This window comes from Vibrio hepatarius, from assembly GCF_018860525.1.
Taxonomy (GTDB): Bacteria; Pseudomonadota; Gammaproteobacteria; order Enterobacterales; family Vibrionaceae; genus Vibrio; species Vibrio hepatarius_B.
In genome coordinates this window covers 29,726-87,396 of sequence record NZ_JAHKPM010000010.1, presented here as the reverse complement: position 1 = coordinate 87,396, position 57,671 = coordinate 29,726, and the positions used below count along the sequence as shown (strand labels likewise).

Genomic DNA, 57,671 nt, shown 5'->3' with positions numbered 1-57,671 from the left:
AAAACAATAGAGCCTTACAGTTACATGCAAATGGTGTACAGTGTTCTTCTCCCTATATCTGGTGTGACACTTATTCTGGCTTCCGGTATCAAGATTTTCATTGGTCAAGGAATAGAATATAACACCAGTACCTTAATATTCATGAAAACCATGTTTACTGTAGGTGGAATTTTATTTCTAAGTGCTATTTTGGCTAAGTTAGTGGCAGGTGCATTTTTCTTGTGGACTGCAATAAGCTTGCTATTCCTATCTATAAAAAGATTTATCATTTACTTAATCGCATCGCCTCTTATGGCTATCAAGTTTCTTAAAGATCAATTTCACGAAACAGAGGAAGACGAAGACAACGTAACAGTATCACGTTATGTTTTAGGTGCGATGTTCAGGTTATCCATCGATTTATCGATGATATTTGTTGCACTCATGGCTGCATTCATCATCGGGACTATAGCCTCCAATTTGGCGGCCTATATGGTTATATTGTATGGATCAACTATCACTGAGATATCGTCAAACGGAATGGCTGACCTACTGACCACAATAATCGTAATTGTTTCTTTAAACTTTGCCTTAATGTGGGGGATGTATCGTGGTGTTAAGATGATTAATTATGTTTATGATAAAACAACAGATTTCGTCGATGACGTAACAGGGGTTAGAGCTGAGGATGTTCATCAAGAACTTCTTGGTTTCGTGAAAACCACCATACTTCCAACCTACTATTTAAAATAGTGTATAAAGGCGAGCAATAGTGCTCGCCTTATCTTTAATTGGAAATTTTGTTAAATTATAAGTAAATAAAATTTTCAATGCTTGGCATTTCTAAAAAAATCATTGCTCTGATAGCGGTAGTCGTATCCCCTATGCTTGGTGCGGCATCCCCTGCCGAGGAAACTTCCGTTGGTTGCGATGTGTATCTTAATGATCACGGTTATCCTTTACCAAAACCATTTTCGTCAACCATTTGTCCAAAGGATAAGTCGGTAGTATCTACGCTTTATCACTTCCCTGCGACTATGGAGACGGCGATAAAGCTAACTAATCTTGAGTATAAAAATGAAATATTAAATCAGGTTAAGATTAGTGGACTAAACTCAGATCTCGACTTAACTTCCAGAAAAGATGAATACCGAAACGACATTGTTAACCTAGAAGATTCAGTAATTTCAATTCAAGGTCTAGCTTTGTATTTGGTGAGTGCTCTGATGTTTCTTCAGATCTTGGTTACGTCTTTCGCAGCCTTACGATCTGGTGAGATAGGGGGAAATAGGATAGGTCTGTTTAAAACTTTCTCTCGAATTGGTGTTGGTATAGTTTTGATTGCGCCGCTACCTGTTAACTCTGAACTTATGGGTTCCCAAACGGATGTGCTTGTGATTCAAGTAATAATGGGGGTTGCGGTTTTGGCAGCTATAGGTGCTGCTAACATTGCTGTGTCTACTGTTGGGTATATGATGATGTCAGATTTACCTGACGAAAGAGAGAAAACATTCTTAGATACAGAGGGGGCACCAAATTTAGCCTCAATCCCCGTCACTAAAAGTCGCGTATTAATTGAAGATGCTATATGTGCTGCTCAAGTTTCGTTGTTGGGTGTTTATGCAGGAGCTAAAGAGAGATCAACTGGCTCTAAGTCAACTCTTTCTAGGGGGGGTAATGGTTATCAATATTCTACAATTGATGACGGATATGCATCTCTTATTGAGATATCTTCTGATGATACTGGGTTTTCTACCAGTGTTGGGTTCAATATTGATAATGATTCAGGTAAGGCAGCACCCTATGTCTGTTCTGAGAAAAGAGTTAATAAACCTGCCTTCGTTTCAGATGTAACAATGCCTGACATTGATAAGTACAACGAGACTCAAGAAAAAATCATCTCATTGATTGATTCTAAAGTTGAAGGTATCTCATTTGAGGACATGTCGAGCAAGGATAAGCTAATAGATCTTTGGAACGAAGTTAAGGTAGAAGTTGATGTTCTACTTAATGATTTAGGGAACGAATTTATTAAGGAAAAGTTCCTTATTAGTGCAGCAAACTATTTCTTTGATAACGTGATGTTTGTCGCTGAAGGTGGAAGGCTCAGTGAACAGGATTCAGAGTCTTATGATGTTTTTAATCATAGAGCTGAACTTGCTGATAGGTTCGCAAAGTTGTTGGTTTCTGACAGATGTTACACAGATAGAAAAGCATACATACGCACAAAAGATACCGTTAATTCACTCAATCGAGGAAATGTTGGTGTAAGCGATTTTAGCTTGCAGTGTGCGATAGTGGAAGGAAGGAAGTTAAAGATGCCTTTCGATGCTGACTCTTCTAGCCTCCAGTCATTTTTGAGTGGTTCATTGGAAGCTTCAAATCAAGGGCGTATTCAAATACAGGATTTGTATATTGAGATTTACGACAGCTTTGATAGATACAATTCGACGGTTGAGCTGGCGAGGCAGGCCGTGGTAAAGGGTATTACTCAAGCCATAGTTTATGCTCAGTCATTGGAGTCTAGCAAATTGACAATCAATGATATTTCGAAAGCGACAAGAGAAGAGGGTTTTGCTTCATTCAGTCATAACTTCCTAGCGTTAGCTAGAGGGCTAAACACTAAAGCTAAGCAGGTCTTAAATATAAAAATCCAAATGGATTTTAAGGCTATTGAAACATCAAGAGTCATTTATTCTGCTAGCTCAAACTTCCTGCCGCCAGTAGACAAAGAGCTGTCTAGATATTTGTCTCAGTATAAAGTCAAGGCACCAGAGTTTTTATATGTAAAAGCTAAATCTGGAGTCGGAAGTGATTTATCTGAAATCGCAGCAGCGGCTGATGCACAGATGTTTACTGAACAAGGTGGTAGTCATAGCTCAGGTGATGGATCAAGAAGTGAGACTGATTTGAATTATACGGGTGGGGCTGTTGAGAGTAAGCTTGGTGCCACACAAACACAGGCAATTGAGGACAAAGCAAAAATTTCTATCTCAGAGAAGATTCAAGCGGCCTTTAAGATTCTAAGTAGAGCAGGTGGTGATGACGGTAGTGAGGTAGCCACCATCCAGCTCACCCCAGAAAAATATCATCAGATTGTATCCTTGTGTGGAGTTGAGGATTCATTTACGAAAGCAAGAGAGTTATTTGGCGAAGCAGGGGAATTTGTATTGGCAGGGTCTTGTGAAATATACATAGGCCACCAACTGTTTTATGCTCAAAATAATGGTAAAAGACTCTTAGGTTACGGCCTAAGCGTTTTATCGATGTACTTCATGCTGAAGGCAGGAAGCGCCTTGTCAGACGCCGTAAACAATCTGCTTTCTAAGGATGCAGCAGAGGCCGCTAAAACTGATGGTAAATTAGATAGCGGAAAAGGGTCAAACAAGAATGCAGCTAGCAACAAAGCAAGTAAAGCAAATGCTGAGAGCAACAAGAAGAAAGAACTGCTCGATAAATTAGATAGTATCGGAGGAGGTAAAGTTCTGGTCTCTGCGGCAACCTTTATTGCGGCTTGGGTAGCAGCAATAATGATTATTATTGGTCTCATTATGTCAATTATCACACCGATGATTCCTGTAACAGCACACCTGTTGTCATATATTGGCTGGCTGATGTTGGTTGCTCAACTAATGGTTATATCATCACTGATTGCAATGACATTCTTCTTGTTCCTTGATCAGAATGACCCAAACACTGCACCAGAGAAATCGTTATACGGTACGTTTGTTAACATTATTATTCGTCCATTTGCGATAATAGTAGGTTTTTTGGTGGCGTTTACCTTAACCTATGTAGCTTTTATTATTATGGATTTAACCTCAATCAACATGATTGTAGGGTTGGGTTCTACTGCTGATTTCTTCTTCAACCCTTTCAAGATTATCATGAACTTGATATTGGTTGTCGTGATGTGGTTTAGCTACATATACATAATTAAGATGATATACGAGGTCAGCCTTAAAGCACCAAACAACATCATTAAAAAGATTGGTGCCGAGTCTATGGATTCTCGTGAAAACAAAGCCAACGCAATTTTGTTTGCAACCGCTGCATACTCTCAAAATAAATTAAATAACAAAGTTATGGAGGGTAGAAACTTGAAGAAGAAAGCCGCAAAAGAGGTGATTAAGAAGAACAATGAGATCTACCTACAAAATGCAGGGCAGCACTTAAGAACGACACTTAGGGGTGCATCAGATGTTGGTGTAAACGCTAAAGATAAAGCCTCTGAGCTTATTTCAAGCACCTTGAAAACAAAAGGTTTGACAGCAGATGAGGCAAGTAAAGTTGCTAAAGAAGGGACTCCAACTATGCGCAAAAATAGTATGAAAGATAGCAATGAGACTCTTGATGCTTCAAGAAAAGGAGTGGATTCACTAAATAGTGAACGCAGCAATCTCAATGCTAACCAAGACCCGACAGCTAACAACAATTTTGATGGCGAGGGTGGTTGAGAGGATCTAGAAGAGGGTAATTCGCTAGTTGATAAATAGCCTATCAAACCTGATCATTATAAGAAATGATTAAGGTTAATAAGTACCTTTCGGTAGGCGAAACAGCAGAGATGCTTGCCGTCTCTGTTCCCACTATTCGTCGTTGGCAGAAGTCTAGAAAAATTCAAGAATCACACCGTACTCTAGGCAATCACCGTCGATTTTCCATTAATTCCATCAGAGTTTTACTAGGTATAAATTTTGAGAGGAAGATTGTTGGCTATGCTCGTGTTTCGAGTCATGACCAGAAAGCCGATCTGTACACTCAAGCTGAGTTACTTATGGGTTATGGTTGTGATGAAGTAATCACCGATCTGGATAGTGGGATGAACTGCCGAAAGCGTGGCCTCATTAAGTTACTTAAGCTAATTGTGTCGGGAAAAATTGAGAAACTAATACTCACCCACCACGATAGACTGCTTTTTTTTTATGATTTTTGTAGACTTATAGAAAAATGCGAAAAAATTTTGTGGGTGCTTTTTTAGCTCTCATTGTTTTACTACAGACGCCTTTAGTTTTTGCTGATAACCGTATTAACATATCGGTTACTTGTCCCGCTGAGGTTGAAGAACTGTATAAGCCTATTTCAAGTCGAGTGTTTTTGGCAATGTTTGGCTCAGAAGGGTCGATACGCTCGTTTTATAACACCGATTTATCTGATAAGCAGAAAGATGTTATATCAAGTATGACAGTTTCTGAGAGGTCTGCATGCGCTGCACCAATGCCCGTTGAGACCGCAAATACTATCGCTAACACTCTTAGGTATCTTTACATTGTTACTGGTGTGTTGTGGCTAGTTATGTTTTCAATGTATGCCTTCGACTCATCTTACCTTTCACAAAACCGTAACACAGAACAATCAGCCTCAAAAGAGTCACCTGCAATCACCATTTTAAGATCAATTCTCGTTGTGGCAGTGACTTTGCCTTTCTTGGATTGGATTGTTTCTCCGTTTGTCGATAATGATGAGGCACTTAAAGAGAAGGGCGAGAGTAGTGTCTACGATTATTCTATATTGCATCAGTTAATGTTTATTGGGGTAGGCAAAGCTATTAGTGTTGCCGAAGATATTGATGGAAAACTTAAGCAAAGATATGTCGCTAGCAACCCAACTTATGTAATTCCAGACCCAGATTACCCACAGGATACTGGCTCAAAAGGAATAATGTCTGTTGACGAAAACAAAGTATCCGCAATTCTGGATTTTGGTCTTTGTGTTGCTTTTGAAACGAATGGTGTTGCTCCAAACTTCAATGACATTGTTGAGTCTGTGACCAAGGATGGTAATAACTACAAATTACGTTTTACCTACACAAAGGGTAAGGCGGATTGTGCTCTTGATATACAGATGAAGAAAGATTTAGAAACCTTAAAGGTTGTTGAGTCACTCAAGGGGGACAAAGAACTTGGGTTTAAAATGGACTATAAGTCTCTTGAAAGTAAGACCTTCACTAGCCTTGCAAGAACGCTTGTTGATGTTTCTGTTGGGTACGCAGAAGGGTTGCTTTCAATCGTTAGCAGCGATTCTGATAGGATCTTGATGGATGATGGTAACGCTGCAAATCAAGTTGTCAATAAAGATATTAATACACTAAGGTACTGGACTGAGGCGTGTCCATTTACTAGAGATGAAGCAAAAAGGATAACTTCGCAATTTGCTAAGCCTGCTGATAACTATAAATCTACACATGCTTCAGTTGCCGAGTTTAGAGCACTTTCAGAAAAATGTATTGCTTACCTTGTGACCGCAAAACTGGCGTACCCAAAAAGTTTTGATGGTGACTTTACAAGTGAAGTGAGTCCTGTGTTCGGGGTTAAGCAGTTAAAGTTCGATGCTGCTCCTTTACTCGACGAAGATGGCAACTATAAGTTTAGTGATATCAGAAATTCCCGCCGATTGAGTGGCAGACAATACCAAATGTGCTCATATTCAACCGCTGCTGGCAATACTAATTCGCCGGAAGATTGCTTAAAGAGTGTCTGTGGATTGGTTGACTCAAATGCTGTGGTAACTGGTTTATTTGAGTGCGCGGCGTTGGTTCATATTGAGAAAAATGCTTCATTGAATAGATATTACGATTCATTAGGTTTTGTCGCAACGCCAGCGACTCTTCTAACGAGATTAGGGCGTGGTGAGATTTCCTCGGCACCTCAGGGGGTTATTTATAGCTTTAAAGCTGAATATGCTGGTGATGTCAGTCCAGAAGTCCCTTTATATGGGTTTTATAAAGATATGACAAATGTCGATGTTTCCATGTTTTCTCCTGCGTTCAAGGGAACAGATTACGGATATGACGGCGTTACGGTTATTCAGAAGTCACCTTTTGATGAAATATTCCAATGTTTGATTAACCCATCAAGGGTAATTACAAACAAAGACTTAGTCGGTGATGAATATTTTAGGGTTTGCGAACACCCGATTAATGAGGTTCATAACTTCGGAATGTACTTGTTAAAAATGTACGCTGGTTATCTAGCTGGGGTAGGCTCGAAACATGCGCAAGGCGCTTATGATAGCTACATCGAAAAGAAAAAGAAGATCAAGGTGGCAAGTGACGGCTCTATAAAAGGTGAAAGTCCATCGACTGTTATCTATAAGCCGATTGAAGCAAATAAAAAATCAAAGAATGAAACGAAAGCTAAGCAAAACCCATGGAACAAGGCATTAAATTCTCTTTTCGGGATGTTAGCTTCAGGGAGCGCAATCTTTTTAGGAGGGAGCCTTGTATCTATGGTTGTTGAAGGTGAGGCATTAACTGTTCCCCACTTCTTAGCTCCGTTCTTGGGTAAAAATAATGACGAGAACCCTTACTGGAGTGATCCTAGAGGTTCCTTCACGACTGCATCTGTTGTTGGTGGTTTTGCAATGGGATACTTGGTTAGTGGTAACATCAAGATTAAAGATGGCGCGAAACCCTCAAAAGCTCAAGAACAAGCAATGAGTATGAGCGCCACAACTACAACAACCATAGGTATGCTAATACTTTCATTCGGCTTTATTGCTGCATTTATCATCCCTCTTGTTCCTGCGGCGATATTTTATTCGGCATTCATCTCTGTGCTAGTAAACTTGTTGGCTATGGTGTTTAGCGCAAACTTCCACGTAATTTATGCTTTCGCAAATACAGGGAGCGACGTAAGGAAGAAATTGACTATATTATTCAACAAATGGTTGTTGATGATGCTGAGATTGCCTCTGTTGGTGGTTGGATTTTACTTGACTTACTCTCTGATGGTAACGGTTTTACCAAGCTTTGCAGAGGTAACCAATAATGTGATTACCATGGCGGGGCTTAACATTAAATTGTTTGGAGTGATCGATGTTAGTGGTTTTGTAGGTATGTTGCTTTCATACTTCATGTTCTTGCTATTCTTCTTCATTGTGATGTTTGCGACTTTCGACGCAATAACTGGGCCTTTTGAGTTAACTCGTGGTCTTGTTTTCAATGATGATAGTGGTGAAGCACTTGGTAAGTCAGATTCACATTCAAAAATCGAACAAAATCTCCAACTCTTCAAGAGTCTATAAATACTTCCGCCCACTTCGGTGGGCGGTCTCTTAAACACAAATCAATAATATGAAAAAGCTTTTTCTTTTTGCGGCTGTTGCTGCTACTTCTTTTGGTGCAGTCGCTAAGTCAGACACTATTGATGTCATGGTTATAAACTCGGATAGGATGGGTCTATCGAAGGGTAAAATTGAGCAACTTGTTAAGAGGAAGGTTGAGTACAGCAACAGGTTATTTCAAAGAAGCGACCTCCTAATTAACAGAGATTTAAAGAGAATAGATTATGTTTATGCGCCCATTAATTTCGGCAATCTGTATATGGAGGCGACATCACTTTCAATATCAGCGTCAGGGCTACCTTCATTGTTTGGGGGAGTTGGGTTCAGCGACAGTAACTTAGAGAAGCAAGTTTCTGATTGGCTCAAGAAGGATAGTGAAAACTATAAGGTGATATTTATTCCTAGAGTTAAAGAGTCTCTTGAGTGTGGAATGTCATTTAGCTCAAGCGAAATGAGCTTTAGTTTAATGTATCTTTCAGAAACAGGCCAATGTGCTAGTGATTGGCTTCTTGTTCACGAATTTGGGCATCAAGATGGTTTGGTTCACGAAGGGGAAGCTGATAGTCAGGCTGGGGGTAAGTGTGGGGCTAACCAAAGCCTTATGCATTCAGGGTTCAATGGAGATAGGGAGGTTTTATTTGGAAATCCTAATGAGTGTGCTGTTCCAAAAGTTGAAGGCAAACTTACTCCATATGAGGTGTATAAATTACGATCAGATAAAAACAAGAAGGGTGTCTATAAAGTAGTAGATCAGTACAAAGCACCTGTTGCGCCGATAGTTATCTCTGAGATCTATGAAGTAAATAACATGGATGTCTTAGGGAAGTTGATAATCTACAACCCTACTAGTAAAAGCATGAAAGGTCATTTGAGATTAATAGACTTAAATACACCAGTAAGTCTCAAGAATAAATCGTTGGTGTTGCCTGAGGTGATAACAGCGAAACCTAGCGGGGTAACTTACCACGAGGTAAGGACAACACGAGAAAAACTGCTTGGTTATGGAGCCAAGATGAAAATTTCAGCCGAATTCGATTGGCATTAAAAATGGCGAGCAGATGCTCGCCTTTTCTTTTGGCTAGAAACTCATGCTAACGCCTAGGTAGAAGCCATCACTTATCATTCGACGATCTTCTTTTTCTGTGTATGGGACGCCACCAGCATCGCTACCATCCTCTGACGGTTCCGTTACTTTATGCACAGTGAATTCTTGATCTTGAATATCGCGACGGTAGCCAATTTCAGCACTAATGCTACGACTTCCTTTGTCAACAAACGTGTATCGTGCACCTAGCTCAGTAGTTGTTCCGCCACTAAAGCTTTCATTGTCTTCGTTGAAGCGTTTTTCAAAGCCTGAAAATAAAGTTAGGCCGTCAAACTGAGGTACTTTGTATGCTACGCCAACCGAAACATGAGGATCATAAGCGTTCCAATCTAGAGTTGCCTCGTCATCTTGCTTTCCGTGTCTTGCGTCATATCTCATGCTAACGCCAGCACCGTAATCAAACGATAAGTTTTCATTGTAATCGTAAACGTAGAATGCACGAATATCCGTATTTGTGTAAGCAAAAAGGTTGCTTTCTGCTTTACCTACCTGCACAAAAACGTTCGGTATATATCCGTCCTGAGTATGCAAAGTCGCTTTTAATAGATTGTTTTGAGAGCTAACGTACTGCTTACCAACAGTTTCGTGGTCTTGAAACCAGATTTTGTAATCGAGGCTTACTAGTGGGTCGTTATTTGTTTGTTTTACTTGTTCCGCTGCAAATGCGGGTGCCGACATAGCGGCGATCACAGTTAGTGATACTAGAGTGTTTTTCAGCATTTTCTTTACCATTTTTATGGGCTTGTTAGTCATTATATTGCCACAAGAGGGTGACGGCAACTCAAAAATTCATAGAAAAGATAGAGTTTGAGTCTTACTTAATCAATATCTATCCACTAAGATTTAATATAAAAAGCCACAAACATGTCAGATAAATCTAATAAAAATTTAAATGTTCAGGTTACTTTCGCTACACAGCCAAGCAAAGAATCTAATGTTTTGGATGAGGTGTCCGAACTGCTCTCTGGTATCGATGTGCCTGAGACTGAAGGTGATGAGGCATCTAGTTACCAGATACCTGAAAATGTGGTCAAGGATGATGAGATTCCTAAGGATGATGGAACCCCCCCTAAAAAACCTGAAAAAAACTCTTCCAAAAGCCAGAACGAGAAGAAGAAGGTTGAGGAAGTGAGCAAGGATAAAAATATCGATGCACCGACCTCAGAATTGACTCCAAAGACAAAGAAAGAAATTGAGGCCGCAAAAAGGCCATCAAGGTTGCAAATTGCCTTATCCGTAATGGCTGTGTGTTGGTCTATTGGCCTTGGGGGAGTCGCGCTATATTTTGCCATGAACGGGCAAGACCATGGTCAAAACGCGCAGCTTAGGCAGCAAGTAAGTGATTTATCCACCCAATATAATGATGTTCAACAAGAACTATCGGAAGCTAAGGTTAAAATCAATGAAGTCCTGATTCGCAATGGAGAGCTTACCTCTTTGCTTGCTGAAGCCACGTTAGAGGCTCAAGAAAAAGAGCAAAGCTTTGCCTCCAAGGATGCGCTTACCGAGCTTAAAGGTAGAGTTGATTCACTTGATGTTATTGCGGATGGTTTTTCTGCTGTTTTGGATCGGGTTTCAGAACTTGAGGTACAAACCGATAACAGGATCACCGAATTTTTCCAATTGGCAGAAGCTCAAATAAAACTTGGTCTAAGCAATCAGTCAAAATCTACCAATAAATGGGTTATTGGGCAGCTTGATAAACGGGGTGACCTGATGATTAAGCAAATAGGTCATGTTGTAGCGGAAGTTAAAATTGACAGTGAGAGACAGCAAAGAGAGATTATTGTTTTAAAGACTAAGCTCGAACAATTGAAAGAGTTAAGTTTTGCCGTCAAGGAGGTTCGTTCGGAAGTCAATGAATTGAAAAGATATGTGGATGCTGAGTCATTGAAGGCCATGTCATACAAAGTTGAGTCTCTTTTGAAAAAGGTTGAGTCATTGAGTGGAATTTAGCCAATTGATAAGCACAATCTATTAACTCCTAAAAAATTTTTTTCTAAAAAGGGTAGGTTATTTACTAACTTACCCTTATTTTTTGTTCTAAAAGTTTCTATTTTTATAGTAATTGACTAAAAAAAAATTATGACGAAATCATGAAACGAGTATTCTTCGAAGAAATCCACAACGGCAGTTTACCGATAGTAGACATCAAAAACGCTGGTTTTGACCTTATTGTCTCTACCTCTGATGGGCAAGTGTTACGTGTTGAGAATGGATTAACTGACCTTGTAACCAACAGAGCAAAAGTTACTTTTGCGAACGGGAGTGTGGTTGATTACAAGTCTTTGATTGAGAAATTCATTGTAGACAAAGAAAGTATCAAAACTCTTGATATCAACTTTATTGGTGACTCAGAGAATAGCCTTGCAGCAGACAAGGAAGGTACTGGCGTCAAAGAGGGTGCAATCAATGAAGTTACCTTTGCTTTAAAAGAAATCCTAGATGCTGCTGAGTCCTTTAACTTTGAGGGAAACTCTCCTCAATTATCAGAAGAGGAGATTCAGGCTGCCCTCAAAAAGGCGATAGAAGATGCGAAGGCAACTAAAGAAGTTGCAGAATTAGAAGATGTGAAGCCTGCTTCTGAAGAAAGCACTGAAGAGGCTGAAGGAGAAGAGGAAAAGTCTAAAAACACCTCTAGTAGCGAAGCAAAAGAACAAGCTGAGCAAAATAGCGACCAACTTGAAGGTATGAAAAATGATCTTAAAGGTGAAAAGGTCGATCCTAATGACAATACATCTAAATTAACTGGCGAGTACGAAACACCCCCACCAGTTGAGAACAACAACTCTTCAAGCAGTTCAGGTAAATACGACACTGAAGGCGAACCAAAAGAAGAAGAAACTTACGAATTCAAAGTTTCCCTTAAGGCTGACTCTGATTCTGGATCAAAGGGGGACTTCATTACCAATGTGGGTGAGCCAGTATTTGCAGGAACAGGTATTCCTACATCTGTCGTAACCATAAACATCAATGGCGTTGATAACTCAACAACTGTCGATGGTGAAGGTAACTGGGTGTTACCACCTATCCCTAAGCTAGATGAGGGGGAGTACTCTTACAGTGCGAAAGATACTGCTGGAAACAAAGTAAGCGGCACGTTGGTTATTGACCAAACAAACACACTCACACATGATCTTCAAAACGACACAGGTGTTAGCGATAGCGATAATATCACCCAAGATAGTCGCTTGGTTTTTGTTGGAAAAACGGATGCTGGAGCTGAGGTCATCCTTAAGATCAATGGCAAGGAGTACAAAGCGACCGCTAATGCCAACGGTGATTACACGGTTAAAGTGACCGATTCGCTACCTGATAATACATTTGACTACGAAATTATATCTACTGATGTGGCTGATAACGAAATTTCTGAAGCAGGAAAAGTAACCGTTGATACCAAGATAGATGCGAGTGTCGCTCTGTCTGAAGAAAATGATAGTGGTGCTAGCAACAGTGATGGAATTACGAATCACAATGAAGATATTACATTTGTTGGCAAAATAGAGCAGGGCGCAACTGCGTTTTTCGATTTCAATGGGATTAAATACCCAGTTCAGATCCAAGAAGATGGTTCTTGGAGTGTCACGATACCAACTCTTCTTGACGACAAGTCCTATGACTACAAGCTGGAGGTGACTGACCTTGCTGGTAACCATGAGGTTATTTCAGGTCAAATTGTTGTCGATACAACCACTTCAGTGTCTGGTGGGTTAGATAAAGCTTCTGATACGGGTAAATTCAATACCGACGGAATAACCATGGACACCAAGCCTTATTTTTCAGGTGAAGGTGAGCCGAAAGCAACCGTTGTGGTAACCATAAACAATCGAGACTACCAAACCGTTGTTGGTTCAGATGGAAAATGGAAGCTTCAAGTAACAAACGAATTACCTGATGCTGAATTGCCATACACTATTGTGATTACTGACCTTGCGGGTAATAAACACGAGATTGGTGACAAAATCGTAGTCGATACTGGTGTTACGGTAACTGCTCATCTTCAAACCGACACAGGGATAAGTGACAGTGACAATATCACAAAAAACAAAAACAACGTCATTGTCGGTAAGGCTGAAGAGGGCGCCAGTGCCACAATTACAATTACAGGTCTAAATGGCGGAAAACCTTTCCCATTGGAAGTAAACCAAGAAGGGACATTCTCATTTGAAACAGGTGACCTTCCAGACTCAACATACGAGTACACCATCCATGTGACAGATAAGCCTGGTAACGAGGCTTCATTAAAGCAATCGTTCACCGTTGACACTACAACATTTGTTGAAGGTGGGCTTGATGCTGCTTCAGATTCAGGTAAAAGCAATACCGACTCAATCACCAATATTGATAAGCCGACTATTTCAGGTCGAGGTGAGTCAAAATCGACGATCATCCTCAAGATAAACGATAAAGAATACTCTGCGAAAGTTAGCAGCGATGAGCGATGGGCTATTGATATCACCGAACCCCTTCCTAACGGATTGGTAAAATACGAGGTGATAGCTACTGACGTTGCAGGTAATACTGCGAGCTTTGAGAAATCGCTAACTCTTGATACTAAAGCCCCGACTAACGTGACCATCACTCTTGATAACGATTCTGGTGAAACTAGTACTGACTGGATAACAAACAGCCGACAGCCAAAAATCTCAGGTACAGTAGAAATTGGTGTCAGTGTCGTTTTGGTTGTCGATGGTCGTACATTTGACTCAGAGAGCGGTGTTCTCGTGGAGAACGGCACTTGGTCGTTCACATATCCAGATGAGCTATCAGACGGCACTTTCGATGTGAAAGTTGTAGCTACTGACAAAGCAGGTAACGATTTTGTCATTGAGAAGGAAATTGTTATCGATGGGACGACTCATATCTCTGGTGGACTTGATTCAGCATCTGATTCAGGCGCGAGTAATTCAGATAAGGTTACTAATGTTAATAACCCTAAATTTAAAGGATTGTCTGAAGAAAATTCGCAGGTGAAGCTTAACGTTGGCGGCAAAGATTATGTCGTAAAATCTGATGACCAAGGACAGTGGTCTATCCAAGTAGATGAGCTTAGTGAAGGTTATCATGTCGTAACAATGACGGTTACTGACATAGCAGGCAACACAAAAACCATTAATGAAACTATTGTGATTGACACAACTGATCCAGTCGAATCCACAATTAGTTTAAAGAACGATTCAGGGAAGTCGGCAAGCGACTTCATTACGAAAAACAATGTTCCATCACTACAAGGTCAGGCTGAGCCAGAGAGTTCAGTGGAAATCATTGTGCGATTCCAAAATGGTGCAGAGTACAAATACAAAGAGCCTGATGTTGTGGTTGATAAACAAACAGGTGAGTGGAGCTTTGTTTCTCCTATCAAATACCCTGATGGTAGCCACGAAATATTTGTGCTTTCCACTGATGCAGCAGGAAACACTTCTGAAAAATCTCAGACAATCATTGTTGATACGCAGATTGAGTTAACGTCGCAATTAGATCCATTGTCAGACTCTGGAGATAAAGGTGACCGAGTTACCAACAACCAGACGCCAACCATAAAAGGTACAGGTACGGCTGGAGACACTGTAACACTCACAATCAATGGCAACTCATTTTCCTCAATTATTAGGGAGGATGGAGAGTGGTCTATTACAGTATCAGATACACTTCCTCTTAGCCCAGATCAGGCTTATGAATACAAAGTTGTTGTTATTGATGCTGCAGGGAACACAACTTCTAGAACAGACAGAATTTTTATAGACACTGAGACCAAAGTCTCTGGTGGGCTTGATAGTACCAGTGATAGCGCGGCGATAGACGGCATCACCAATGACAACACGCCAAAATTTAGCGGAGAGGCAGAGCCTTCTGCCGTTGTTGTTCTCGAAATTCACGGAAAAAGATTTGAGACTGTTGCGGATGAGGGTGGGCGCTGGTCTATTCAGCTTAATACGGCTCTCTCTGACAGTGACTATCCGTACACGATCACAGCAACGGATAAGGCTGGAAACACACATGACATCAGCGATGTAATCACGGTTGACACTAAAACCAGTGTTTCAGGGGGACTAGATCCAAATTCAGATAGCGGAAACACTGACGGGTTAACAAACATCAACAAACCTTTCTTCTCAGGAAAGGGAGAAATTGGCAGCACAGTAACCGTTACGATCAACGGAAAAGACTACCAAGGGCTGGTGGATGAGAACAATAACTGGAAAATCCAAATCACAGATGCTCTCCCTGACGACGGATACACCTATCAAATCGTTGCCGTAGATGTTGCTGGGAACAAAGCAACGCTTCCTGAAGGAAACATTCAGATAGACACTAAAACTCAAGTCAGTGGTGGTCTAGCGGCTGGTTTTGACTCGGGAAGTAGTGACAGCGACAGGTTAACAAAGTTTGATTCACCTAAATTCTCTGGTTCAGGGGAAGTTGGTGGAACAGTGACCATTACCATAGATGGTCGCCAATACTCAGCACAAGTGGATTCTACAGGGCAGTGGGAGATTGAAGGAATTCATAACCTTTCTGACGGAAAACACCCGTATGAAATTAGCACCGTGGATGCAGCGGGGAACAAAGAAAGCATTAAAACAGACTTAACTGTTGATACAACACCGCCAGAATTTACACCTGCAAAACTTGAAAAAGACACAGGATCAAAAGATAACGACATGATCACCAAAGAAGGTCAGCTTGTTTTTGTGGGGCGTGTTGCTGAGGTTGGAACAACGATTGAACTTAGTATCGACGGAAAAGTATTTAGGACTCCGAATGATATTTCTATTGAGCCTGATGGTTCTTGGAGACTTGAGCTTCCTGAAGCATTAGCTGAAAACCTTAATGGTTACAACTTCAAGATCACTTACACAGATTCGGCGGGTAACCCTGCTGTTCAGGGTGGTAAAGTAATCGTAGATACAACCAACAGTATTACTGGTGGATTAAGTGTATCTTCGGATTCTGGTGACAAAGGTGATAAAACAACCAATATCACTAAACCAACGATTTTTGGTCACACTGAAGCTAATGCAAAAATAACACTTTTAATCGACAACAACGAATACTCTACGTTTGCAGATGGCGACGGGAATTGGAGGGTTCAGGTAGGCCATAATCTTAGTGACAAGACTCACCAGTATACGGTGATCTCGAAAGATGTTGCTGGCAACAGAGTTGAATTTAATGATGAAGTAACAATTGATACAGCAGCATCATCACTATCAAGTATCTTCCTTGATAACGACTCAAAAATCAAAGGGGACTGGGTAAGCAAAAATGCTGATCCTCAGTGGAGTGGTACGCTTGAGAAAGGTACTGAACTGACAATAACTATTGTTGGTGCAGGCAAAACTATCGTGCTTCGCTCTCCTGATGATTTCTCCGTAGATGCGGAAGGTAACTGGACGACTTCTTTGGGTCAAAGTCTCGATGACAGTAAATATAAAGTTACTTTTGATGCGGTTGACCGTGCGGGGAACCCATCATCAATCACTCATGACCTTGAGATTGATACATCAATCACTCTGTCTGGTGGCCTAAGCGCGACTTCTGATAGCGGTGAAAGCTCATCAGACCAAATAACATCAAATAACACGCCTCTTTTCCGAGGCGAGGGTGAGTCTGGTGCCGAAGTAACACTGTCGATCAACGATACAGAGTACTCAGCAACAGTAGATGTAGATGGACGCTGGTCTATCAATATCATCAACGAGATCCCTGACGGTGTGTACCCAGTTGAGATATCAATTAAAGATACGGCAGGTAACGAAAAGTCTTTATCAGTAACCAATGTAACGATTGATACCACCGATTCTGTTATTGAGTCTGTAAAAATGACTACAGATACTGGTTCGAGTGCAGATGACGGTATAACTAAAGAAAGTAGCCCAACTTTTGTTGGCAAAACTGAGCCAAATACGAGGGTTGTTTTTGAGATCGCTGGACAGAGGTACGAAATACCTGAGAGCAGTATAGACTCAGAAGGAAACTGGAGCTTCTCACTTCCAGTTGAACTGCCTGACAACTCGTACTCATGGAGAGTCGTTGTAACAGATAAGGCAGGTAACACCTCTGAGCAAAGCGGAAATATCAAGATAGACACGGTTAATACACTAACTGGTGGGCTTGCTAAATCAAGCGATACTGGATCGTCGTCTACAGATAAGCTTACGAATGACAAAAACCCGAAATTTGAAGGAACTACCGAGGCGAAAGCTGTAGTAACAATTCGCTTCTCGAACGGAACTGAGTACAAAACTATTGCTGGGGATGACGGAACTTGGTCTATTGATGTCACTGACGGTCTTACTCATGGGCGTCATGAATATGAAATTACATCAGTTGATACCGCAGGTAACGACAAGAGCATTAAGAGTTTTGTAGATATCGATTTACAGGCTCCAGATGTAACCATTAATCTGGTCAATGATACAGGCTCTAGTACAACCGATGGCATCACGAAGAGTCGTACACCAATATTTAACGGGACTTCTGAGGCAGGCGCATCTATCGAGTTAACGATCGATAACATCACATACGGCGAACCTGCTGTTAAGGTTAATGCAAACGGTGAGTGGTCTTTTGTGCTACCTATTGAGTTAGATGATAGTGAATACCGAATTGATGTGGTTGCAATCGATCAGGCTGGGAACAAAACTGAAGAAACACTCAATATCGAGATTGATAATTCCGTGTTCTTGAACGCGAATTTGAAAGCAAGTTCCGATACTGGTGCTGATAGCACTGATGGAATAACAAGTGACCAAACGCCAGAGTACGAAGGTTCTGCTGACGCAGGCTCAACCATCACCTTAGCGGTAAATGGAAAAAGCTACACAGCTATTTCTGACGAAAATGAGCGCTGGCAACTTGCTATTACAGACCCTCTCCCAGAGGGGAATCATACCATCACTATTACTGTTGAGGATAAGGCGGGTAACACTAAGTCATTCCAAGACGAGATCACTATAGATAGAACCGCAGAGTTGAGCGGTGGGCTTAATGTGTCTAGTGATTCAGGTATAAGTAATAGCGACAAAATCACAAGTGATAAGTCGCCACTGCTTACAGGATTATCTGAAAAAGGCGCGGTAGTAACCGTGACGATCAATGGCGTTTCTCAAAGCGTTGAGGTTAAAGATGATAATTCTTGGGCTATCCAGTGGGATGCTGATCTCCTTGATGGTCGCCATAAAATAGAATTTAGCGTACTTGATATAGCGGAAAATACTTCTTCTTTCATCGAGTACGTCACTGTAGATACAAACAAGCCAGATGTTCCAAAAGTAACATTGGTTAACGACACAGGACTAGACCTGTCGGACAACATTACAAATCAAAACCGCCCTGAATTGGCTGGTGTTGTTGAGGATGGAGAAAGAGTTACATTAATAATTGACTCTGTTACATACCGTTCTCCAGACGACATTACCATTAATGAATCAGGAGAGTGGTCTTTCCGTGTGCCTGTAAATCTAGACGATAAAGAGCATCAATACACTGTTATTGTGGAGGATCTTGCTGGCAACAAAAACCAAGTGAATGGTTCAGTTACAGTAGATACAAAATTCACAATGACTTATGAGCTAGATGCTGAGTCTGACTCAGGTATCAAGGGTGATTTTAAGACCAATATCCAGACACCAACCTTCAAAGGCCAAGCTGAAATTGGTGCAAAAATCTCAATAGAGATCAATAGCAAAACCTACGAGGTAATTGCTAATGAGGATGGTTCATGGGAGCTAACAATTGATACTCCACTTCCGCATGGTGATCATAACTATGTAATTAAAGGAATCGATAAAGCGGGTAATGAGGCTGACTTCAAAGGAAAGATTTCAATAGATATTGAAACTGAACTTAGAGGTGGTCTTGATGAAAGCAGCAACTCAGGTGATCAATCGGATTTAATCACAAACTCGGAAGTTATTAAGTTCTCGGGTACAGGTGAAGCGTGTTCTAAGCTGACAATCAGTATCGGTGGAAAAACATACGAGCCTAGCGTTGATGCTTACGGTAGATGGGAATTCACTGTTCCTGATACCTTAGATGAAGGGAATTTCCCTTATGAGATAATCTCCATTGATGCTGCTGGGAACGAAGCGAAACTTGCAGATACTATCGAAATTGATAGAACTAACTTTGTGTCAGCAGAGCTTAAAGAAGGCTCTGATTCAGGTGTAAGCTCAAGTGATAATATCACCAACGTGCAGCGTCCAACCTTTATTGGTAATACTCAACCTAACTCTGAAGTTAAGTTAATCATCAATGGCTCAATTACTTACACAATAGATGTGAATGAGGATGGTTCATTTGAGTTCCAAATTCCTTCGGAGCTACTAGCGGGTAACTATAACTATGTTTTCGAGTCTGTAGATGCGGCTGGAAACAAGGTTGAAGATACTGGGCTTTTGGTTATCGATAATTTCGCTGAGTTAACTGGTGGGCTAGGTTCTGCCTCAAACTCCGGTGATAAGACTGATAAATTAACAAATTTCAATAAGCCTACTTTCTCAGGAACTGCTGAAGTGGGTTCTGAAATAACACTTAAGATCAACGAAAAAGAATACCAACTTACTGTTGGTGCAGATAAGACTTGGTCTATCACTTTGCCGGAATCGGACAAACTGGATGACGACACTTATCAGTACACTATATTCGCGACGGACAGAGCGGGTAACACAAGTAATATCGAAAATGAGGTCACCATTGATACTGTAGTTGAGTTGGCAGCTAATATGACAACAGACACTGGCTACAGCCCTACTGATGGTAAAACTCAGGAGAAGAATCCGTCATGGAACGGAACCATGGAGGTGGGTGCGGCAATTTCGATTACCTTAAACAACAAGACATACGACAGTAAATCAGGAATCACTGTTAACCAAGACGGAACTTGGTCATTCACCTTGCCTGCTGAGGATGCATTATCTGATGGCGACTACCTATGGGTTGTGAACATCACAGATGATGCAGGGAACGAAAACAAAGTAAGTAAGATAGTGACAGTTGATACGACAGCACCAACAGACTTGACAGTAGAGCTTATTAACGGTTCTGTTTCGGATCAAAGTATTACGAGCACTAAGATTCCGTCATTTGGTGGGTTATCTGAGGCAGGAACTCAAATTAAAGTCAAAATTGATGGCGTAAACCAGCCAGATGGCCTTGTAACTGTTAATCCAGATGGAACTTGGCAGTTTGTCGCTGGTGGCGAAATGCCTGACGGCAACTACCTGTTCGAGTTTATCTCGATAGATGCTGCTGGTAACCGTCAGGTTATTAAGCATGATCTTGAAATAGATACTTCTACGGAGGTAGATGGAAGACTAGATTCAAGTACAAACACAGGTACAACGATAGACCAAATCACTAAATCTGAGGACATAATATTCAGTGGTGAGGGCGAGTCTGGATCGAAAATCGAAATCGAAATCGAGTCTAAAACCTATGAAACGGTGGTGGAAGAAAATGGCAAATGGTCATTTATGTTGCCAGATCGTCTTGATGAAGGTGTGTTTGAGTATGTAATTACTGCAACTGATAAAGCCGGAAACACGGATACCGACCAAGGCCAAATTGAGGTTGATAGAACCAACACAATTGATGTTGCGTTCAAATATGGGTCGGATAGTGCCGACAAAACAGATGGTATTACCAATGTTAAGCAACCTACCTTTGTCGGAACAACGCAAAGTGGATCTACTGTTACGTTAATCATTAATGGCAGCACCTCTCACAATGTTTCGGTTAATCCTGATGGCACATTTGAATTCCAAATCCCAGAATCGCTTGACGATGGAGACTTCACTTATGAATTCATATCAGTGGATGTTGCTGGTAACCGAGTGACAGAAGAAGGTAGCTTCGTTATTGATACTGTGTCTGAGTTAACATGGGAATTAAGCTCTGATTCAGACAGCGGGGTATCAGGAGATAAGAAGACTAATGATCAAACGCCAACTTTTGAGGGATTAGCCGAAGTTGGTAGTCAAGTGGCACTTGAGATCAATGGGAAGCAGTACACGGTGACTGCTGACGCGGATAAATCGTGGTCTATCGAGATACCAGAAGCAGATAAGCTTCCTGCTGGTAAGTGGGATTACACCATCACTTCAGTTGATAAAGCGGGTAACCCGAAAGTTATTGAAGATTACGTCACTATCGATATCAACTCATCTGTGACTGCTGAATTACTCAATGATACAGGATCAGACGGAAGTGACGGTATCACTCAGTCTTCTATTCCTCAGTGGCGAGGAACCATGGAAAAAGGTTCTACGATCACTCTGACTATCAATAACAAAACATATACCGCTACAAATGGGATTGTTGTTAACAGTGATGGTACTTGGACATTTACTTTACCAAGCGCCGATGAGCTGGCAGACAAAAAATATGAGTGGGTTGTTCGAGTCGTTGATGAGGCGGGTAACGAAGCTGAACATCGTGATGTCATAACGGTTGATACACAAGCTCCAACTGAGTTAACGGTTAGTATCCTAAATGGGACAGTGGAAGACACTTCGATCTCAGGAGAGAAGACGCCAACATTTGGCGGAAACTCTGAAGCGGGAACAACCATTAGCGTCAAAGTAAATGGTGCCTTACAGCCAGACTCGCTTATCACAACAAACCCAGACGGTACTTGGAATTTTGAAGTCGGTGCTGGACTTGACGATGGTGACTATGTCTTTGAGTTTATTTCAACTGACACTGCTGGGAATAGTCAGTCTGTTAAGCATGAATTAGAAATTGACACTGTAACTACGGTTACTGGTGGGCTTTCATCAACTTCAGATTTAGGCGATAAGAATAATGATGGCGTGACCTCATCAAAAGAATTGGTCTTCAAAGGAACAGGTGAGCCAGATGCGAAAATAGTGTTACTCATCGACGGAAGAACCTTTGAAACAATTGTGGGCGCGGATAAGTCTTGGACGATAGATGTTGGTGAGCTAGATGGCTCTAACAACAATCGCTACGACTACACGATTACGGCTACTGATAAGGCGGGTAACGAAGCTACTGAGACTAACTTTATTATCGTTGACACTGTTGCGCCGACCAACCCAACCTTCACGCTGGATGCTTCTAGTGACACTAGTACTGCTGGTGATTGGATTACAAAATCTGAAAATATCGTGATTAATGGTGTTGGTGAGCCAGACTCAGAGCTAATAATTAAGATTGGTTCAAATACCTATGATTTGGTTGTTCCGGCTAATGGTCAATGGACTTTAGATTTGGCTAATTACCCAGAGGGTACACATAAGATAACCGTTACATCAAAAGACTTGGCAGGTAACGTTGCTTCGCATGAGGAGACCCTTGTTGTGGATCGTTCAATAAACCTTGATGGTAGATTGGATAAAGATTCTGATACTGGTATCTCTAGCACAGATAACTACACCAAGACTGAAAGACCAGTGTTCTCAGGAAGTTCAGATCCGAGAGCAGTTATTACCGTAACGATAAAAATGTCAGATGGTAGCACCATTAATTTGGATGCAGTCGCAGATGAGACAGGTTTGTGGAAGACAGACCCGAACCAGTACGGTGCTGACCTCGTTAACGGGACATATGAGTATACGGTTCATGCGATTGATGATGCGGTGAATGAAACCTCATTCAATGATAGTTTTATCGTAGATAGAACGATTTCAATGACGCTTAAGCTGGATGATTCTACAAACTCTAGCGACACAGAAGATTTGCTCACTAACTTCGAGAAACCAAGGTTCTCTGGGGTTGGTCAGCCAAACGACAAGATTACTGTATGGGTAGAAAACTCTTCTGGTGAGGTCGTTGAAACAATAAGTTCGACAGTTGCCTCTAACGGTAGCTGGACGGCAGACGTCCAATCATCACTAACAGATGGTGACTACAAAATCACAGCACAGGCCGTCGATAAAGCGGGAAATAGTGTTGCGCATGAAATTAACATCACTATCGACAGAACACCTCCAACTATATTGGAGGGTGGACTTGATGACTCTACGAACACAGGTTCTTTAAATGACAACATCACAAAGAATAACGTTCTTAAATTCTCAGGACAGGTTGAAGCTGGTTGTACAGTAAATATCGTAATTGGAGGTAAAACCTATAAGGCGATAGTTAACCCTGATGGTTATTGGTCATATCAAATGACTGAGGAGACTCCAGACGGTAATCATCCTTACACCATTGTGGCAACAGACCCTGCTGGTAACAGTACAGAAATCAGCAAGAGTGTAACAGTTGATAGAACTATTAACTTCACAGGTGCGCTAGAGCAAAGCTCTGATACGGGTGAGGATGCGACTGACTACATAACAAAAGAGACACGCCCAGTGTTTGCCGGATCGACAGATCCATTGTCTACCGTGGTGGTTCGCCTCAACATAGTGCCAGCTAAGACGATCAGTGTACAAGCGGATGCGGACGGAAACTTCTCTATTAACTTAGGAGATCTCTTCGGAGAGGGCGCTCAAATTCCAGAAGGCGACCATAGCTTAACTTTCATCGCGACTGACCCTGCTGGTAACGAAGACTCATTCAGTAAAACACTTGTTGTTGATACAACCAAGCCATTAGGTTTGACCGTTGAGTTGTCAGACGGCTCTGACAGTAACATAAAAGGTGACTTTATCACCAACGACAATACCCCTGTTATTGGAGGTAAAGTTGAAGTTGATGGTATTAGCCTTAAAGTTCAGATTGATGGAAAGAACTACGACGTTGATATCAATCCAGATGGTACATGGCAGTTCGCGGTGCCTGAAAGAGAAGATGGTACGCATCCGATCAAAGTTATCGCGGAAGATAAGGCGGGTAACCGCAATGTCATTCAAAAAGATTTGGTGATAGATACGCAAATCCCTGATGAGATTACAGGCCTACTATCTGCAAGCTCAGATAAAGGGCAATACATCAATGATGGTGTAACTAACATTAACCAAAACCTAAGCTTTGATGGTCAGGCTGAAATTAACGCTAGTGTTGTACTGGTTCTTTCAGATAAAACCTACACCGCTGCGGTTGATGCAACTGGTCACTGGTATGTAACGATTCCAGACTTAATCCCAGATGGTTCATATACTGCTGAGGTTCGAGTAACGGACAAGGCGGGTAACACGGGCGTAAAATCAATCCATTTTGAGGTTGATACTATCAAGCCAGAAATGAGTGATATAAAGCTAAAACCAGAAGATGATACTGGTTCTGATCAAACTGATGGGATCACGAATGTCGCAAACCCAACCATCGTTGGTTCCGCGAGCACAGATACGGCGAAAGTTTGGATCACAATCGATGGTACTTCTAAGAGTTACGATGCGGTTATAAATCCAGACGGTTCTTGGAGTGCTAAATTAAGCAACATCGGTGAAGGTGAGTTTACTTACACGGTACATGCGGTTGACGTAGCAGGTAACACCAACGAGAGCAGTGGTCACGCTATTACTGTTGATACACGAAATAATGTTGACGGTAGACTTGATGAAGGTTCTGATTCAGGTGCATCTAGTTCTGATGGCATCACGAATGTTCAGCGCCCAACATTTAGCGGTACTACGGATAGAGGTAACCAAGTATTCCTTGAGGTTAAAAACTCATCAGGTGATACCGTGTACTCTGACTTTAAGCAGGTGGATGGCACTGACTTTAGTTTCACTGTTGGTTCAAAACTCGATGATGACGACTACACATGGAGCATCATGGCTGTCGATAAAGCGGGTAACGCAGTTCCTGACGAAGGTAGCTTTACTATTGATACATCGAGCTATGTTACTGCTGGATTAAGTTCTGCTTCTGATACAGGCGAAAAAGGTGACAACATCACTAATTTGAAGAACCCAATTCTTTCAGGTGATGCGGAAGACTCAAGTGTAATCACAGTTGATGTAACTGGTAACTTTGGGGGATCTGTTTCAACGAAAACGTACACAACTAAAGCAAATGCTGCGGGTACATGGACGTTAACTATTCCTGATTCTGTTACTGATGGTCGCTATACGTATCAGGTGACAGCGGTCGATAAGGCTGGGAACACAAGTAGACATTTTGATGGTCATTTTGATGTAGATAGAATCCCTCCTTCTGTCGAGGGTAGTATTGTCACAGATAGTGGCGACCCAACAGATAAGATCACAAATGGTGTTCAGACTGGAGATAAGAAAGGTCATCTTGATTTTGCGGGTACGACTTCAGGTGGTGCTACTAATATTATCCTTACTGTTGCGGGTAGAACATACAATATTACGCCTAATCCAGATGGAACTTGGGAGTTTGTTGTTCCAGATAAGATTTCAGACGGGAAGTATACCTATACCTTTGTCGCTGAAGATACTGCTGGAAACAAGAGTGATCCTTACACTGAAGAAGTGACGGTAGATACCACGATTGATGGTATGGCGACACTTGCTCAAGAGTCTGACTCTGGCGAGCAAGGGGATAACTTGACCAACAAAACCAAGCCTATTATTAGCGGTAGTGGTGAAGCTGGCCTGTCTATCATTGCGACTATCTCAGGCGGTGGGTTAACGAACTTCTCACTGGGAAGAATTCAGGCTGACACTGAAGGTAAATGGACATTAAATATAGGAAATTATATCTCTGAGGGTCTTAGTGATGGCGGTTACGCGGTAACGCTATCAGCTACGGATAAGGCAGGGAATTCAGGTGACTTTACTTACCGATTCAATGTCGATACGACTCCTCCTGTTGTAAACCTTAATAAGTACAACTCTAGTGAGGTGACAACGGATAAACCGAAAATTTCAGGTTCTGGTGAAGTAGGTGCAACTGTTGTGTTAGTGATCGACGAAGAGACATTCTCTAATAAGGTCGCTTCTAATGGGCAGTGGGAGTTCTCAGGTGTCGAGATGCCTAGCTTCCCTGATGGCGCAGTTGAGTACCATGTTTATGCTACTGACAAAGCAGGAAACCGTTCTGAAAATGTCAACGACGTTGTAACCATCAACACGGGTACTTTCGTAGAAGGTGCGCTTGACGAAACAACGGACACAGGTGCTTTAAGCACAGATGGAATCACTCAAAACAGAACTCCAGCCTTCAAAGGTAATGGTGAAGCTAGTGGTGAAATCACTGTGGAGATAAGAGATGCTTCAGGCACGGTTATTAGAACTTACACAACTACCGTTGCTAAAAACGGTGTTTGGGAAGTCGTTGTGCCTGCTGATCAGCCACTAAATGACGGCGTATATAGCTATCAGATAAAAATCGTTGACTCAACGGGCAACGAAGCCTTTGTAGAGGAGAAAGATCTTGTTATCGATAACTCTGTTGCAATTGAATCCATTCACGGGTGGTCTGGAGCTTGGGGCGGTTTACTTCATGGCGACACTTGGTACTTAGCTTCGCAAGATAACCAAATACGTGGTGTTCTTGCAGGCAAAGAAAAAGGTGCTGAAATTAAGGTTGTGATTAACGGTCAAGCGTACGTTGGTGTTAGTGACAAGAACGGTAACTTTAACATCACGTTAAACCTCAAAGACGGTGTTTACGACGCTAAAGTGTATGTGAGCGACTTGGCGGGGAATACTACTGAGTCAAGCATTAAACTTGACGTAGACTCGGTGTCTGAATGGACACTAAACAACGATGACGATGTGAGTGGTGATCCTAAAAACTGGGTGGTAGCGACCTCTAGACCTACGTTTAGTGGTACAAACGATGCTGACAATGGTAACCGCATCCAAGTTAACTTTTACGGGGATACAGAGCTAACTTTTAAAGGAGTTGTGTCAGGCGGTTCTTGGTCTATTGTTCCTGATCAGGATGTACCAGACGGTACTTACTCATACCGAATCATCTACTGGGAAAAATCTGGTAGATGGATTGAACAGCGCGGAACTATCATCGTCGATACTGTTAACGAAGTAATGACGGTATCTGATCTTGATAAAGTAACAGATGCAGAGGGCAACTGGACTGCAACAAAAGTAACAGGATTTGGTGAACCTCATGCGAGTATCACTGTTACTCTCAACGGCGTTGAGTACACAACGAAGGTAAGCACTAGTGCTAAGTGGTCTATTGATTTGCCAATTACAGAAAATGGGAGCTTCAACTTCAATGTAAACTCAAAAGACCGTGCTGGTAATGAGGTGAATCTATCTGATAACCCTGATAACAAGCTAGTCGTAGACTTAATTGATAACTTGACTGTTGATGTCGAGGAAGGTGGTGCCTTCAATCCAACCGATAATCCTTTAACGGGTAAAGGTGATGCTGGTAACTCACTTCGAATCGTAATCACAGATGAACACGGCAACGTAATTGTTAGATACGCTGCGGTTAACTCTGATGGCACTTGGTCTATCAATCTATCAGCTCTTGCTGATGGTCAGTACTCTGTGAAGGTTATTGCTTCTTCGGATTGGGGAGAGAAAGAAATCACAACGACTATTAGTGTTGATAAAACGCCACCAGTAATCGAGGACGTTGAGCTAGATATTGATACAGGCTCTGACCCAAATGATGGTGTGACTTCGATTAAGTCGCCTACTTTCAGCGGCAAGGTTGAGGCTGGTTCGAGTGAAGTTACATTAACCATCGGTGGTGTGACTTATAAGAGCGGCGAGCACTTTGTTCTTCGTGAAGATGGTACATGGTCATTCACCGTGCCTGTAGAGCTTCCTGACGGTGAGCATATCTATAAAGTAACAGTGAGTGATGCTGTTGGTAACGAGTCTTCAATGAATGACAAAGTCGTTATTCAAAGCCAAGCACCTGTTATTTCGGATATTGCTATCGAAGGAGGCAATGATGCGGGTGGTAGCATAGTGACAAATAATGAACGCCCAGAGCTTTCAGGTCGAATTGATAGCAACTTGGTTAAGGTCTTTATCACAATTGGTTCAGTCACATTCGAGAGCGGAAAAGACTTCCTGATCATGGCTGATGGAACTTGGAAAATAGAGTTACCTGAAGGGCTTGGTGAGGGCGAGCATTCAGTTCAAATAAGAGCTGAGAGTGCATCAGGTATGGTAAATGATGAAACCATTTATTTTGAGATTGATGTGACTCCACCTCAGGGTACTGGGGCGCTAGATGCAACGGATAACTCATTCGGAGCTGAAGGCGTGATCACGAACAGTAGCCCAGTATTCTCTGGAGACTGTGAAGTGGGAGCAACAGTTCACGTCAACATCGGTAACCGAGTATACAAGTCTGTTGCTGGAAATGACGGCAAATGGGTGCTAGAGGTGCCAGACGTACTTCCAGATGACAAGTACCTGTACTTCATAGAAATGTTCGATGCAGCGGGTAACAAGACTCAAATCGACTACGACATGTTTAGAATTGACTCTACGCCACCAGCAATTGAATCAGTTCAGCTTGATACAGATACTGGCGCAAATGGTGCTGATGGTCTTACAGCAACAAGAACACCAACATTCAGCGGTAAAGTTGAGGCGGGTGCATCTGAAGTGACATTCACTATCGGTGATGTGACTTATAAGAGTGGAGAGCACTTTGATCTCAATGCCGATGGCACATGGTCATTTACCGTGCCTGTAGAGTTGGAAGATCGTGAGTACACTTACGAAGTAGTGGCGAAAGACCAATATGGTAATGCAACAACTAAGTCTTACACAGTAACAATTGATGCAACCAAGCCAATCTTCACGGATATGGCAATTCAAGGTGGTAACGACATTGATGGCACTTTAGTGACAAGTACAGTGCAACCTGAGCTTTCTGGTCGCATTGATATGGAATCCAGCAAGTTAACGATCACAATTGGTTCAGTAACCTATGAAAGTGGTACAGACTTCCATGTGTTCCCTGATGGGACTTGGAAAATCCTTCTTCCAGAAGGTCTTCCAGAAGGAAACCAAGTTGTTACTGTACGAGCTGAAACAGAGTCTGGCGCGGTAACCGAGGAAACATTTGAGTTTGAAATTGATGTGACTCCACCTGAAGGTGCAGGTCTGTTAGATGCGAGCGCGAATGAATTCGCTGGCGGAGACACAATTATCAACGGACGCCCTATTTTTTCGGGTACTGGTGAGGTTGGTGCAACGGTGACAATCACTATTTCAAGCAAACCATACTCTGCTGTTGTCGGAGAAGACGGAAACTGGTCACTCGAAGTGTCTGATACTCTTGCTGACAATCAGTACGTGTACGAGATTGAGATGACAGACCGAGCGGGTAACACTGCGCAAGTTGGTTACGGAATGGTAACGGTGGATTCCACAGCAGCCCCAGTTGCTCCAGAAACAACAACAGCTGACCCAATGGACTCTGATGTTAGCTTTGTAAGCGGAGAAGGTGTCGTGAGTGGTACAGGCGATTTCGGTGAGATCATCGAATTGTCGATTCAAGATGCGTCGCAAACTTACTACAGCGCTGAAGTTGATTTTGAAGGTAACTGGAGTGTCGCTATTACAGAAACATTGGAGGTGGGTTCTTACACTTACTCGGTATCAAAAACTGACCTTCAAGGTGATAGCGCTGTTGTGCAGCAAGGTTCGATGACTGTAACTGCTCCTGAGCAACCAGTGGAGGAAGGTTCAGCAATCGAAGTAACGCAATCGAATGATGAGTTGTTGCTTTCAGGTTTTGCTGACCATGATACGGAGGTGTTTATCACGGCTGATGGTATTGAGTCGAGCGTAATGTCGAGTGAGACTGGCGCTTGGTCTGCACCTGTTAGCGCGGATGCAACCGACGTTTCTATTCAAATGACCGAGGATGGTAAGTTAGTGAAAGAAACCGTTGATACGGGTACGGCGACAGCTCCAGAATCCAGTGAGCCAAATATGGCAACGGTATCTGGTGGTTATGAAACCGAGGAACCAATGGATGACACAATGTATTAACATCTATAAAAAACATTAAATTAAAAGCGGGTTGGATTTGTAGTCCACCCGCTTTTTTTTATACTCTCATATAAAATAAGTAAAAATGGATGACGATACTTTAGCGCCAATGGCGGATGCTTTGTCCGCGACATTAGCTGTTATTGTATTGCTTATTTGTTTCTTCATACTTGCGTCAGTTGTTGCTGTTTCAAAACAAATTGAGATTCAGAAAATTGGTGAACAGGAATATATAAAGCGCGAATTGGATATGGAGTTCGGTCATATATCTGTTGAGGAAGGAAAGTTACAGTTCTTTAAGAGTTTTGATAGCGAGCAAGACGCTGAGGTTATCACTAACTACCTGAATAGCGTGAAGGCGCTTTGCGGGGAGTGTGAGGCTTTTAAGGTTGTTTCTAACTATCCTGCAATTGATGTAAGCCAGCAACGGTCTCAAAGAAGAGCATTGAGCAATGCAATTAAAATGGTCCCTTTCATGCTAAAAAATGGGATGGATTATGAGCTTGAGTTATCAAGTGGATTTAACTTCTACTTTATAGATGTTCAACCTATAAAACCAGAATAGTTAAATGATAAAAACAGGGGCAATATATTAACTTAATTAATCAAGGTTGCTGAAAACCAAATACAAGAACGATACGTTTAAATATTTTTTCAAGGAGATTAAGTCTATAAAGATAAACAAAAAAATTACACAAAATGCATTATATTGGATATTTAATTTATGCGGCTGTCATAGCCTCATTCTTCTTCGTCCCAGCGGTACACAGTCTCGTTTCGATGTCGTACTCGTTGGCAACAGAAATCACAGTTGGCTGTTTAGCCGTAGCGGCATACCCACCTTTACAGTTCCTCATTTACCAAATTAGAGGCATGAGAGATCGTGTTTCTTTTGAGCGCATGTGCTCTGTCAGCCAAACCTGTGGTAACACCGTGGTTTCTTTGGGTCTGATTGGTACGTTCGTTGGTCTGACTCAGATGATTGAGAATATTGCGGGGGCTATCGGTGGTGAAGGTGGCAGTATTGATGAGCAGATTGCTCTTATCATGACCGCTATCGGTGAGTCACTCAATGCAATGTCTTTTGCCTTCTTAACATCGGTAATGGGTGTTGCAGCCTCTGTAATGATTTTCTGCGCGTCAGTGTACTTCAAGATGTACTTTGATAAATCTGATAAATCTGATAAATCTGAAGTAGTAACTGATGAGGTTATGCTAGAGAAGCTGAAGGCCATGGAGGAAGAGAATAACAAGCTTCGTCGTTACATGGGTCGAATCATTAAGTCTCAAATAGATCGTAAAGAGCTGGCATCTATCGTTATCAGTAACACCCTACAGGTTAAAGCTCTTACTGAGGCGTCAGGTAAACTGGCATCAAGCATTAACTCACAGGGTGAACTTAATGAGTCAATGATGACTGCCTTCAACAACTTCAAAGCTGATATTTCAAAGATTCAGAAGAGCCAAGACGCTATCTTGAAGTTTGAGGCGGGTAGTTACGAGAAGTTGACCAAGATTAACGAGGCAACGGACAACCTCAGTGGCACTCAAAAGGCCAATGCTTCAAAAATGCAGGAAGCAATAGGAGCAATAGCAGGCGGTTTACTTTCAATAAAGTCTTAAAAAAGTCACCAGAATTCGATAAAAAAGGAGGTCATTGACTTCCTTTTTTTTGTATTTTTCATAACAATCTTAGTGAATTTACTGAAAGCCAAGGGTTATAGTATTAATGAAAATTAAAGTTTTAGCGGCATCTGTCGCTCTTTTTTGCCTAAATTCAGGCACTGCACTCGCCGAAACGTCACTAAACGACTACATCGACCAATCCATTGGTAATTCTTACCTAATCAAGTCACTGATGTCTCAGCACGATGTTGAGAAAATCCGACTTGAGCAAGAGGATAAGTACTACCTACCAAGTTTCAAAATTGATCACACCACAAAGACACACATGGAAGATGGTAGTGACGAAGTGGGTATCGACCCATGGGATAACCGTGGTCATGAGTCTAATGTGAATCTGCGTAGTAATATCTGGCGCGACAACCATTCAGACGTATACAGCATGCTTGAGTCAAAAGCTGACGCATCAGGTATGAATGTAGAGATCGAGAAAAGTAATATCCGTGCTCAAGTAACTACCTCTGTGTACAACATCTTCCTATACGAGAGCTTAATTCGTGAAGGTGAAGACATCTTGAGGACAGCAAAGAAAATTGATGCTGACATTCGTAACAAGGTAAAGGGTGGTCTTGCTAAAGTCTCTGACCGCACTACCGCGGAAGTACTTATCACTGATATGGAAAACGCCATCCTAGCGACCAAGCTTAAAATCAAACAGCTTCGCCTTAACTTAGAGCAGGTGTCTGGTATACCTTATCCAGAAGATATGAAGATGGATATTGCTGCTGTGGATGCATTAATTGGAAAAACCAAAATTGGTGACCTCAATAACAACAAATCTCTACGTAAGAAAGCGCTAGAGGTGCAGGCTGCCAATAAGTCTATCGATACTGCGGATAACTGGATTAGCGTAGACCTATACGCGAAGACCAAGGCAGAAGACCTAACCTTTAACCGAACCGATAGTGAAGTGGGTATCATGGTCACCATGGATATCTTTAACCCAACTAACTACTGGAAAGAAAAGACAGCAACCTCGCAATACATGTCTGAGCAATACCTGCTAGACCAAATGCGTGAAGACATGAAACTCAGCTTAGAGTCTCAACTTTCTATCCTTGATAGTAACCGTCGCCTTCTTGATTCACAGCAAGACTCTATCAAGATCAAGAAAGACCTTATCAAAGAGCGCCAAAACGAATACCAAATCAACGTAACGTCTCTGTACGAGCTTATCCAAGCATGGAACGGATACTACCTAGCTATCCAACAGAAGACTGATACTGAGGCGACTCTGGTAAACACTATGCTGTCTATCGATGTCCTCATAGGTGAGATTTAATGACCTTTAACTCTAAGGTTTTCGTACCTTTGACAATTTGTTCACTCATAGGAATTGGGTTAAGCGAAATTGAATTGGTATCTCCGGGGCGCGGGTTCGTAGACGGTAAGAACAACACGCTCCAAATTAAGAGTCACAGCACAGGAAACGTTAAGGAAACCTACGTTTCCTCTGGCTCTGAAGTAAAAGATGGCGATCCCCTGATCGCCTTTGATAACCACGATGTTATCTATAAGTCGCAAAGCTTGATGAAAAATGGAAACAACCTCCAAAGTCAGCTAGAGAGAACAGAACTCGATATATGTGCTACCCGTCTACTCATGGATACCCTTGAGAATGAAGATGAAAAGCTTATTGAGGCTGTTATAGATGGTTGTGAGGCTAGCGATAAAGTTAAGCGTGACTTCGTAGGGGTGATTAAGAGCTATCAGTGGAAGGCGAAAGACTACTTTGCTTATAAGAGAGATATATCTGCTCTCGTGACGGCAAAGAAAGAAGAAGCCAAGATGATCCGCGATAGTATCAACATTACTAAATCGAAGATTCGCCGACTAGAAAAACATGGCGCGACTGCACTTCAGGTTGAAGATGCCAAAAGAGAGCTAAATAGTATGCTTCAGACCTTCAATGAAAACGAGTCTGGGGTTACTAAGCTTCAAATTGACGTCAATAGTAAGAAGTCAGCCATATTCAATGAGCTATCAGAAAGATTGGTTAGGATGACCGATAAGCTATACGACATACATGATGAACTGGCACTCAACTCTAATGAGCTGGCTCTAGCTAAACTCAAGATTGATCGCTCTACCATACATTCGCCTATCGATGGGGTCGTCCTTTCTTTAGAAGAAAACGTTGGTGTCGATTACTTCTTAGAGGAGTCTGAAGCCATCATGCTATTACAGAAGAACCAGTCTGATGTCGTGATTTCTGCAAAATTCCTCGCTAAATACCGTGGGGACATATCCCTAGGGATGAAAGTAAATATCCAGCCTTCGCTCGCGTCGGCGAAAACTACATTTAGTGGCACCATCACTCGAATCTCTGAAGACAGTTTTGAGGATGACCGAAAAAATGATGACTCACGTTACTACAAGGTAAGCATTACGCCTTCTGAAAACATTCCTCTCTCTGAGGGGACAGAGGTTAACTTGTTTGCTGTAGGGGGAACGGTGTCTGTTTTCGACTACATAAAGAGTGTTCTGGTTAAAAACAAAACAATATTTGAACCGTATTAACAATGGTAGGTTTCGTAGGTTTGCTGTCATGTGCATTGGCAGCAGTATTTTTAGTCTTTGTCGTGATGCTGTTGTCTTTCCTTCAGGCTCAGCTCGCCCCTACAGAAGGTACTTATAAGTTAGCGACTGAAAGTGGTCTCGTTTTCCCAATAGAAAGCCATATCCTTACCGATGAGGTCTTTCGTAGCATGATGGAGACATACGACCGCATTTATGGCGAACAGCCAGCTTACGTCAGCACATCATGCATTATCGGTGGCGCTCTCGATGGGGCTACTGCTAAACGCTATGCTACTTATAACTTCATCTTCTCGAAGAGAAAAGCTATCTCTGAAGGTGGGGAATTCAACATCGCGCAAGTAGACGCACTTCCTATACTGGAACGCGAATCGAAACTCTCTAGCATGTGCTTCGTTGCCATGAAAACTAAAGAGCTTCATCGCCAGTTAGAGGAATCAAACAATAAAGCGATAGCAAAAGAAAATAATGAATAGAGTCGATCTTGATTTGATAAAAGGATACCTACAAGAGCAAGGGGTAGGTATCCAGAGTGAAAACTATCAGCCTAAGAGAAAAACAGCTCATAGACAGGTAGTGAAAGAACTAATTGAACTGAACGAGCATCCTCTCATTAAAGTCGATATCGTTGATGTTGATGTTGAGAGCGATACAACAATACCAAGCGCCTTTATCGCGATACATAACGAGAAGGTGCATTTGGTAAGAAAGTCAGGGGTAGATGAGTTTATCGTAGAAGGGGGCGGAGAACTGCCCCCATTTGCATCCTCAGAGTGTTTCGCGGTGCGAGTTGGCTTCCGCTATGTTGAGGCGGCTAAAATCCCGCAGATGTTGATTAAGAGAACACCTCCAGTATCTTTATTGCTTCTGGTGCTGGTGGCTTTTGTTATGGCAAGTCCGGTTTATTCGAACTTGTTTAACAGTCGCCTAGTTTTTGGTGAATCTGTTTCTTCGCTTGTTGTTGTCTCCGCCATCTTTGTCATGATTTTTCTCGTGGAGTTCTTCATCAAAGAATGGATCATGGCAGAGCTAAATAGGCGCATTGAGGCCGAGAGTCGTATCGCAGAGGATGTGTTCTTCACTAAAGTGGTTAACTCGCGCCAAAAAGATGCCATTGTGCATTGGAAGACCGCTACCGAGTCTACTGTCGCTATCTGGAAGTCGGCAGGCCATATCGGTCTGGATGCGCTTACGGCGGCGGTGATCATTATAGCGTTTATCTTTATGCTCGGCGTAAATGCCATCTTCCCAATCACGGTGTACGTGGTTTTCTTTATCGTTCTGCTAACGATGAAGATGAAGGCATACCGAAAGATAATGATCCTGAACCAATTGAAAGACCAAAAGCTGACTTACCTTATTGGTATGGAAAAAGGCAAAAGGTTCTTCAAGTTCTTAAACAGAGAGCGTATCCGTAAGCGCTGGATGTCGATGACCAATGATGTTTCTGTATTCAACATTCAGATCCAAGATCATGAAGAGAAGTCGTCTGGCGTACTGAAGTTCTACAGCTCAACATCTATCGTGGTTATCTTTGTCGCGGCGTACTTCGCGATTCAGGCGGGAGATTTACAGCAGTCAGCCGTTATTGCCCTGATGCTTCTCAATGGGCGATGCTCGGGCGCTATTTCGGCACTATCAAACAGACTGTACCAGGCGATCATTGCACACTCGAAGATGAAAGGTGCAATCGCCTCGCTTCATGAAGAATATGAGCCTTCTATGTTCGAGGTCGGCGTTATGTACACCCCAACTGATGATATCAAGAACACCTTGAGCGCAGAAAACATCTCTGTGGTTTATGATGAGCATGCCGTTTTCTCTGGCATTGACTTGTCGGTATCTGAGGGGATGTCGCTCGCGGTAATTGGACCAGCAGGATCGGGCAAGTCGTCACTTCTTAAGGTTTTGGCGGGTTACATGCCACCGTCAGGTGGTTGTGTGTTCTTCAATAATGTCGCGCCTAGTGAATACGATTCAAACTTCTTTAAGGAGATTGTTTCTTACTATTCGCCAGAAGATCGATTTGTTGCAGACACACTAGGCTTTAACGCTTCACTCAAGTTTGGGGCAAACATCAAAAACTTCTTTGAATTACTGCGTGGCTTTGGGGCTAACTTTGTTTTGAACCAGCATGCCATTCACGGTGAGTCTGTCGAGTGTTTGAATCTATCTTCGGGGCAGTACCAAATTGTTAAGATGATTTGCTCATTGGGTAACAATCCAGAACTAATCATCATGGATGAGCCATGTTCGCACTTATCTCCAGTGGAAGCGCAGAGATTTATGCAAAGGCTTCGTGAGCGTTTCCCGAAAGCCATCATCATCTACTCATCTCACTCAGTGATGCTTACCAAGCAAGCAAACCTGATACTGGATATGAACAGAAAGGTGCTGTCGGTTAACAAGGCTAAGTAACGCGATAAGTTAAAAGAAAAAGAAAGGGGGTGACATTGTCACCCTTTATTTGATTCCCGCCACCATAGCTACTGATATCTTTCCACCTTTTAACGACTTTCCGAATTTCAGCTAAGCTGCATGACTTGGCCTACATGGAGAAGCGAAAAATTGAGATTGTTAAGGTCGAGAGAATTGATCGTGTATACAGGTTTTTAATTAAGGTTAAGAAGGCTCCTTTAACTGAGATTATTGGTATGAAGATAAATCGGTAACTCTGCCTTCTGGTATGTATTCTTCAACAAAAAAGCGAGCTGTTATGCTCGCTTTCTCTATTGCGAGTTTACTTATTCAGCCTTTAGTGAAGGCTCTCCATACATAAACTCGTTTCGACCCAATGCACAATAACCCTTAACACAACGATAAAGTGCCCAAACAATTGTGATAAATAGTGTGAAGAATCCGATAACCGCGAAGCTCAGGATTATGGAAATTGTTGACCAAAGAATTGCGTACCAGCCAGTTCTTTTAATGAACCTAAAGTGACCCGCAAGGAGTGGGTCTTTGTTTTCATAAGCCTTCCCTTCGATGTGCGCAATGATTAGGGCGATGATACCTGTGATGCCCATAGAGATGATCCCTAGGCCAAGTAAGATGTAATAGCTGATGTTTTGCTGTTTGATTTAACCTCGATTTGCATTTGTTCTTGTTTTATTTTGAAACTTCAAATTAATTAAACAAAATGTTGAATATAAATAAAAGCAAAATGATGAAATTTTTAACAACTTAAATTGATGAAACGAGGTCGGTTGCTGTGCACAACTCATGGATACAAGTTGTGCAAGCAAGATTCCTAAATGTGGATAGGGGGCAGTTAATGACTGGAGCTGCTCCTAGTCTCCGCCTAAGTGAACATTAGGTGAATTAGATCACTTCGTCAAACTCGTGTTACTTGAGTTCGCTATTCATTAGCCTGTTACACAAGTTACCCTTGGTGCCAAACATCCATAAAGGAAGAATGGGTGGAACAATCCTTAGTGTCATTCCGATCAAGAGCACAATTGGGGTTATGTGTTCGGGGCAGTCAATGCTCTGGATAGTATTCCCGCTAGCTACGCTAAGCACATAAAGAAAGGCCATGGATACAATAATCCCGTTACCTAATGCAACAAGGAAGCTTGAGAACCAGCTTCTCTTCATAGTTAGAACTTTTCTGATGCTAAAGGCCGTCCAATCAAACCTCTGTGTCACTGAGCTATCAAAATCGAACTTAGCCTTGTCTTTGTGGCTTTGGTTTAAGTTGATTGTGAGCCAATGTAAGAACGCTTGTGAGTGTTGTAGTGATATGATTGTGCCTAATTGCGTTCCGTCAGCCATTAAAAGCACAATACCCGATTGTTGCCTATAATGCTCAGAATCAACTCTCTGTTGTTCAGACGTTACTCTGTCTGTGGCGCACTCCTCTTCAATCAACCTTGCTTTATCGTTAAGTAGACCATTTTCTCTGTCCATCCAGTACACAGAAGCATTTATGTCGATCTGTTCAGAGTTTTGAATTCCACCTTTTGGAAGTTCATTCACTACAAATGAGCGGCCGATTATTCGTAAGAATAATTTTTTATCAATTTTGCTATTCAGCTTATGTGCGATTTCTCTGATTGCATTCACAACCTCTCTCGTGGCAATGACCCCCACAATTTCAGAAGACTTATAACCAAGAATCGGCTTGTTGATATCAGACTTTCTTGTGATTTCCTCATGAAAACCATCTTGTGTAAATATAAGACGATTAATTACTTTGAGCTTTCCTATTTTGTTCATGTTTTACTTTAAATTATGGGATTTCTCACAATGCCGTGTCAATATAGTGACAGATAAGCACTAAGCGCAAAAAAGGTAAGGTAATGAAAGTACTAACAAAAGTGGCTCTTGGCGGTCTTGTGAATCGTCATCCACAAAATGTGGAACTACACCTAAAAGATAAACACAAAGAGTATCTGAGTACTCAATTTATCGGTGAGGGATGTTTGGGATAGCGAATACATGCATTACAAACACGGATTGCCGAATATTGTGACTGAATGGTTGCAAGGATTTGGTATCGATAAGTCTTTTGACTCTGATTTCGTTATCGCTTCTATAATCGACCTTGTGATGAAATTCAGATCAGAAGGTGAAGAGAAATTCTTTGAGAAGGATGATTCTGTCTATAAAAGAGCGCTGCACCGCTCAGCGAAAGAAACCCAGCACTCAGATTTATTCAAAATCCCACTTCGTGGAGATGAAGTTAGATGGGGTGAGCCATCTAAGCTACTCGGTTATGCAGAGCACGAAGACTTGTGTTTGTACATTTCAAGTAACGCACAAGACACTTCCGTTTTTGAGAATCCAATTAGCGAAAACGAAGACATGGTCTTGCATGTGCCATACTGATAGGCCAATTTTGAAGAAGTCATTAGCGAATTTGAAGGTCTGTCATGTTCATATGATGGCAATGAAGCAAAAGTTGGTGAAGCTGGTGTTATCACTATGTTTAAGATGGATGCCAAGGGAGTAGAAGCTAAGCAGGCGGCTCACATGGGTATGTTATCTGCCTGCGCGATGATTCCAACAACGAAGCGCCATCCAAGAGTAGGGGTTATTGATAGCAATTTCTTTGTCTACATTACTGTAAAGTCTAAGTTGGCATTTGCTATCGAAGTTGAGCCTAGTGACTTTGTTGAAGGTAAGGGTGTTCCTGAGCATTTAAATCAATATTGTTACTTGTCGCTACTGCTATAGGTTTAAGTATTGTCTTTAAAGTGCTTGTAGCAATTCAGCCTGTGATTGTCGCAGCAACGTTTTTACTACTTCTTGATGTGGCAGGGTACTTGCCTGCGGCACTTAAGAATGCAGTCTCAGATTTGCTATCCAATTACTTATCCTTACTTCTTTAAGGTGGTAAAGGAGGAGAGATGAGTTAACGTTACTCATCTTTTTTTTACTCAAATGACAGGGCGGCGTTACTTCTGAGGTCTGATTGCTTGTTTTGCATCCAGTGCGGCAATCCTTCTAGCCTGTAGTCCTCGTAAGGAACTTCTATCTCTATGTATACTAAACCTAGATGTCTTCCTTCAAATACATCAACCTCTATCTTAAGATCACCGAACGGAATTGTGTATCTCGTCTTCTCTACAAAGCCAGTGCCAGAGGATTTGATGGCGTTATAGATGGCAAAAGATTGAGGGAAAGGTGTTTCGAATTCAATTTCTATATTCTTACCAAACTTTGTAGTCGAGAAAGCTTGAGTGTTGTTTAGTAGCCTTATGCGGCTGGCAAAACCATCACTTTTGGCTAAGTATACCTGTTTAATCTCATCTACCTTAGTTGAAATCTTCTTAATTTCATTCAAGCAAAAGGTTTTTGATGGTAAAAATTTAAACTCAATCTCTTTGGTTGGGTACAGGCTTATAAGTTTTGTGTGCAGAGTAGTTAGGATTAAATTCGTTGTGTACTCTCTAGCTTCAGTGCGGTTAGGCTGAGACTTTAAGTCGATTTTAACTACTTCGGTTTCATGCCCCTTAATAGCTATCGCTATAAATGCGTGTGCCTCTATCTCGTTGTAAGATTCAGCATAACCCGTAGTTGCTAGTCCAATGTCGCTGCCAAAAGCATTCATAACTCCTTCAGCCATTTGTGCTGCAACTAGGCTACTAACGCAGTTGCAAGACTCAGCTTCAGCTCTGTCTACTCCTAGAAGAGAAACTTTAGCTTCGAGGCTGTATGCGGTTATGCCGCCCGAATAGCTTACTGAAGCACTAGAGGGGTTAGCAAGGGCATTTTGAATCATACCAGATGTTAAGCTTTCAGCTACAGATACAGTTAGGCCGTGATCTGCTAGCGGCTCATGGATATTTTTAACAGTTGTATCTAGGTTCATGAGTATTCCTTTTTGATTTTTTTATTTTTGGTTTAAATTCCAGAGCAACCTCAAGTACTTCAGACCAATTCATAATGTGATTCAAGTCTGGGTCTAAGTTGTCATCTGAAACACCAAGAGTAAACTGAAATGATTAGCTCCTGCCTTCAGTCCTTCTCTCACATGTTTCGAACAATCATCAGCATAGAAGACCACATTTCGGCGATTCATAATCTTTCGGATTACATCTTCTTTGGGTTCGTCATTTTCATTTTCAAAGGGCAAACCTTTATGCTTTAAAAAAGCCACGATTCTACTGAACCATTTAGAGATAACCCCATCGACATCAAAGAGAAATACAGGTCTCCCGTAACCGCCAACCTTTGTAATAATTGAAAATTCATTCATTAATAAATCCTTAAAGTTGAATGAATGAAATCTATGTAATTATGGGCGTGAATTCACGCTCATGTTTCAAAGTTAGAATAATCAATGGTTCAGTTTAAATATTAGTTTTCATTGATTAATTTACATAAATATCATATGGTTACCAACCAAAAAGAACTTAACAATTGTTAGTTGATTTTAAGTTGATTTTGTAGGTTGTAATGTGTTCCTTATTAAAAAAAGACATTCTGATAGTCATTATATTACCACAATGTAAGCTTGCTCTATGTGTTTTTTATAGACCACTAGAATGCAAATTGAACTTACCCCAGATGACTGGGCGATTGGTGCCATGATCGGGCACGCGAGAAGGTTGAGTAATGAGAATAAGCGTAATAAATCTCGGGATAGAGGTAATGCAAAGAATATCCATGTAGATCTAATGGGATCTATGGGGGAGATTATTGCGTTTAAGGCATTCCAAAGATATGTCAGCGAAGAGTCGATGAAAAGCCAAATGAAGAATCTATTCGGTGTCGCCGGAGGGAGCCTTTTCACAGGAGCGGACTTCTACCTAGATTTACACCCCAAAAAATTAAGACTTGATGTAAAAACTTATGACTGCGACCCATCAAAACAATTCTTTGCTATCAATGCAAAGAAGCACAATAGACTTAAAGGTAAGTGTGATGGTTACTCATGTCTTCTGATACCCAAGTACAACAAAACCGCTTTCTTGATACCTAATGTTCCGTGTAGTGATGTAGATAGTTGGCAACTAAAGTCGTTAGGTAAGTATGGCGATCCATCGTTTAATATGCCAATTAGTAAGTTTGTTGAGAAATATGCTAGAAAAAGTATTGTAAACGACATTCGCAGATCTGAGTTTTTTGATAGGGACTTGATTAAGGTATCCCTAAAATCTCCGACTGTTAAGGATAAATTTTTCTCTATTTGCCCTGAGGCCAAGGTGCTTTTCAGCTAATTGAATAGAAAATTTTAAGCGACTCATAGTCGATTAAATAGTAAATCCCTTTGTTGTTTTAAAAGCTCCTTGTCTTGCTTACCAATCTATATTTAACATAATCCTCATAATGCGCACTAAGTTATTGATTTAAAAGGATAAACAAATTCGTATATAGGTGATTATTCTAGCGAAGCGAGATAAACACCTATATAAAGAGTCTGATTATACACTTTATGTTAAATTTATGTAAAAAAACAAACTCAAATATGGATCACTATATTACTACGCAACTCACGCCCATTTTGTTCTCAATTCATTGATAGGTAGGGTCATAAGGAATATTCCCACCACAGACAAAATATATAATTTATTGAAATTCAAAGACCATATTATGCAACGTTCGGAATATAAGGAGCGTAATTAAAATTAATAAAATTGTTGGATTTTCCATTAAATAGAATGATGAATTACAAATTACCGTACTATCGAACATTGATATGACCATGAAATACATTCAATAATCATAAGAAATGGAAAAACTTACTACTTACGAATTTAAGTTAACCCTCCCCTACGCTCACTTATCTGAAGTGTATGGGCAACCAAACGCTGATATAGTGGTCACTGCAACCAGCGGCACAAAGTTGGCTGTCAAGTTAGCCCGACTAAGACCATTCATAACCCAAGGAGGCGTGTCTGGAATTTTCAGAATCACTATAGGTAAAGGAAATCGCGTTGTTAGACTTGAGAGAATTTAGGCTTTGATTAACTTCATGATGATGGTTACACTAGTCGTGGTAATATAGAGATAGCCTTTCACAACTTGGATTCCATAATGGATAATCAGACCAATTTCTCCTCTGTTATTGAGAAACTCAAGACTTATGATATCAGCTCTACCGACATTGCCTCAGCAAAGCTTTGGTTGTCAAAGCAATGTTTTTCTATGGGTCTTGATGAGTTAGAAACAAATATCGCTCTATCAATACTAATGCCAAAATCGAACAGTCGATTAAACTTGATGGTATTTGGCTACAAGAGACACGGTAAAGATACGGTATGTGAATACCTTCGCGACAATTACGCTGTATCATTTGCTTCCTCATCTTACACAGCTTGCGAGCTTTTCTTGTTCGACAAAATAAAGGAAAAGTTTGGGTACAAAACTGTTGATGAAGCATTTGATGATCGCGGCAACCATCGCCAGCTTTGGTACGAAGAGATTAAAGCTTATAATGTCAAAAATGATCTTGATGCTTTAGGTAAAGTGATTTTTAAAAACAACAGTGTTTACTGCGGAATTCGAGACAAGGTAGAGTTTGAAGCCCTTAAGGCTGGTGGATATTTTGATTTGGCAATTTGGGTTGATGCAAGCGACAGGCTGCCGCCTGAGGAAGCTGAATCAATGAAGCTCACAAAAGAGGATGCAGACATTGTTATAACCAATAATGAAGACTTAGCTTCTCTTTACAAAAAGTTAGATAAGCTTTTTGATGCCATTCTTAAGCCATAATACAAAAAGCCGTTAGTTGATGAATCTCTAACGGCTTTAATTTTATCTGCATTACTTCATTAATCTGAAGCCTTACCTGCATTGAATCGTCCAGCATAGTATGCATTTAACTCTTCCATTACCAGCTTCATGCCTTTCATTTGGGTGGCACCAACCTTTTCGACAATGCTCAGAATTTCGGTGTCAGTAAGATCTTTAAGTGAAGAGGCTTGAGCAATCATTTTCAGAGCTTCGATTTCTGTTTATTTGAATGTGGCTTCTTTTTCCATTTTGGAACACTTTACAAACAAGAAAAGGTAGGACTGAGCCTACCTTTTGAGTTGTTGCTTTTTTCTGTTTTAAAATACAGAGATAATTCTGCTCTTATTAGTTGCTTGCGCCTGACTCAGATTCCGCTTCCTCAGCTTCACGCTTAACAAGACCTTCGTAATTGTACTTGATTACAGAATTCTTGTTATTTATGACCGCTACATCTACGTCACCCGCTTCATTGCTGTGCACCGACATACATTGTGAATCAGAGCATAGTGTATTTAGATGATTCCATGTCTCGTATCCGCTAAACAGTATTGACTTGTCGCCTGTCACGCCAGCAATGCTGCCTAGAATCAATTGTGTTCCGTCTGCGCGTACAACACTAATGTTTGAGCCGTTATTTTGTGCTGAGAAACCAAGCATGTCTATTTGGTCATCAATGTTATCTAGGCTGTATTCTGAAACAATTGGTTTTCCATCAGCGTCAATTGACACAGTGTACGCAGCAATCTTGTTAGCTCCCTGATCTAGGAGGTAAATCTGATTGGTTCCTTTGGATTGCTTAATTTGTGTGTAATTCCCATCGATTGATTGCTCGGTAAGTTTATCGTCAATGTTTACCGATGCTTTGTTCGGGTTACAGGCATAAAGGTATCCGTTGCGATCTGTCGCCATTACAGGTAGAGAGTTGTTACCTGCCGCAGCGGTAAGCTTTACACCTTTAATCGAACCGCCATTTGCAGACTCATTAATCAATTCAGAGCAAGATTTGTTTGTCAGTGGGTCGTAGAAACCGTCTTCTTCCAATTCGCTTGAGGTAAGAATGCTGCCATTATCCAAATACAAGAAATCAACAAGGTTTAGATCTGTTGGATTACTTGGCACTTGGGTGTTTACATCTTTTACGGTTGTCGCGTCTGCTGCTGACACAACCTCAAGGTATTTGGCACCAAAATCACCAACTCTGTAAAAAGTACCATCATCAAACTCTACGGTTATTTCGTTTGCAGAAATGTTGTTGTGTACCTTTTTTGCTCCAGTTTTAGAGAATGCTAATGGTGGCAAACTTTCACCAAGAAGCTTGAGGTCACCTGTTGATGTTAGGTAGCCACTAAACGCTTGGTTGGTAAAGAAAGTGTTTGGCGCTATGTCGGTGAGTTCAACCTCAGTTTCAGGTCTAGGATCGCCTTTTTTAGGGAAGTACAATGCGGTGTTTCCGCTCTTTTCGAAAATGACACCATGACCACAATACGCATTGACTTCATCTAGCGTCCCAGCATCATATGTGTGTATTGGTGTACCAAGGTTGCTTTCATCGAATCGAGAAATTGTGGTTCCTTTGTAAGTAAAGTATTCAGTACCACAATCTAGAACATATTCACTGCCTTCAAATTCAGTAAGCTCTTGAGATTCACCATTTGCATTCACTGAAATGCCCCAGCGTTTATTTGGGAACTCATATAGTTCTTTGCGCATGAATGACTCGCTAGGCTCATCAATAGAAGGCATGTCAATTGCAAAATCATTTAGGCCAGGATCGTCCTTATTGACGAGGTAAACATGCCTTGGTGCCATTGTTTCAGCGTTTTGAGAAGATAAAAAAGTATCTTCATTCAGGCGGATAACATAACCATCTTTACCCAAATGGAAGAATTTTGCTTCATCGAAACCCTTATTGGTTTCAAGGTCGAAGGTCTTAATAACATCCTCTTGCTTGTTCCCGTCCTGATCGACAGGCGATATAGTTAAGGATATTTGAGCATCTGCCTCAAGCTCAGAGATTTCAAGAGTTCGGCTTGTGCTTTCTCGGTTATAAAGCAGCTCAGAGCGCTTAGTGACAATCCATTTTGTGGTAGTTGCATCTAAATCACATCCTGAGCACTCAAAACTCATTGAAACTTTGGAGTTCGGAGCAAACTGACCTGAGAAGGAAACTGATTCGATAAGAACAGTTTCTTCAGGCGGCTCCACTGGTGGGGGTGTTTCATTGTCGTCATGAATATTGTTGCCATTTTCACAGCCAGATAAAAACAATACGCTTAGCAGAAGAGCAAGCGCACTTTTATTGTATGAGATCATAATTTTTCTATTTCACTATTTATTTGATGGTTTATTCTAATAACACAACGTGTATTAGAGCAAGAATCCCACGCCCATGGTAGCAATATAATGACATAATTTATCAATTGAGGTAAATTGCTCAAATAACAAACGATCCGTGGGTGTTTACTATGCCAAATTATGTAACTGTTCAAATGTCAGTTATCGCAGATACACTAGAGAGAAAGAATTCTGTGATGCTTGATATCTTGGATGACACAGGAACTTTCTCTTTAACAAAATTCATCGATATTCCAGAAATCACCTCAAAACCAGAGCCTTCAAGAGTTCTACAGCCTATGGAAGAGGCTATGAGATTAATTTGGGCTGTGACAAGGTGGGGGACTTTGGATGACATCTATTGCTTTGAGTTAGATTACAAATTTCTAGAAGTTAGTAGATGGCACTTTTCTCGCTCTAAAAACACACCTACTGACAACGTACCACTCCGCTGCTACCCACACAGAATCAACAAAAAGAGATTTAAGAAATCTTTGTCTGTTAATGGCGTGCCCCATCGAATTAGGTTCCTCTCTTCATGGAAGCCACCTATTAAGGCGATGAAGGAAATATCAAAACGTTTCCCTGACGATAGCTTAATGATGGACTTCGCTGATAAGGATGATCTTGGTTTTAATTGCGGAACAATGATATTCAAAAATGGGAAAATTATTGATTCAGATGTATCTCCAGAAAACCAGAGTGACTCAGAGGCCGTTCTGTGGCGGAAATATGCAGTTAACCTCGTCTATATGGGGCTTTCTAGACAGGAAATTGGTTTGAATGAAAAGTGGGATTACCCAGAAGAAGAGGATTGTGAAAATGCGTAGAGTAACTCCTGTAAGCAAGCGAGTGGCTCAGGTTCGTCCTCCGAAAATTTTTAAAACACCTTCAGCATCAAGGCTAAGAAAATTTATCTTTCGTATGGATAGGTTTAAGGAAAAGCTTTTTATCGACGTATTCGATTTAGAAGGAAGCCGTCTATCGGAAGATGAATTCTTTTTTAAGTTCGATGACATCTTTGATGCGGCAATGTCTATTAACGATGTAAAAATTGCCAGAGACACAAGGGAGAAAGTCGATGGTTAATTAAAAAGTCTTGATGGAATTAATGGATAATCGACGGTGATTGCCTAGAGTACGGTGTGATTCTTGAATATGCCCTTCTGCGCAATTGTAGTCTAGTCTGACGCCGGAACTGGCTGCCGCCCTTAAAAAGGGCTTGTTTGTTGCGATAATGGCCTCGCCGTTTGGCGAGACCATCTTAACCTTAGAGGTTATCAATGTCGTAGTCCGAGAACTCTTCATCATCCATGTTTGAGTCAACCTGACCAACTAGGTAGCTAGAGATCTCAGTTTCCTGAGGAGCAACTTGAACATTGTCTGAAGACAACCATGTGTTAATCCATGGAATAGGGTTACTTGTTGCTTCTGGGTACGCAGAAGGAAGGCCAACAGCCTGCATACGAATATTGGTAATATATTCAACGTACTGGCTTAGAATCTCTTTGTTTAGGCCAATCATAGAACCGTCTTTGAATAGGTACTCTGCCCATTCTTTCTCTTGTTCAGCCGCTTCTTTGAATAGGTCAAAACACTCTTCTTTCGCCTCTTCGGCAATCTGCATGAAGCTGAAATCATCCTGACCATTACGAAGCAGGTTGATCATATGTTGAGTGCCGTTTAGGTGCAGGGCTTCATCACGAGCGATAAGCTTAATGATTTTCGCATTGCCTTCCATTAACTCGCGCTCAGCGAATGCAAAAGAACAAGCGAATGAAACATAGAAACGAATTGCTTCTAATGCATTCACTGACATCAAACAGATGTATAGTTTTTTCTTAAGATCTTGAAGAGTAATCTTAACTTTCTCGCCATTAATAACATGTTCACCTTCGCCAAAACGATGGTAGTCATTAGAGGCTTGAATTAGGTAATCATAATAATGAGCAATATCTTTTGCGCGTTTTAGGATGTGTTCATTCTCAACAATGTCGTCAAACACAGTACTTGGGTCGTTCACAATATTTCGAATGATATGAGTGTACGAACGGGAGTGAATTGTCTCCGAGAATGACCAAGTCTCAATCCAAGTCTCTAGTTCAGGAATAGAAACTAATGGAAGTAGAGCTACGTTAGGGCTTCTACCTTGAATAGAGTCAAGCAGAGTCTGATATTTCAAGTTTGAGATAAAAATGTGCTTTTCATGCTCAGGAAGTTTATTGAAATCAATACGGTCTTGAGATACATCAACCTCTTCAGGACGCCAGAAGAAAGATAGCTGCTTCTCAATTAGTTTTTCAAAAATTTCGTACTTCTGTTGGTCATATCGCGAGATATTTACAGGATTACCAAAGAACATTGGCTCAAGTAGTTGATTGTTCTTAGTTCTGTTAAAAATAGTTTGTTTTTTGTGTGTCATGATTTCTCTTTCGCTAAAACAGGTTGCCCATATGGGCAACCTAATATTTATTACTTAATTTATTGCTAGAAATTCTCTAGATCTTGCAGCCGCCGCCACATTCATCGTCGCTATCTTGCTCTACAGCCACTACAGCTTTGGTTTCCGTAGGCTTAGTGCTTTCGTCATTCTGTCCATCCCGAGTGTTGTGGTAATACAGAGTTTTTACACCAAACTTGTAGGCATCTAATAAGTCTTTGACGATTTGGGTGACTTTAACTTTACCACCGACGAAACGTTCAGGGTCGTAGTTTGTGTTCGCTGATATAGATTGATCGACGAACTTTTGCATGATACCCACTAGTTGTAAGTATCCGCTGTTGCTTGGTATATCCCAAAGCAGCTCGTAGTTATCTTTAAGCTCACTAAGGTTAGGAACAACTTGTTTCAAGATCCCATCTTTAGATGCTTTAACACTTACGTGTCCACGAGGAGGCTCGATACCATTTGTCGCATTCACGATCTGAGAAGATGTTTCTGAAGGCATTAGCGCTGACAGTGTGCTGTTACGCATACCGTACTTAGCAACGTCAGCTTTCAGGGATTCCCAGTCAAGCTCTAGGCCAACAGTAACCAGACCGTCAACTGATTTCTTGTAGGTATCAATAGGGAAAATACCTTTTGAGTATTTGGTCTCATTGAACCATTCACAAGCGCCCTTCTCTTGAGCCAACTTCATAGAAGCTTTAATCAAGTAGTACTGAATTGCCTCGAAAAGTCGATGAGTTAAGTTGTTTGCGCTACCGTCACTGTATCGAACGCCATTTTTAGCAAGGAAATTAGCAAAGTTAACTACACCTACTCCTAGAGCACGTCGCTTAAGTGTTTTACGGGCAGCTTCAACTGGATAGTCTTGGTAGCTAAGTAAGTTATTAAGTGCACGAACTGCTACGTCTGCCGTTTCCTCAAGTTCATGGAGATTATCCATAGAGAACTCGCCAAGGTTGAATGCAGCTAGAGTACAAAGTGCAATTTCACCATCAGGATCGTCAACGTTATTCAAAGGTTTTGTAGGAAGTGTGATTTCCATACATAAGTTTGATTGTTTGACTGGGGCAATAGCCTCAAGGAATGAACTGTGCGTGTTACAGTGGTCGATGTTTTGGATGTAGATACGACCTGTTGAAGCACGTTCATTTGCAAGCTTGGTCATTGCATCTTGTGCTTTAATGACTTTTGTTTTGCCTTTTAGCTCAGGATCGTTCTCATACTTAACGTACAATTCTTCAAACTTCTCTTGATCAGAATAGAAAGCCTCAAGAAGCTCAGGTACGTCTGATGGAGAGAATAAAGTGATAACATCTTTCTGAAGGAATCGTTTATAGAAAAGCCCATTAAGCTGTACGCCGTAATCTAGACCACGAACACGGTTTTCTTCTACCCCTTTATTGTTCTTTAGAACAACAAGTTCCTCATACTCAAGATGCCAGAACGGATAGAATAAAGTTGCAGCTCCGCCGCGAACCCCGCCTTGAGAACAACATTTTATCGCTGTTTGGAAGTATTTGTAGAATGGGATACATCCTGTGTGGAATGCTTCGCCGCCACGAATCTCAGAACCCAGTGCACGTATTGCGCCAGCATTGATACCAATACCTGCACGTTGAGAGACGTATTTAACAATTGATGCAGAAGTAGCATTAATTGAATCTAGACTGTCACCAGATTCGATTTTAACACAGCTACTAAATTGTTTTGTTTTCGTTCTAGCGCCACTCATAACTGGTGTCGGTAGTGAAAGTTTTCTAGACGCTACCTGATTGTAGAATCTGCGAATGCTCTTCATTCGAGTTTCTTTAGGTTCACTCATATGAAGAGTTGCAGCTACAAGGATATAAAGCATCTGAGGAGTCTCATATACTCTGTTAGCAACACGGTTCTGAACAAGGTACTTACCTTCGAACTGCATAACCGCTGCGTATGCATAGGTAAAGTCCAATGAATGATCGATGAACTCTTCCATAGCATTGAATTCTTCTCCGGAGTATGCATTAAGTAACTCAGGGTCGTAACCATTCTTCTTCAGTTTAGCGAGAGCGTTAACATGATCGAACAAGTGTGGTGGCTCAAAACGACCATATGCCTCTTTACGCAAAGCAAAGATTCGTAGGTTTGCTGCAACATACTGATAATCTGGTGTTTCAGCAGAAATCAGGTTTGAGGCCGTTTTTGTGATTATCTCGTGAATATCTGAGGTCTTAATGCCATCGAAAAATTGGATTTGAGATCTAAGTACGATAAGGCTTGGCGAGGCGTCTCTGCCCTCGCATGCCCAATCGACAACTCGGTGTATTTTCTCGATATCTAATGGCATTAAGCTACCATTACGCTTGGTTACATTTATTGAAGTCATCGTTTTTTCTAATTTTTAATTTAACATCTTTATATTACCGCATTCTATCAGATTTTTGACTTAGAACAAATAAATCAAACACGTTAATTAATCTCAAAAACCATAACCTAAATATGTGTTTTGTATAGCCAGATAATACAGCTCGTGACCATTGTCTATATAAATATTCAGAATTGCTAAGCCTTGGTTTTGTGCACTTCGGTTAAAGTGGGCGCTAACGCGCCCGACTTCCTAATAGGCACACTAAAAAATCAGTTTTCGACCCTACGTTTAGGCAAAGCTAAAAGCTCTTGTTCTTGATTACTCTTTTTCATGAATCCGTCGAGCTTAAGTACACATAGCATGAGTGTTAGTGAAAACACTTCGATTAGACCAGCGCAAGCGTAAATGATAATTGCGAGGACGCTCTCTTGTGTTGATGCGCTTGTGTTTGACATCAGATCCACAATCTTCCTATTAAGATTACTTATTTCGTCAGAGGTCAATTCCATTTTACTTACTTACTTGGTTGGCGCTTTTATGTTCTGCGAACAAAACACGCTTATCATCTAGTTCCTTCTTCAGCATTTCAATTTTAGCCAAGTTAACTGCGCTTTGGGTGTTGGTCTGAAGGTTTGCTGTAATACGCTCTTCGATTGTTGATGCTGAGGCATTGAAGGATATTACCGTCATGGCGCAATAGACTACAGAGATAATTGCTGAAAACCCCCACTGCTTTCTAGATAATGCGTAAAAAATAACTATTGGCAAAATGTGCTTAACGATATCTAGTGAAGCACCAAGTACCAAAGATAGACGCTGTAACATAACCAATAATGGCTAGCGTTCCGTTAATTTTTGAATCTTGCACAATTCTCTCCCTATGAAAATTTCTCTCTGCAATTGCATCATTATTTTACTACAAGAATGTGAATTAACAATCACAAGCACAATCATAAATGCATGTATTTAAGGGTGATTTCACAAGGCTGACCTTCAATTTCGCACAAATTAATACTTTTAGACACATTTGAAATCCTCGTTTTCGTTTTCTATCTTTCAACCAAAAAATAAACATGTGTACTAAAATCGGAAGGGCTTCAGCCATCACGCTTTGCTTAGATTTGGAATTTAGCTACGGGAGAAAGAACAACGAACGTGTAGATATATATGAGATCGGGATTGTAGCCTTAGACGGCTTTGGTAAAGAGGTTGATGTGTTCCAGACACATGTGAAACCAGACTACTTATGCCCCACAACATTAGACTTTCTATCTCTAGCGCCATCAGACTTCACAAGTTCACCAAATCTCAAGGTTGCAATGTCAATGATGAATGATTTTGTAAAAAATATTGAGGCAACTTGTGCAGGGACGCTTAGGTGGTGCTCTTGGGGAAAAAGGGACAAGGATATTATCTCTAATAAAGCAGGTTTAGTATCCTTACCTAATGGTCATAGACTCACGAAATCTAAATATTTTGATGCCCAGAATGAATTCTACCGTAGTGTCCCAAGAGTAAGACTAAGACACTCACTGCGTGAAGCTGTTGAGGATTTTTGCGGAGAGTACATTGAGAATCATCATTCAGCTTTAGATGACGCTCGTGCGCTTTCTAATATTGTGAAAACATATCGTATGTAAGGAGTTTTGATGAAAAACCTGATCTTGTTTACCGCTCTTTTATCTTTATCGCCTGCATCTTTAGCGGGAGACCTTAGCCCAAGTCAAGAAAGATACATTGATAAAATCAATAAGGCTATATCAACTTCCAGTTCGAAGTTAATTAAAGAGTCTTTAATATCACAAGCCAATGATGCCATCGCTATATCTGGCGAAGCAAAACAACTTTTGAAAGTCTATCATGGAAATATTGATCTTCATGATTTTAAAACTTTGTACACTGAAACTATGAAGTCAGGTGAGCTGCATAAATTCAAAAATGCTTTGTCGGAACATGGTGGCAAAAGTGTATTAATGGCAGCATCACATGAGTATAAAAATAAAGATCATGGTTGTGAGGTAAGTCTAGATAGCTACGGAATCAGGCATCAACAAGAATTGCACAAAATAACAGTAACTTGTATGCCGACTGTATACGGGAGGAACCACTGGGTTCCAGTTACACAAAAAATAAAAGATGTTTATTATCTATCTGTGGAGAATGGTACGGAAGTCCTTGAGCAAGTGGAATTTGGTTTATTAAATAGCTATTCTCAAAGCATTGAATCACTATTAAAAGAAATAGATAAGAGCCTTAATGAAGAATTTATATAAATTAACTTTAATAGCACTATTATCTCCTGTTTCTGCGCATGCGCTATCGGAATCAAATAATGTGTTTTTTGATCAGCCCCTAGGTGGGGAATTCGATTCCAGTATGCCGAATCAAGACTTCTCTAATGAGTTACCTTCAGGTGATGGGACGATTACATACCTTTACAAACCTAAGGAAGAGTTAGCTATTCCTTTCAGAGATTATGCTGCTTACTTAACACCAATATCAAAAAAAGTGGCAATTGTTGAGGCTAGTAAATTAGAAGATAACTTTGAAACTTGTACAGCATCCTTAAGATACTTTACTAGAGAATATGCGGACAAAACTCTTACAAAATTCAAATCCTTGGAGCAGCTTTCTGGCCTTGGGTATACAGTAAACCAAACAGCAAACCCTAATATTGAAATTAGATACAGCCCTGAAGACCAGCTTTCTCTTCAATATGGTTGTACTCCAAGCTCGATTAAAAAAGGGAAATTTGCATTTATTGTTTCTTTTAGCGATGGAAAATTGAAAAGTATCGCAGAGAAGGAGCGTGACAAAATTTTAGCAACTAAAAATTAAAAATATCATGAATAAAAAAATATCAATAATTGCACTTGGAGCATTATTTTCAACTAGTGCATTTGCCTACGAGGCAAAAACTTACACTGAAGCTGATTCACAAGCTCCACAAGAGGAAACAACAAGTATCAGAATGGGTGAATCAATCCAGTCACCATCTAGAACACTAGATAAATTTTCGCCAGACATGATTACCAGTTATGGTTCGGTACGTTACCTTGGTGTGAATGAAAATTCTAAAAGTAGTGGATTTGAGGTTGAGCTTGGTGTTGCCGTTAAGGATTTCGAGCTTTCAGTTGGATATCGTGATCACGGCACTGAGATGGATCATGCAGGAGTTCAGACTGATGAAAGTATTGAGCAGATTCGTGCAAGATTACTAGCACCTTTGTATGTTGCTGAGGATTACTCAATTCAGGCTGGTGTTAGTTACGCAAGAACACAGTCTGATGTGAAATTGATCGACAACCAATCGTTTTTCGGAACAGTTAAGATTAAAGGTCAGTTATCTGACAGCGTTGTAGGTTATGCTTTGGCTGGCATCGAGTTTTCAGATGAAAACCAAATCATCGACGAAACAGAGTACGACGTACATGATGATTTCACCTATGCCTTCGGACTTGATTACTACGCCACCAAAAACCTAGCTGTTGGCGCTTCAGTCGCGTTTGGTAGTGAACTTGATAGTGTCTACACTCTTGCAGCGACCTACAATTTCTAGATACCTAAAGTGTGGGCACCTAACTATGAGGTGCCCTCCTTCCCTCTCCCTCTCTTTAAGCCACTCTAAGTACCTAGACACTAAAATCACTCCTAACGCACCTTAAAATAGCTTAGAAAGCCTCTGGTGAAGCTTGCAACATACAACTTGGTTTCATTTTTTTGTGAAATTTGTCCTTTTAAGGGATCTAGAAAAGGATCTAGTTGAATCATTCCGATTTTTCATAAAAATCGCGTTGTAGTTGATCTAATTGATCTTATTGTATTTGGTGGAATTCGGCCTATATTTCAATAATTTAAACCAACTTACCCTGAGAAAAAGGTACGCTTACTCTGAGCGAAAGGTACACCTAACCTTTCGTTTAAGGATCTCAGATTTTATTGCCATAATTTGCTGGTTGAAATTTGAGCGTTTTTTTATAAAAACGCATTGTTTAATGTTAATTGTAGATCTAATTGTAATTAATCTTATTGTAGGTGCCTGAAATATTCTTTATGTTCAATGGCTTAGATAACATTGCCCTGAGCAAAAGGTACGGAACTCTGAGGGAAAGGTACGCTAAACCTGAGTAAAAGGTACAGAACTCTGAGGGAAAGGTACGCCTTTAGATCTTGTGCCCCTTGAGAGTTGTGGTAATATCGTGACTTCATGACAGGATCCGGAGTACAAAATTTGTCCAATAATCGACCTTTAAGGCTGAATGGTCAGTCGAAGGTTCAATTAACTAACACCTTCTCTGATTTAAGCGTTTTTCCAAACATTCACTCATATCGCGTGTGTATGTCTTTTTTGGCGGTTATTCCGCTCGATTACGCTTGCTTGGAAGATGAAACTCCCGAGAATGTCATAAAGTATTTCCGGAAAAAACTGACCCAAGATGAGGATTCATTAAGGTTCTTCATTGATTTCAAAGATTTCTTGAGTTCTTGGGAGTTGGCGAACCCAAGAAAAGCAAAGCAAATGGTTAAAGAGCATTGCTTGAAAGAATTGATCACAACTCATATCAGGTGTGATGACTCTACACTTCGCAGTGTTTTTGAAGAGGTGAAGACTGTCGATGACACGATTGTGGTTTGGTTAAATGCACGAGCCATGCCGTTTCTGATTAATGCTCATCTTGCTAAGACAGGATTTATGTATCGAATCCCAATTGAGCTTCTTAAGCCATTCCGAAGTGTTTACACAGTTAAGATTTTCGAACGGTTAGTGCGCTTTTCAGATACAGGGGTTCTTTATATGACCCCGCAGAGCCTTAAGAAATTAACAGACTGTAAGAGTGAAGATTACTCGACACTACGTCGCGATGTTCTGATGAAAGCGGAAAAAGAGCTGATCAAATACGGTTTGCTCAAAAAGAAATTCGATATCAAGACGGAGAAATCAGGTAGAAAAGTTTCAAGAATCATCATCGAGTTTGAACTAACTGATAAGGTTCGTCCGCCAAAAGAAGATCTTTCTGGTTTTGTCGGAAATGAGGAAGAATACTATGAGCAAGAAGCACTTATCGCGTAAAGTAGACATTTTTGGCGGATCTGATTTTCATTTGGAGTTCGCTGTAAGGCAAAGAGACTTTGATGTCGATGCTTTAATGCCTCCTGCTGAAGTAGATACTGACGCATTCAATATTTGCCTCTTGGCTGGTGATATAACTGTACCGAAGAAAACGCATCGTTACGTAAATTGGTTCGAGAAATTGTGCTCAAAATTCGATTTTGTTTTATATGTCGAAGATAATCATGAGCACTGGAGAGGATATGTCGGTCAAAACTTTGATAGACTGAAGCGAAAATGCTCTCACATAGAAAATCTCCACTTTCTTCGACGAGAAACCTTCGAGGTTGCTGGTCTGGGTTTCTCGGTAGTGTCAGCGACACTTTGGTCTGACTTGGGTCAAAACGATTATTCGAGTAATTATGATCTTTGCGTTCCTAGTGCTAACTATGGACGCGCAATAGTTCAAGATTTCAATTTCATTCGAGAGCTTAAGTTTGGTTGATTTCCGAGACTTAAGGTTCCAGGCTATGTTCGCTTGCATCGTGATGATGTTAGATTTATTGAGCAGGAATCTCATAGACTCAGTTCTCGTGAGAATTATAAGGTTCTCTTAACACACCACTCTCCAACCAAAAGAAGTTTGTGGAAGTATGATGGGCATAAGCCCACTTATGATGCATTTGACGCAACTGATCTTGAGTCACTTATAAAGCTTGGTGGGTTTAATATAGTTTTTCATGGTCATATTCACCGAGATGTGCCATTGATTGAAAATATTCATGGTGCCTTATTGGCCTCGAATCCTGCGGGATGTGGGGAGATCGGGAAAGAAGGCTCAAATTATAGACTAATCAAGCTTGCCTCCATACCTGTTTGATATTTTACCAATCGGAAAAAATAAGTAGACTTAAAATAAATACCCGTATTGAAATGTTAATTAGGTATGAGGAAAATTTATCCCGATTAAGGCAGAACAAGGGCTTGAAAGAGGCTCATCCAGAACTGGAGCTATATCTTTCTGAACGACTTTTTGATTTGTATAAATTTAGTCAAAGAGAGATGGCTTTCGCCAGCAATTTTGTTGTAAAGTCTCGGCTCTGCGAGTTCGAGCGAGGCCTTACAACTGTGGAAAATATACTGGCGAATAGCCTTGAGGCTTAATCATTTTTGGTTTGGTTTATATTGTGAGACAAGTTTTTTCCAGTGCATAACGGTTGGCTTGTCTCCTTCGTGAACGATCATGCAAAAGCCTTCTCTTGCCGCTAGAACCCTTAGGCTTCTTAAGTTTTTCTCATCTTTTCCTTCAGTGTAGTTTTCCACAAACTCCATTCCTTCTAGAATGTCTGAATATCCTTTAACGAAGTCATTGGTTTTAAAAATTCTGGCAATCGTTGTAACTTCCTTCGATGGCGCGTACTCGCTACGAATAACAACATTTTCAGTAACTACCCAAATTCCGTAATTGTCCCATCCAGAATATTTTTTGGATATTTTTCTCCTGAACCGATCTGCGTCAGGTTGCGGCTCTATGTATCCCAAAATTCGCCAATGGTCTTTGCCGTTTGGTTTGGCGCATACAATCCATCTTGATTTATCTGCCATTTGTGTTTTTATATAACTGTATAAATAGATAGGTTATTGTTCAAATGCAAACATTACCAATGGAGGAGTCTATGCACAAGATGAAAGTGTCCCGAAGATATGGAAATCTGTTTGTTGCCTCTGTAATTCATATCGATTCCTTTGGAGAAAGAAAGGTTTTTCCGCAATCTAAAATACCCATTGTGTTTCGAACTGATGCTACAGCAAGAATGATAGCTAAAATGGCATTAAAGGCGGAGGTATCCGATAGTGAGCAAGAAAAACTCTCCCTGTTTGTGGAGGGCTGCTTAGTTTGCAGCTCGACTAAGGAAGTTCTAGAAGAGGTTGTTTCGTTGTGGAAAAAACAGAGTGTTAGTATAGGGGTTGTGGAAATCAAGAATGAAGTTGTTCAAAAGCACAATGATGAAGCTGGTAGTGACATTGTGCTTAAGGCTATCTATAGAAACGGTATATAGGTTAAATTAGCAATTTCGCCGTAAACCCTCGCCTGATCTGAGGGCGGGGATATA

Annotated in this window: 40 protein-coding genes (1 of these 40 cut by a window edge); 29 read left to right on the top strand and 11 right to left on the bottom strand. The window is 41.1% G+C overall.

Annotated elements, in window-relative coordinates:
* From KO511_RS03180 to KO511_RS03160, 5 genes are all read left to right on the top strand, one after another.
* A protein-coding gene (locus tag KO511_RS03180; protein ID WP_215986030.1) for a hypothetical protein crosses the window boundary here: on the top strand, positions 1-732 show its final stretch. It extends 1,893 nt beyond the left edge of the window; 732 of the gene's 2,625 nt are visible here — the last part of the coding sequence; its start codon lies beyond the left edge, outside the window; its stop codon occupies positions 730-732.
* Positions 733-809: 77 nt separating this feature from the next.
* Positions 810-4,436 (top strand): hypothetical protein, encoded by a 3,627-nt coding sequence (locus KO511_RS03175; RefSeq protein WP_215986029.1) that lies wholly within the window; start codon positions 810-812, stop codon positions 4,434-4,436.
* A gap of 65 nt (positions 4,437-4,501) precedes the next feature.
* Positions 4,502-4,960 carry a recombinase family protein gene (locus KO511_RS03170; protein ID WP_215986028.1) on the top strand — a complete coding sequence of 153 codons (459 nt, stop codon included), beginning with the start codon at positions 4,502-4,504 and terminating at the stop codon, positions 4,958-4,960.
* Positions 4,930-8,004 (top strand): hypothetical protein, encoded by a 3,075-nt coding sequence (locus KO511_RS03165; RefSeq protein ID WP_215986027.1) that lies wholly within the window; start codon positions 4,930-4,932, stop codon positions 8,002-8,004. The genes KO511_RS03170 and KO511_RS03165 overlap by 31 nt, the downstream gene beginning before the upstream one ends.
* A 49-nt stretch (positions 8,005-8,053) precedes the next feature.
* Complete coding sequence (locus KO511_RS03160) at positions 8,054-9,088, top strand: hypothetical protein (RefSeq protein WP_215986026.1); 1,035 nt, start codon at positions 8,054-8,056, stop codon at positions 9,086-9,088.
* A gap of 33 nt (positions 9,089-9,121) precedes the next feature.
* Here the strand turns inward: KO511_RS03160 and KO511_RS03155 are convergent, their stop codons facing one another.
* Entirely contained in the window at positions 9,122-9,868 is a 747-nt protein-coding gene (locus KO511_RS03155; protein ID WP_215986025.1) for a hypothetical protein, read from the bottom strand.
* A gap of 144 nt (positions 9,869-10,012) precedes the next feature.
* Here KO511_RS03155 and KO511_RS03150 point away from each other — a divergent pair, with 144 nt between their 5' ends.
* From KO511_RS03150 to KO511_RS03115, 8 genes are all read left to right on the top strand, one after another.
* Positions 10,013-11,104: a hypothetical protein gene (locus KO511_RS03150; protein ID WP_215986024.1), complete on the top strand. Its 1,092-nt coding sequence runs from the start codon at positions 10,013-10,015 to the stop codon at positions 11,102-11,104.
* Positions 11,105-11,244: 140 nt separating this feature from the next.
* Positions 11,245-29,973 (top strand): Ig-like domain-containing protein, encoded by an 18,729-nt coding sequence (locus KO511_RS03145; protein WP_215986023.1) that lies wholly within the window; start codon positions 11,245-11,247, stop codon positions 29,971-29,973.
* Positions 29,974-30,058: 85 nt separating this feature from the next.
* Positions 30,059-30,538: a hypothetical protein gene (locus KO511_RS03140; protein WP_215986022.1), complete on the top strand. Its 480-nt coding sequence runs from the start codon at positions 30,059-30,061 to the stop codon at positions 30,536-30,538.
* 215 nt (positions 30,539-30,753) lie between these two features.
* Positions 30,754-31,596: a hypothetical protein gene (locus tag KO511_RS03135; RefSeq protein WP_215986021.1), complete on the top strand. Its 843-nt coding sequence runs from the start codon at positions 30,754-30,756 to the stop codon at positions 31,594-31,596.
* A 106-nt stretch (positions 31,597-31,702) separates the two neighbouring features.
* Complete coding sequence (locus KO511_RS03130; RefSeq protein WP_215986020.1) at positions 31,703-32,938, top strand: TolC family protein; 1,236 nt, start codon at positions 31,703-31,705, stop codon at positions 32,936-32,938.
* Entirely contained in the window at positions 32,938-34,176 is a 1,239-nt protein-coding gene (locus KO511_RS03125; RefSeq protein ID WP_215986019.1) for an HlyD family secretion protein, read from the top strand. The genes KO511_RS03130 and KO511_RS03125 overlap by 1 nt, the downstream gene beginning before the upstream one ends.
* A 2-nt stretch (positions 34,177-34,178) precedes the next feature.
* Complete coding sequence (locus tag KO511_RS03120; RefSeq protein WP_215986018.1) at positions 34,179-34,670, top strand: hypothetical protein; 492 nt, start codon at positions 34,179-34,181, stop codon at positions 34,668-34,670.
* Entirely contained in the window at positions 34,663-36,612 is a 1,950-nt protein-coding gene (locus KO511_RS03115) for an ATP-binding cassette domain-containing protein (protein ID WP_215986017.1), read from the top strand. Before KO511_RS03120 ends, KO511_RS03115 begins: the two co-directional genes overlap by 8 nt.
* Positions 36,613-37,539: 927 nt before the next feature.
* Here the strand turns inward: KO511_RS03115 and KO511_RS03110 are convergent.
* The gene (locus tag KO511_RS03110) at positions 37,540-38,412 is read right to left on the bottom strand and encodes a hypothetical protein (RefSeq protein WP_215986016.1); all 873 of its coding nucleotides are present in this window, start codon (positions 38,410-38,412) and stop codon (positions 37,540-37,542) included.
* A gap of 83 nt (positions 38,413-38,495) precedes the next feature.
* On the opposite strand from KO511_RS03110, the gene KO511_RS22390 reads away from it, so the two are divergent.
* The 3 genes from KO511_RS22390 to KO511_RS03100 all read left to right on the top strand — a co-directional run bounded on the left by KO511_RS22390 (position 38,496) and on the right by KO511_RS03100 (position 39,372).
* The gene (locus tag KO511_RS22390; RefSeq protein ID WP_289847764.1) at positions 38,496-38,627 is read left to right on the top strand and encodes a hypothetical protein; all 132 of its coding nucleotides are present in this window, start codon (positions 38,496-38,498) and stop codon (positions 38,625-38,627) included.
* Between the two features lie 7 nt (positions 38,628-38,634).
* Positions 38,635-39,024, top strand: a complete 390-nt coding sequence (locus tag KO511_RS03105) for a hypothetical protein (protein WP_215986015.1) — start codon at positions 38,635-38,637, stop codon at positions 39,022-39,024.
* Positions 39,025-39,120: 96 nt separating this feature from the next.
* The gene (locus KO511_RS03100; RefSeq protein WP_215986014.1) at positions 39,121-39,372 is read left to right on the top strand and encodes a hypothetical protein; all 252 of its coding nucleotides are present in this window, start codon (positions 39,121-39,123) and stop codon (positions 39,370-39,372) included.
* Between the two features lie 199 nt (positions 39,373-39,571).
* Here KO511_RS03100 and KO511_RS03095 read toward each other — a convergent pair whose 3' ends face one another.
* Both KO511_RS03095 and KO511_RS03090 read right to left on the bottom strand, forming a co-directional pair.
* Positions 39,572-40,510, bottom strand: coding sequence for a nicotinamide-nucleotide amidohydrolase family protein (locus KO511_RS03095; protein ID WP_215986013.1), 939 nt, complete (start codon positions 40,508-40,510; stop codon positions 39,572-39,574).
* 93 nt (positions 40,511-40,603) lie between these two features.
* The gene (locus tag KO511_RS03090) at positions 40,604-40,897 is read right to left on the bottom strand and encodes a hypothetical protein (RefSeq protein ID WP_215986012.1); all 294 of its coding nucleotides are present in this window, start codon (positions 40,895-40,897) and stop codon (positions 40,604-40,606) included.
* A gap of 289 nt (positions 40,898-41,186) precedes the next feature.
* Between KO511_RS03090 and KO511_RS03085 the strand changes: the two genes are divergently transcribed.
* The 3 genes from KO511_RS03085 (at position 41,187) to KO511_RS03075 (ending at position 43,356) form a co-directional block, all read left to right on the top strand.
* Positions 41,187-41,861 (top strand): hypothetical protein, encoded by a 675-nt coding sequence (locus tag KO511_RS03085; protein ID WP_215986011.1) that lies wholly within the window; start codon positions 41,187-41,189, stop codon positions 41,859-41,861.
* A 512-nt stretch (positions 41,862-42,373) separates the two neighbouring features.
* Complete coding sequence (locus KO511_RS03080; RefSeq protein WP_215986010.1) at positions 42,374-42,601, top strand: DUF2835 family protein; 228 nt, start codon at positions 42,374-42,376, stop codon at positions 42,599-42,601.
* A 77-nt stretch (positions 42,602-42,678) separates the two neighbouring features.
* Positions 42,679-43,356 carry a hypothetical protein gene (locus KO511_RS03075; RefSeq protein ID WP_215986009.1) on the top strand — a complete coding sequence of 226 codons (678 nt, stop codon included), beginning with the start codon at positions 42,679-42,681 and terminating at the stop codon, positions 43,354-43,356.
* 59 nt (positions 43,357-43,415) lie between these two features.
* Here KO511_RS03075 and KO511_RS03070 read toward each other — a convergent pair whose 3' ends face one another.
* Together KO511_RS03070 and KO511_RS03065 are read right to left on the bottom strand one after the other, a co-directional pair.
* The gene (locus tag KO511_RS03070; RefSeq protein WP_215986008.1) at positions 43,416-43,577 is read right to left on the bottom strand and encodes a hypothetical protein; all 162 of its coding nucleotides are present in this window, start codon (positions 43,575-43,577) and stop codon (positions 43,416-43,418) included.
* A 145-nt stretch (positions 43,578-43,722) separates the two neighbouring features.
* On the bottom strand, positions 43,723-45,690 hold the full coding sequence (locus KO511_RS03065; protein ID WP_215986007.1) for a hypothetical protein: 1,968 nt from the start codon (positions 45,688-45,690) through the stop codon (positions 43,723-43,725).
* A 152-nt stretch (positions 45,691-45,842) separates the two neighbouring features.
* On the opposite strand from KO511_RS03065, the gene KO511_RS03060 reads away from it, so the two are divergent.
* Positions 45,843-46,541 (top strand): hypothetical protein, encoded by a 699-nt coding sequence (locus KO511_RS03060; protein ID WP_215986006.1) that lies wholly within the window; start codon positions 45,843-45,845, stop codon positions 46,539-46,541.
* Positions 46,534-46,800: a hypothetical protein gene (locus KO511_RS03055; RefSeq protein WP_215986005.1), complete on the top strand. Its 267-nt coding sequence runs from the start codon at positions 46,534-46,536 to the stop codon at positions 46,798-46,800. Before KO511_RS03060 ends, KO511_RS03055 begins: the two co-directional genes overlap by 8 nt.
* A gap of 181 nt (positions 46,801-46,981) precedes the next feature.
* Here KO511_RS03055 and nrdB read toward each other — a convergent pair whose 3' ends face one another.
* The 4 genes from nrdB to KO511_RS03035 form a co-directional block, all read right to left on the bottom strand.
* Complete coding sequence (gene nrdB, locus KO511_RS03050) at positions 46,982-48,133, bottom strand: class Ia ribonucleoside-diphosphate reductase subunit beta (RefSeq protein WP_215986004.1); 1,152 nt, start codon at positions 48,131-48,133, stop codon at positions 46,982-46,984.
* 76 nt (positions 48,134-48,209) lie between these two features.
* Positions 48,210-50,525, bottom strand: coding sequence for a class 1a ribonucleoside-diphosphate reductase subunit alpha (gene nrdA, locus KO511_RS03045; RefSeq protein ID WP_215986003.1), 2,316 nt, complete (start codon positions 50,523-50,525; stop codon positions 48,210-48,212).
* A 251-nt stretch (positions 50,526-50,776) separates the two neighbouring features.
* The gene (locus KO511_RS03040) at positions 50,777-51,016 is read right to left on the bottom strand and encodes a hypothetical protein (protein WP_215986002.1); all 240 of its coding nucleotides are present in this window, start codon (positions 51,014-51,016) and stop codon (positions 50,777-50,779) included.
* Between the two features lies 1 nt (position 51,017).
* Positions 51,018-51,332 carry a hypothetical protein gene (locus KO511_RS03035; RefSeq protein ID WP_215986001.1) on the bottom strand — a complete coding sequence of 105 codons (315 nt, stop codon included), beginning with the start codon at positions 51,330-51,332 and terminating at the stop codon, positions 51,018-51,020.
* 248 nt (positions 51,333-51,580) lie between these two features.
* Here KO511_RS03035 and KO511_RS03030 point away from each other — a divergent pair, with 248 nt between their 5' ends.
* The 7 genes from KO511_RS03030 (at position 51,581) to KO511_RS03000 (ending at position 56,437) form a co-directional block, all read left to right on the top strand.
* Entirely contained in the window at positions 51,581-52,147 is a 567-nt protein-coding gene (locus KO511_RS03030) for an exonuclease domain-containing protein (protein WP_215986000.1), read from the top strand.
* A gap of 9 nt (positions 52,148-52,156) precedes the next feature.
* Positions 52,157-52,780, top strand: a complete 624-nt coding sequence (locus KO511_RS03025) for a hypothetical protein (RefSeq protein ID WP_215985999.1) — start codon at positions 52,157-52,159, stop codon at positions 52,778-52,780.
* Positions 52,764-53,345 (top strand): hypothetical protein, encoded by a 582-nt coding sequence (locus tag KO511_RS03020; protein WP_215985998.1) that lies wholly within the window; start codon positions 52,764-52,766, stop codon positions 53,343-53,345. The genes KO511_RS03025 and KO511_RS03020 overlap by 17 nt, the downstream gene beginning before the upstream one ends.
* 7 nt (positions 53,346-53,352) lie before the next feature.
* Entirely contained in the window at positions 53,353-54,066 is a 714-nt protein-coding gene (locus KO511_RS03015) for a hypothetical protein (RefSeq protein WP_215985997.1), read from the top strand.
* Positions 54,067-54,738: 672 nt separating this feature from the next.
* A complete protein-coding gene (locus KO511_RS03010; protein WP_215985996.1) occupies positions 54,739-55,578 on the top strand; it encodes a replication initiation protein in 840 nt (279 codons plus the stop codon).
* The gene (locus KO511_RS03005; protein WP_215985995.1) at positions 55,553-56,062 is read left to right on the top strand and encodes a hypothetical protein; all 510 of its coding nucleotides are present in this window, start codon (positions 55,553-55,555) and stop codon (positions 56,060-56,062) included. Before KO511_RS03010 ends, KO511_RS03005 begins: the two co-directional genes overlap by 26 nt.
* Positions 56,063-56,095: 33 nt before the next feature.
* Positions 56,096-56,437, top strand: a complete 342-nt coding sequence (locus tag KO511_RS03000; RefSeq protein ID WP_215985994.1) for a hypothetical protein — start codon at positions 56,096-56,098, stop codon at positions 56,435-56,437.
* A gap of 284 nt (positions 56,438-56,721) precedes the next feature.
* Here the strand turns inward: KO511_RS03000 and KO511_RS02995 are convergent, their stop codons facing one another.
* Positions 56,722-57,162, bottom strand: a complete 441-nt coding sequence (locus tag KO511_RS02995; RefSeq protein ID WP_215985993.1) for a hypothetical protein — start codon at positions 57,160-57,162, stop codon at positions 56,722-56,724.
* Between the two features lie 71 nt (positions 57,163-57,233).
* On the opposite strand from KO511_RS02995, the gene KO511_RS02990 reads away from it, so the two are divergent.
* The gene (locus KO511_RS02990; protein WP_215985992.1) at positions 57,234-57,617 is read left to right on the top strand and encodes a hypothetical protein; all 384 of its coding nucleotides are present in this window, start codon (positions 57,234-57,236) and stop codon (positions 57,615-57,617) included.
* Positions 57,618-57,671 lie beyond the last annotated feature (54 nt).

Bases quoted from the DNA above. Each gene is read 5' to 3' on its own strand.
- KO511_RS03095 (WP_215986013.1), bottom strand. From the start codon at position 40,510: ATGAACCTAGATACAACTGTTAAAAATATCCATGAGCCGCTAGCAGAT.
- KO511_RS03090 (WP_215986012.1), bottom strand. From the start codon at position 40,897: ATGAATGAATTTTCAATTATTACAAAGGTTGGCGGTTACGGGAGACCT.
- KO511_RS03175 (WP_215986029.1), top strand. From the start codon at position 810: ATGCTTGGCATTTCTAAAAAAATCATTGCTCTGATAGCGGTAGTCGTA.
- KO511_RS03080 (WP_215986010.1), top strand. From the start codon at position 42,374: ATGGAAAAACTTACTACTTACGAATTTAAGTTAACCCTCCCCTACGCT.
- KO511_RS03070 (WP_215986008.1), bottom strand. From the start codon at position 43,577: ATGATTGCTCAAGCCTCTTCACTTAAAGATCTTACTGACACCGAAATT.
- KO511_RS03075 (WP_215986009.1), top strand. From the start codon at position 42,679: ATGGATAATCAGACCAATTTCTCCTCTGTTATTGAGAAACTCAAGACT.
- KO511_RS03085 (WP_215986011.1), top strand. From the start codon at position 41,187: ATGCAAATTGAACTTACCCCAGATGACTGGGCGATTGGTGCCATGATC.
- KO511_RS03110 (WP_215986016.1), bottom strand. From the start codon at position 38,412: ATGAACAAAATAGGAAAGCTCAAAGTAATTAATCGTCTTATATTTACA.
- KO511_RS03015 (WP_215985997.1), top strand. From the start codon at position 53,353: ATGAATAAAAAAATATCAATAATTGCACTTGGAGCATTATTTTCAACT.
- KO511_RS03165 (WP_215986027.1), top strand. From the start codon at position 4,930: ATGCGAAAAAATTTTGTGGGTGCTTTTTTAGCTCTCATTGTTTTACTA.
- KO511_RS03170 (WP_215986028.1), top strand. From the start codon at position 4,502: ATGATTAAGGTTAATAAGTACCTTTCGGTAGGCGAAACAGCAGAGATG.
- KO511_RS03055 (WP_215986005.1), top strand. From the start codon at position 46,534: ATGCGTAGAGTAACTCCTGTAAGCAAGCGAGTGGCTCAGGTTCGTCCT.
- KO511_RS03145 (WP_215986023.1), top strand. From the start codon at position 11,245: ATGAAACGAGTATTCTTCGAAGAAATCCACAACGGCAGTTTACCGATA.
- KO511_RS03125 (WP_215986019.1), top strand. From the start codon at position 32,938: ATGACCTTTAACTCTAAGGTTTTCGTACCTTTGACAATTTGTTCACTC.
- KO511_RS02990 (WP_215985992.1), top strand. From the start codon at position 57,234: ATGCACAAGATGAAAGTGTCCCGAAGATATGGAAATCTGTTTGTTGCC.
- nrdB (WP_215986004.1), bottom strand. From the start codon at position 48,133: ATGACACACAAAAAACAAACTATTTTTAACAGAACTAAGAACAATCAA.
- KO511_RS02995 (WP_215985993.1), bottom strand. From the start codon at position 57,162: ATGGCAGATAAATCAAGATGGATTGTATGCGCCAAACCAAACGGCAAA.
- KO511_RS03150 (WP_215986024.1), top strand. From the start codon at position 10,013: ATGTCAGATAAATCTAATAAAAATTTAAATGTTCAGGTTACTTTCGCT.
- KO511_RS03135 (WP_215986021.1), top strand. From the start codon at position 30,754: ATGTCGTACTCGTTGGCAACAGAAATCACAGTTGGCTGTTTAGCCGTA.
- KO511_RS03005 (WP_215985995.1), top strand. From the start codon at position 55,553: ATGAGCAAGAAGCACTTATCGCGTAAAGTAGACATTTTTGGCGGATCT.
- KO511_RS03120 (WP_215986018.1), top strand. From the start codon at position 34,179: ATGGTAGGTTTCGTAGGTTTGCTGTCATGTGCATTGGCAGCAGTATTT.
- KO511_RS03115 (WP_215986017.1), top strand. From the start codon at position 34,663: ATGAATAGAGTCGATCTTGATTTGATAAAAGGATACCTACAAGAGCAA.
- KO511_RS03140 (WP_215986022.1), top strand. From the start codon at position 30,059: ATGGATGACGATACTTTAGCGCCAATGGCGGATGCTTTGTCCGCGACA.
- KO511_RS03030 (WP_215986000.1), top strand. From the start codon at position 51,581: ATGTGTACTAAAATCGGAAGGGCTTCAGCCATCACGCTTTGCTTAGAT.
- KO511_RS03105 (WP_215986015.1), top strand. From the start codon at position 38,635: ATGCATTACAAACACGGATTGCCGAATATTGTGACTGAATGGTTGCAA.
- KO511_RS03130 (WP_215986020.1), top strand. From the start codon at position 31,703: ATGAAAATTAAAGTTTTAGCGGCATCTGTCGCTCTTTTTTGCCTAAAT.
- KO511_RS03155 (WP_215986025.1), bottom strand. From the start codon at position 9,868: ATGCTGAAAAACACTCTAGTATCACTAACTGTGATCGCCGCTATGTCG.
- KO511_RS22390 (WP_289847764.1), top strand. From the start codon at position 38,496: ATGAAAGTACTAACAAAAGTGGCTCTTGGCGGTCTTGTGAATCGTCAT.
- nrdA (WP_215986003.1), bottom strand. From the start codon at position 50,525: ATGACTTCAATAAATGTAACCAAGCGTAATGGTAGCTTAATGCCATTA.
- KO511_RS03025 (WP_215985999.1), top strand. From the start codon at position 52,157: ATGAAAAACCTGATCTTGTTTACCGCTCTTTTATCTTTATCGCCTGCA.
- KO511_RS03065 (WP_215986007.1), bottom strand. From the start codon at position 45,690: ATGATCTCATACAATAAAAGTGCGCTTGCTCTTCTGCTAAGCGTATTG.
- KO511_RS03160 (WP_215986026.1), top strand. From the start codon at position 8,054: ATGAAAAAGCTTTTTCTTTTTGCGGCTGTTGCTGCTACTTCTTTTGGT.
- KO511_RS03100 (WP_215986014.1), top strand. From the start codon at position 39,121: ATGTTTAAGATGGATGCCAAGGGAGTAGAAGCTAAGCAGGCGGCTCAC.
- KO511_RS03035 (WP_215986001.1), bottom strand. From the start codon at position 51,332: ATGTTACAGCGTCTATCTTTGGTACTTGGTGCTTCACTAGATATCGTT.
- KO511_RS03060 (WP_215986006.1), top strand. From the start codon at position 45,843: ATGCCAAATTATGTAACTGTTCAAATGTCAGTTATCGCAGATACACTA.
- KO511_RS03020 (WP_215985998.1), top strand. From the start codon at position 52,764: ATGAAGAATTTATATAAATTAACTTTAATAGCACTATTATCTCCTGTT.
- KO511_RS03040 (WP_215986002.1), bottom strand. From the start codon at position 51,016: ATGGAATTGACCTCTGACGAAATAAGTAATCTTAATAGGAAGATTGTG.